General features: G+C 63.0%; 37 protein-coding genes and 2 tRNA genes (1 of these 39 only partly in view). 26 read left to right on the top strand and 13 right to left on the bottom strand.

The genetic code is table 11. The annotated features are described in order from the left end of the window. The 9 genes from ubiB to F0A16_RS06345 form a co-directional block, all read right to left on the bottom strand. Nucleotides 1–420: the beginning of a ubiquinone biosynthesis regulatory protein kinase UbiB gene (ubiB, locus tag F0A16_RS06305; protein ID WP_149434513.1), read on the bottom strand. 1,203 nt of this gene lie to the left of the window's left edge; 420 of the gene's 1,623 nt are visible here — the first part of the coding sequence; it begins with the start codon at nt 418–420; its stop codon lies beyond the left edge, outside the window. Continuing rightward, complete coding sequence (locus tag F0A16_RS06310) at nt 417–1,040, bottom strand: ubiquinone biosynthesis accessory factor UbiJ (protein ID WP_149434514.1); 624 nt, start codon at nt 1,038–1,040, stop codon at nt 417–419. Before F0A16_RS06310 ends, ubiB begins: the two co-directional genes overlap by 4 nt. An 11-nt stretch (nt 1,041–1,051) precedes the next feature. Then, nucleotides 1,052–1,798: a bifunctional demethylmenaquinone methyltransferase/2-methoxy-6-polyprenyl-1,4-benzoquinol methylase UbiE gene (gene ubiE, locus F0A16_RS06315; protein WP_149434515.1), complete on the bottom strand. Its 747-nt coding sequence runs from the start codon at nt 1,796–1,798 to the stop codon at nt 1,052–1,054. 246 nt (nt 1,799–2,044) lie between these two features. After that, nucleotides 2,045–2,428 carry a gamma-butyrobetaine hydroxylase family protein gene (locus tag F0A16_RS06320; RefSeq protein WP_149434516.1) on the bottom strand — a complete coding sequence of 128 codons (384 nt, stop codon included), beginning with the start codon at nt 2,426–2,428 and terminating at the stop codon, nt 2,045–2,047. A 153-nt stretch (nt 2,429–2,581) separates the two neighbouring features. Beyond that, a complete protein-coding gene (gene hslU, locus F0A16_RS06325) occupies nt 2,582–3,898 on the bottom strand; it encodes an ATP-dependent protease ATPase subunit HslU (protein WP_149434593.1) in 1,317 nt (438 codons plus the stop codon). An 89-nt stretch (nt 3,899–3,987) separates the two neighbouring features. Beyond that, nucleotides 3,988–4,506 (bottom strand): ATP-dependent protease subunit HslV, encoded by a 519-nt coding sequence (gene hslV, locus F0A16_RS06330; RefSeq protein WP_149434517.1) that lies wholly within the window; start codon nt 4,504–4,506, stop codon nt 3,988–3,990. Between the two features lie 261 nt (nt 4,507–4,767). Continuing rightward, a complete protein-coding gene (locus tag F0A16_RS06335) occupies nt 4,768–5,472 on the bottom strand; it encodes an SPOR domain-containing protein (protein ID WP_149434518.1) in 705 nt (234 codons plus the stop codon). A gap of 3 nt (nt 5,473–5,475) precedes the next feature. After that, a complete protein-coding gene (gene argS / locus F0A16_RS06340; protein WP_149434519.1) occupies nt 5,476–7,161 on the bottom strand; it encodes an arginine--tRNA ligase in 1,686 nt (561 codons plus the stop codon). Nucleotides 7,162–7,418: 257 nt separating this feature from the next. Next, nucleotides 7,419–9,671 carry a primosomal protein N' gene (locus F0A16_RS06345; RefSeq protein ID WP_187775919.1) on the bottom strand — a complete coding sequence of 751 codons (2,253 nt, stop codon included), beginning with the start codon at nt 9,669–9,671 and terminating at the stop codon, nt 7,419–7,421. 204 nt (nt 9,672–9,875) lie between these two features. Between F0A16_RS06345 and rpmE the strand changes: the two genes are divergently transcribed. Together rpmE and F0A16_RS06355 are read left to right on the top strand one after the other, a co-directional pair. Beyond that, nucleotides 9,876–10,091: a 50S ribosomal protein L31 gene (rpmE, locus tag F0A16_RS06350; RefSeq protein ID WP_110603446.1), complete on the top strand. Its 216-nt coding sequence runs from the start codon at nt 9,876–9,878 to the stop codon at nt 10,089–10,091. A 333-nt stretch (nt 10,092–10,424) separates the two neighbouring features. Beyond that, nucleotides 10,425–11,696, top strand: coding sequence for a malic enzyme-like NAD(P)-binding protein (locus tag F0A16_RS06355; RefSeq protein ID WP_149434521.1), 1,272 nt, complete (start codon nt 10,425–10,427; stop codon nt 11,694–11,696). Between the two features lie 105 nt (nt 11,697–11,801). Here the strand turns inward: F0A16_RS06355 and F0A16_RS06360 are convergent, their stop codons facing one another. Together F0A16_RS06360 and F0A16_RS06365 are read right to left on the bottom strand one after the other, a co-directional pair. Next, nucleotides 11,802–12,548: a DUF481 domain-containing protein gene (locus F0A16_RS06360; protein ID WP_149434522.1), complete on the bottom strand. Its 747-nt coding sequence runs from the start codon at nt 12,546–12,548 to the stop codon at nt 11,802–11,804. Between the two features lie 91 nt (nt 12,549–12,639). After that, nucleotides 12,640–15,162 carry a penicillin-binding protein 1A gene (locus F0A16_RS06365; protein WP_149434523.1) on the bottom strand — a complete coding sequence of 841 codons (2,523 nt, stop codon included), beginning with the start codon at nt 15,160–15,162 and terminating at the stop codon, nt 12,640–12,642. Nucleotides 15,163–15,398: 236 nt separating this feature from the next. Here F0A16_RS06365 and pilM point away from each other — a divergent pair, with 236 nt between their 5' ends. The 14 genes from pilM (at nt 15,399) to eno (ending at nt 34,690) form a co-directional block, all read left to right on the top strand. Then, nucleotides 15,399–16,448: a type IV pilus assembly protein PilM gene (pilM, locus tag F0A16_RS06370; protein ID WP_149434594.1), complete on the top strand. Its 1,050-nt coding sequence runs from the start codon at nt 15,399–15,401 to the stop codon at nt 16,446–16,448. Further along, entirely contained in the window at nt 16,445–17,014 is a 570-nt protein-coding gene (locus F0A16_RS06375; RefSeq protein ID WP_149434524.1) for a PilN domain-containing protein, read from the top strand. Before pilM ends, F0A16_RS06375 begins: the two co-directional genes overlap by 4 nt. A 26-nt stretch (nt 17,015–17,040) precedes the next feature. Further along, a complete protein-coding gene (locus F0A16_RS06380) occupies nt 17,041–17,697 on the top strand; it encodes a type IV pilus inner membrane component PilO (RefSeq protein ID WP_239023731.1) in 657 nt (218 codons plus the stop codon). Next, nucleotides 17,694–18,245 carry a pilus assembly protein PilP gene (locus F0A16_RS06385; protein WP_149434526.1) on the top strand — a complete coding sequence of 184 codons (552 nt, stop codon included), beginning with the start codon at nt 17,694–17,696 and terminating at the stop codon, nt 18,243–18,245. The genes F0A16_RS06380 and F0A16_RS06385 overlap by 4 nt, the downstream gene beginning before the upstream one ends. Before the next feature lie 11 nt (nt 18,246–18,256). Then, a complete protein-coding gene (locus F0A16_RS06390) occupies nt 18,257–20,323 on the top strand; it encodes a type IV pilus secretin PilQ (RefSeq protein WP_149434527.1) in 2,067 nt (688 codons plus the stop codon). Beyond that, a complete protein-coding gene (gene aroK / locus F0A16_RS06395; protein WP_149434528.1) occupies nt 20,323–20,883 on the top strand; it encodes a shikimate kinase AroK in 561 nt (186 codons plus the stop codon). The genes F0A16_RS06390 and aroK overlap by 1 nt, the downstream gene beginning before the upstream one ends. A 5-nt stretch (nt 20,884–20,888) precedes the next feature. Further along, nucleotides 20,889–22,001, top strand: coding sequence for a 3-dehydroquinate synthase (gene aroB / locus F0A16_RS06400; RefSeq protein WP_149434529.1), 1,113 nt, complete (start codon nt 20,889–20,891; stop codon nt 21,999–22,001). 628 nt (nt 22,002–22,629) lie between these two features. Then, nucleotides 22,630–27,081, top strand: a complete 4,452-nt coding sequence (gene gltB / locus F0A16_RS06405) for a glutamate synthase large subunit (protein ID WP_149434530.1) — start codon at nt 22,630–22,632, stop codon at nt 27,079–27,081. A gap of 101 nt (nt 27,082–27,182) precedes the next feature. Continuing rightward, a complete protein-coding gene (locus F0A16_RS06410; protein WP_149434531.1) occupies nt 27,183–28,613 on the top strand; it encodes an FAD-dependent oxidoreductase in 1,431 nt (476 codons plus the stop codon). A gap of 165 nt (nt 28,614–28,778) precedes the next feature. Beyond that, nucleotides 28,779–29,012: a hypothetical protein gene (locus F0A16_RS06415; protein WP_149434532.1), complete on the top strand. Its 234-nt coding sequence runs from the start codon at nt 28,779–28,781 to the stop codon at nt 29,010–29,012. Nucleotides 29,013–29,250: 238 nt separating this feature from the next. Further along, a complete protein-coding gene (locus tag F0A16_RS06420) occupies nt 29,251–30,561 on the top strand; it encodes a solute carrier family 23 protein (RefSeq protein WP_149434533.1) in 1,311 nt (436 codons plus the stop codon). Nucleotides 30,562–30,683: 122 nt separating this feature from the next. Further along, the gene (locus F0A16_RS06425) at nt 30,684–31,406 is read left to right on the top strand and encodes a gamma-glutamylcyclotransferase (protein WP_149434534.1); all 723 of its coding nucleotides are present in this window, start codon (nt 30,684–30,686) and stop codon (nt 31,404–31,406) included. A gap of 141 nt (nt 31,407–31,547) precedes the next feature. Continuing rightward, nucleotides 31,548–33,206 (top strand): CTP synthase, encoded by a 1,659-nt coding sequence (locus tag F0A16_RS06430; protein ID WP_149434535.1) that lies wholly within the window; start codon nt 31,548–31,550, stop codon nt 33,204–33,206. 191 nt (nt 33,207–33,397) lie between these two features. Continuing rightward, nucleotides 33,398–34,690, top strand: a complete 1,293-nt coding sequence (gene eno / locus F0A16_RS06435; protein WP_149434536.1) for a phosphopyruvate hydratase — start codon at nt 33,398–33,400, stop codon at nt 34,688–34,690. 222 nt (nt 34,691–34,912) lie between these two features. Here eno and fdxA read toward each other — a convergent pair whose 3' ends face one another. Beyond that, a complete protein-coding gene (gene fdxA / locus F0A16_RS06440) occupies nt 34,913–35,236 on the bottom strand; it encodes a ferredoxin FdxA (RefSeq protein ID WP_149434537.1) in 324 nt (107 codons plus the stop codon). A gap of 228 nt (nt 35,237–35,464) precedes the next feature. Beyond that, the gene (mutS, locus tag F0A16_RS06445; protein WP_149434538.1) at nt 35,465–38,047 is read right to left on the bottom strand and encodes a DNA mismatch repair protein MutS; all 2,583 of its coding nucleotides are present in this window, start codon (nt 38,045–38,047) and stop codon (nt 35,465–35,467) included. Between the two features lie 219 nt (nt 38,048–38,266). Here mutS and F0A16_RS06450 point away from each other — a divergent pair, with 219 nt between their 5' ends. The 10 genes from F0A16_RS06450 to F0A16_RS06495 form a co-directional block, all read left to right on the top strand. Next, nucleotides 38,267–38,452, top strand: a complete 186-nt coding sequence (locus tag F0A16_RS06450; RefSeq protein ID WP_149434539.1) for a hypothetical protein — start codon at nt 38,267–38,269, stop codon at nt 38,450–38,452. Between the two features lie 206 nt (nt 38,453–38,658). Beyond that, the gene (locus F0A16_RS06455) at nt 38,659–39,201 is read left to right on the top strand and encodes a CinA family protein (RefSeq protein ID WP_149434540.1); all 543 of its coding nucleotides are present in this window, start codon (nt 38,659–38,661) and stop codon (nt 39,199–39,201) included. A 169-nt stretch (nt 39,202–39,370) separates the two neighbouring features. After that, nucleotides 39,371–40,435, top strand: a complete 1,065-nt coding sequence (gene recA / locus F0A16_RS06460) for a recombinase RecA (RefSeq protein ID WP_149434541.1) — start codon at nt 39,371–39,373, stop codon at nt 40,433–40,435. A 29-nt stretch (nt 40,436–40,464) separates the two neighbouring features. Next, entirely contained in the window at nt 40,465–40,974 is a 510-nt protein-coding gene (locus F0A16_RS06465; RefSeq protein ID WP_149434542.1) for a regulatory protein RecX, read from the top strand. A 405-nt stretch (nt 40,975–41,379) separates the two neighbouring features. Further along, nucleotides 41,380–43,983 (top strand): alanine--tRNA ligase, encoded by a 2,604-nt coding sequence (alaS, locus tag F0A16_RS06470; protein WP_149434543.1) that lies wholly within the window; start codon nt 41,380–41,382, stop codon nt 43,981–43,983. Between the two features lie 202 nt (nt 43,984–44,185). Further along, nucleotides 44,186–45,430 carry an aspartate kinase gene (locus F0A16_RS06475; RefSeq protein WP_149434544.1) on the top strand — a complete coding sequence of 415 codons (1,245 nt, stop codon included), beginning with the start codon at nt 44,186–44,188 and terminating at the stop codon, nt 45,428–45,430. Nucleotides 45,431–45,659: 229 nt separating this feature from the next. After that, nucleotides 45,660–45,857, top strand: a complete 198-nt coding sequence (gene csrA, locus F0A16_RS06480) for a carbon storage regulator CsrA (RefSeq protein WP_075570877.1) — start codon at nt 45,660–45,662, stop codon at nt 45,855–45,857. A 218-nt stretch (nt 45,858–46,075) separates the two neighbouring features. After that, nucleotides 46,076–46,168 (top strand) — tRNA-Ser (locus F0A16_RS06485). Nucleotides 46,169–46,221: 53 nt separating this feature from the next. After that, a tRNA-Arg gene (locus tag F0A16_RS06490) sits at nt 46,222–46,298 on the top strand. Nucleotides 46,299–46,428: 130 nt separating this feature from the next. Next, nucleotides 46,429–46,745 (top strand): ParA family protein (locus F0A16_RS06495; protein ID WP_149434545.1); only part of this gene is annotated, 317 nt, incomplete at its 3' end.

A 46,745-nucleotide genomic window follows, 5' to 3' on the forward strand; every position in this document is an offset into this window, starting at 1 on the left:
GCTGTGCAGTTCGGCCGCGTGGACCTGGGCGATGGAGGCCGAGGCCATCGGTTCGGTCTCGAACGCGGCGAAAGCCTCCTCGACGGTCTTGCCGAGTTCGACCTCGACCATGGCACGGGCGGTCTCGCCGGGGAAGGGCGGAACCTGGTCCTGCAGGCGTTTCAACTCGTCAGCGATATCCGGTGGCAGCAGGTCGCGCCGTGTCGACAGCATCTGGCCGAACTTGACGAAGATCGGGCCCAGCGACTCCAGCGCCAGTCGCAGCCGCTTGCCGCGCGAGTGGTCGCCGATCGGAATCAGGCGAACCGGGGCAAAGCGCCACAGCCAGCGGATGACTGGCGGTAGTCTGTCCTGGGGAACCAGGCTGTCGAGGCGATAACGGGAGACGGTCCAGGCGATGCGAAATAACCGCAGGCTCATGAATGCGACTCCCGGCGACGTTGCAATCTAGCCACTCTGGCCTCGACACGATCGACGGACTGCTGCAGTTCGGTCAGGTGATCGCGCGCGACGGCGAATTGGTCGCGGCCAGCCAGCCAGCGCCGCTCCTCGAATAGATAATCGCGCATGTCCTGTTGCCACTCGTTGGCCAGGAAACGCGCCTGACGGTCGAGGTGGCGGATGCCATTGGCCACGCCGTGGGCGGTACCGCTGCCCATGATTCTGGATAAGGCATCTTCCCAATCGATATCGAGATCCATGAACAGCGTCTGTATCGGGGACAGCAGTCCCGTCCGGCCGGTGACCGGCAATTGCCCGCTGAACAACAGCCGTTCGGGCGAGTCGCCCGCCAACAGGCGGGTGAGGACGTCTCGGGTGACGGTGATCTCGAGGTCGTCCGCGTCGTGCCAGTCATGCACTCGCCCCAGCGTGACGCCATCGTCATGAAAGGCCACGCGCAGTCCGAGCCGGGCATCGGCGAAGACCAGGCGCAGGGTATGACCGGCCAGTGCCGCCAGCCTGGCGGGCGACGCCGGATCGCGACGCAACAGCGTGTTCAGAGAGCGCTCAAGGGCGACAAGGGCGAAAGTCTCCACCATCTCGCCGGCCCTCAGAGCTTGATGCCGCGATGCAGTGCGACGATTCCGCCGGTCATGTTGGTATAGTCGACGCGCTCCAGGCCGGCGGCCTGCATCATACCCTTCAGCGTCTCCTGGTCGGGATGCATGCGGATCGACTCCGCCAGATAGCGGTAGCTGTCGGCGTCATTGGCGACCAGGCGACCCATTTGCGGGAGCAGGCGGAAAGAGTACTGGTCGTAGGCTTTCGACAGCAGGCCGTTGACCGGCTTGGAGAACTCCAGCACCAGCAGGCGTCCGCCGGGCTTCAGCACCCGCGTCATCGAGCGCAGCGCCGCGTCCTTGTCGGTGACGTTGCGCAGGCCGAAGGCGATGGTGATGCAGTGAAAGCTGTTGTCCGGAAACGGCAGGCTCTCGGCGTTGGCCTGTACGTATTTGACGTTGTCGCCGATGCCGTGGTCGATCAGCTTGTCGCGGCCGACCCGCAGCATGGATTCGTTGATGTCGGCCAGGATGACGCGTCCAGTCGGTCCCACGCGCTTGGCGAACTGGCGGGTCAGGTCGCCGGTACCACCGGCGATGTCGAGCACGCTGTGGCCTTGACGAACGCCGCTGCGCTCAAGTGTCAGCTGTTTCCAGAGGCGATGAATGCCGAATGACATCAGGTCGTTCATGACATCGTAGCGCGCGGCCACCGAGTGAAAGACGTCGGCCACGCGGGCGGCCTTCTCGTCGACCGCTACCTTTTCGTAGCCGAAGTCGGTCGTGCGCTTGTCCATGTGCTTTTCTCCGAGATGACGCGGGCGGCGAACGTTATGCCTGTTGGGGCGGTAGCGTCGCTGTCTGAGCGATGTGCTGCCGAGCGGCTCGAGCCGTGTGACCGACGCGCTCGAGCCGGGGCCAATCGATGTGAATCGACCGAGTCCGCATTGTAGCGTCTGGTCGTAAACTTGTCTGCGCGCATCGCGGCTGGCAGGTAACGGGAACTGGCGTGCCGGCAGCCTTGGTCCCGCATCCGGCCGGCTTCAGACCTGATGAATCTGGATCACGCCGGAATCCCGGGAGGCACCGGCGCGCTCGAGCCGGGTCAGATAGTTCTCCCACCAGGCCTGCTGATGGGTCGCCATGTCGTGGAGATATTCCCAGGTGTAGAGTCCGGTATCGTGGCCGTCGTCGAAATGCAGCTTGAGTGCGTAGCGACCGGTCTGGGTGATATTCAGCAGACCGACGTTGCGCTTGCCGGTCTGCAACACGGCTTCGCTGGGATGATGGCCCTGGACTTCCGCCGAGGGCGAGTAGACACGCAGCAGCTCGATCGGCAGGCGGTAGCTCTCGCCATCGGGATAGCCCAGTTCGAGTTCCCGGTCACGCTTGTGATAGTGGACGCGATTGGGGATGGGGGCGGACATAAGAAACTCCTAGCTATAAGCTATAAGCTATAAGCCGTAAGTTTTGGTCTGCTAGTGAGAAGAGCCGCAAAAGAAAGAGAAGAACATCATTCTAGAGTTCTTCTCTTCCAGCCGCGAAGCGCGCTCTTCCAGCTTAAAGCTTACAGCTCCTCATCAGAGGATATACCGCGACAGGTCTTCGTCCACCGCAAGTTCACCCAGCTTGTCGTTGACGTAGTCGGCGTCGACGACCAGCGGGCTGGCGAAGTCGCCACCCTGGAACGAGGCTTCCTCGAGCAGCCGCTCCATGACGGTGTGCAGGCGACGGGCGCCGATATTTTCGGTGCCGTCATTGACCTGCCAGGCAATCTCGGCGATGCGCGAAATGCCGTCCTCGGTGAACTGGACATCCAGGCCTTCGGTGTCGAGCAGCGCCTGATACTGCTTGGTCAGCGCCGCCGAGGGCTCCGTCAGGATGCGCTTGAAGTCGTCCGGTGTCAGCGCCGTCAGCTCGACCCGGATCGGCAGGCGACCCTGCAGTTCCGGAATCAGATCCGATGGCTTGGAGAGGTGGAAGGCCCCGGAGGCGATGAACAGGATGTGGTCAGTGCGCACCATGCCGTGCTTGGTGGAGACGGTGGAGCCCTCGATCAGCGGCAACAGGTCGCGCTGCACGCCCTCGCGGGAGACATCGCCGCCGCTGCCGGACTCACCGCGCTTGGCGACTTTGTCGATCTCGTCGAGGAATACGATGCCGTTCTGCTCCACTGCTTCCAGCGCGCGCTGCTTGATCTCTTCCTCGTTGACCAGCTTGGCGGCTTCTTCGTCCTGCAGCAGCTTCCAGGCGTCCTTGACCGTCACGCGGCGGTTTTCGGACTTCTGCTTGCCCATGTTGGCGAACAGGCTCTGCAACTGGTTGGTCATCTCCTCCATGCCCGGCGGGGTCATGATGTCGACGCCCTGGCTGGCCGGCGTCACCTCGATATCGATCTCCTTGTCGTCGAGCTGACCCTCTCGCAGCTTCTTGCGGAAGACCTGTCGCGTAGAGGTATCGTCGCGGCCGGCATCGTATTCGCTACCGCGTGGGCGCGGCAGCAGGGCATCGAGGATACGCTCCTCGGCGGCGTCCTGGGCCTTGTGGCGCACTTCGGTCTTGGCCTGCTCGCGCACCATCTTGATGGCCATTTCCATCAGGTCACGCACGATCGACTCGACGTCGCGACCGACGTAGCCCACTTCGGTGAACTTGGTCGCCTCGACCTTGAGAAACGGCGCTCCGGCCAGCTTGGCCAGGCGGCGTGCAATCTCGGTCTTGCCGACGCCGGTCGGGCCGATCATCAGGATGTTCTTGGGTACGATCTCGCCGCGCATGTGTTCATCGAGACGCATCCGGCGCCAGCGGTTGCGTAGCGCGATGGCGACGGCACGCTTGGCGTCGTGCTGGCCGATGATGTACTGATCGAGCGAGTGAACGATCTCACGCGGTGTCATCGACGACTGGGTCAGTGCTGGCTGGGCGCCGGCCGTTTCCTGAGACGTGTCGTTCCGGGAAAGACTCTGAGACATGGGGGATGGCCTCGTTACAGCTCTTCGAGCGTGATCTGATGATTGGTGAAGACGCAGATGTCGGCGGCGATGTTTAGCGATTTTTCGGTGATCTCGCGTGCGCCGAGCTCGGTATTCTCGAGCAGCGCTCTTGCCGAGGCCTGGGCGAAATGGCCGCCGGAACCGATCGCGATGATGCCGCGCTCGGGTTCGACCACGTCGCCGTTGCCGGTGATGATCAGCGACGCCGTCTTGTCGGCGACGGCGAGCATCGCCTCGAGGCGGCGCAGCGCGCGGTCGGTACGCCACTCCTTCGCCAGTTCGACGGCTGCCTTGGTCAGATGGCCCTGATACTTCTCCAACTGCGCTTCGAAGCGCTCGAACAGGGTGAAGGCATCGGCGGTGCCACCAGCGAAACCGGCCAGAACCTGGCTGCGATAGAGGCGGCGAACCTTGCTGGCATTGCCTTTCATTACCGTGTTTCCCAGCGATACCTGGCCATCACCGGCCAGGGCGACCTGATCGCCACGGCGCACGGATACGATTGTGGTCATGCAGTCGACTCCCAATGACGCGCCGTCGAAGCTCGCAGACGGCGCCGAAAAACAGGTGCGATCGCGTCTGGGTACCCAGGGGCATGAGACGACGCGATGCGGCATGAACCATCAAGTGCGGGCAAGGAGAGGGGAAATCAAGCCGACGACGAACGTCGAGGGGAATGAACAGGAGGCCGGCAGGAGATGCCGGCCATCATGGAGCCTGTTGGTAACCTCTACCGACGGGGCGACTCTTCTCGCGCCGACGGTGCCGCGACGCTAGTTCTGCAGGCGCAGCAACAGCGGCTCGATGCCCTGGGTCACCATCAGGTCCTGGGCGCGGGATAGCTCGCGCTTGTCCTCGTAGGGACCGACCTGGACCCGATGCCAGAGCTGATCACCATTGGCCCGAACGTCGGTGATCTTGGCCAGCAGGCCGAAGTCCTTGAGCCGGTTGGCCAGGCGTTCGGCATCGCCGAGATCGCGGAAGGAGGCGGCTTGCAGGACGTAGCGTCCTCCGCTGGGCGTTGGCTGCTTGGTCTGGTTGGCGGCGTCGTCGGCCGCGGCTTCCTGGGTCGTCTTGGCGGTCGGCTCGGGCGATGAGCTATCGCTGTTGGGGGCAATGACTTCCGTTTCCGGCAGTAGCGTGTAGAACTCGAAGGTGGGTGTCGCAGGCTGCTGAGGGGTGGTGGTGCCGCCGCTGGCGGCGTTATCGCTGCTCTGAGCATTGCCGCCGGTGGCGGCCTGATTGGATGTCGGTCGGGGCACGACGGCCGCCACCGGCTCCGGCGAGGAGCGATCCAGATACTGCGACAAGGCAAAACCGGCAATCAGGCCGGCGATGGCCCATAGCCAGCCAGGGATGCCGCCGAGGCTGCCTCCCTGGTGACCGCCGGATTTGCGGGGACGAGGCTTCGTCGTCGCGCCTTTGGGTGAAGAGCGAGAAGAGGACGGGCGACTGTTCTGAGCGGGGCGGCGTGCCATGTCTTACATCTCCTCCGGGGCGCTGACGCCGAGCAGCGCCAATCCGTTGCCGATGACCTGGCGTGTTGCCAGACCCAACGCCAGCCGTGCATTGCGCAGCTCGGTATCGTCGACCATGACTTTCTGGGCGTTGTAGCAGGTGTGGAAGTCGCTGGCGAGCTCTATCAGATATTGCGCGATCTGATGCGGTTCGCGGGCGCGAGCGGTGCGTTCGACGATATCGGGATAGCGTGCCAGCCGATTCATCAGTGCTTTTTCCTGGGCGGCATCGAGGCGCTCCAGATTGGCCATCGCGATGGTATGGTCGAAGGCGAGGCCGTCGCTCTCGGCCTTGCGCAGCACGCTGCAGACTCGGGCGTGTGCATACTGGATATAGTAGACCGGGTTGTCGTTGGTCTGCGAACGCGCCAGATCGATGTCGAAGGTGAGTTGGGAGTCGGCGCGGCGGGCGGCGAGAAAATAGCGCGTGGCATCGCGGCCGACTTCGTCGATCAAATCGCGCAGCGTAACGTAGCTGCCGGCGCGCTTGGAGAGCTTGACCTCGACGCCGGAGCGGGTCACCAGCACCATCTGGTGTAGCACGTAGTCCGGCCAGCCCTGAGGGATGCCGACTTCCAGCGCCTGCAGGCCGGCACGCACGCGAGTCACCGTCGAGTGGTGATCGGCACCCTGCTCGTCGATCACGGTGGTGAAACCGCGCTGCCACTTGTTGTAGTGGTAAGCGACGTCGGGCACGAAATAGGTGTAGTCGCCATCGCGCTTGCGCATCACCCGGTCCTTGTCGTCACCGAAATCGGTGGTGCGCAGCCACAGGGCGCCGTCCGCTTCATAGGTGTGACCCCCGGCAACCAGCGCATTGACGGTCTCCTCGACCCGGCCCTCGGCGTAGAGCGAGGACTCCAGGAAGTAGACGTCGAACTCGACCCCGAACGCCTTGAGATCCAGATCCTGTTCCCGGCGCAGGTAGGCCACGGCGAAATCGCGGATGGCGTCGCCGTCGTCGGGATCGGCCTTGGCTGTCACCTCGCGGTCGTCCGCGGTGACCGTTTCACCGGCCAGGTAGGACTGGGCGACGTCGGCAATATAGTCGCCGCGATAGCCGTCCTCGGGCCAACCCTCGTCATCGGGACCGAGCCCCTGGGCGCGAGCCTGAACCGAGCGCATCAGGTTATTGATCTGCGCCCCGGCATCGTTGTAGTAGAACTCGCGGGTGACGTCGAAACCGGCTGCTTCCAGCACGCGGCAGAGACAGTCGCCGATGGCGGCGCCACGGCCGTGGCCGACGTGCAGCGGCCCGGTCGGATTGGCGGAGACGAATTCGACCTGTACCTTCTCTCCTGCGCCGATCAGGCTGCGGCCGAAGGTATCGCCGGCATCCAGGATCTGGCTGACGATGTCCGCGATCGCATCGGTCGCGGCAAAGAAATTGATGAAGCCTGGTCCAGCGATCTCGGTCTGGCGGATGGCATCGTTGTCGGGGATGGCTGCCACCAGCTTGTCGGCCAGGTCGCGGGGCTTGAGCCCGGCTGGCTTGGCGAGAACCAGGGCAAGATTGGAGGCATAGTCGCCGTGGGCCTTGTCGCGCGCGGGTTCGACCTTGATCGCGGGGGCGACGCCCGCCGGTAGATCGCCGGCCTGCTGCAACTTGGCGATGGCGGCGTCTAGCAGTTGGGTAATCGTCTCTTTCATTGGCTACTTCGTCGTCGTGGGGCCTGGGATCGAGGCTTTCGGCCCGGTCCGGCGCGGGGTTGCGCAGATCTGGACGTCGTGAGCCTGCTGCCACGACGCTGGAAAAGGGCGGCCATTATCGGCGATTGGGGCGAGGCTTTAAACCCTAAGCGGGCTGCGCCAGAAGAGACAAGGGTTAAGCGCCGCTACGCGGCTAGCAGAGGGAAGAACAAACGCTTGCTCTTCTCTTCCATCTTCTTCCTTCCCTCTTCTCTCTTTCAACTCAACGTCATCGGATCGATATCCAGCGACCAGCGGACACGACGCGAGGCCGCGCTCTCCATCCAGCCGACCAGCCAGGCGCTCGCTTCGTGCAGCGCGCTGCGTTTTTCCGCGGAGAGCATCAATTGCACGTGATAGCGGTTCTGGCGACGCTCCATCGGTGCGGGCACGGGGCCTAGGCAGTGCACCGCCGACTGGCGTTCGCCGAGCCACTGGCGGGCGGCGTCACCGGCAGCCTCCGCAGCCTGGCGGGCGTCCTCCTCACGAGTCGCCTCGAAACGCGCCAGCGCCAGATAACGATAGGGTGGCAGGCCGGCGAGGCGCCGCTCCTCGAGCATCTGGTAGGCCAGCGCATCGTAGCCGCTATCCGCCAGCAGCCGTAGATTGGGGTCGTCGGGATGCAGCGTCTGGACCAGAACGCGTCCGGCCCGGTCGGCGCGACCGGAACGACCGGCCACCTGGACCAGCAACTGGGCGCTCTGCTCGAGCGCGCGAAAATCGCTGGCGTAGAGGCCGGCGTCGGCATTGACCACGACCACCAGCGTCACGTGGGGAAGATGGTGACCCTTGGCCAGCATCTGGGTTCCCACCAGCAGGCTCGGTTCGCCGCGTCGGATCTCGGTCAGCAACTGGTCGAAGGCTTCCTTGCGCCGTGTGCTGTCACGATCGATGCGGTAGACAGGCGTGTCGGGGAACAGCGTGGCGAGGGTCTCCTCGCTGCGCTCGGTGCCGGCGCCGAGCGGCCGCAGATCGGCACTGCCGCAACTCGGGCAGGCGTCCGGCTGCGGCGTCTGGTGCTCGCAGTGATGGCAGACCAGGCGCGGCGGCTGGCGATGGAGTGTCATGCGTGAGTCGCAGTGGCGGCACTCGGCGATCCAGCCGCATTGATGACACGCCAGCGACGGCGAAAACCCCCGCCGATTGATGAAAACCAGTACCTGCCCCTCGGCTTTCAGTGCCTGGCGGATGGCGTCGATCACCGGTGGGATCAGCCCGCCCTGACGCGGTCGCCCGCGCAGGTCGACCAGTTCGAGCTTGGCCGGGGCGTGGCGGCTGGGTCGCTGGGTCAGACGAAGATGTCGATAGCGGCCGCCGCGGGCCTGGGCCAGGCTCTCCAGCGACGGGGTGGCGCTGCCCAGCAGAATCGGTACACCCTCGCGGTGAGCGCGGGCCATGGCCAGGTCGCGGGCATGGTAGCGCAGTCCATCCTGTTGCTTGAACGAACCGTCGTGTTCTTCGTCGACGATGATCACCCCTGGACGTGCCAGAGGGGTGAAAATGGCGGAACGGGTGCCGATGATGATCGGCGCGCGCCCGCTGCGGGCGGCTTCCCACGCATCCAGGCGCTCCAGGTCGGTGAGGCCTGAATGCAGTGCCACGACCGGCGCGCGAAAGCGCTTGCGAAAGCGCGACAGGGTCTGCGGCGTCAGGCCAATTTCGGGTACCAGCACCAGCGCCTGGCGGCCCTGGCCCAGCACGGCCTCGATCAGTTGCAAGTAGACCTCTGTCTTGCCGCTCCCCGTTACGCCATGGAGAAGGCAGGGGTGAAAGCGGTCCAGTCCTTCGTGAAGCGCCGAGAGCGCGGTGGCCTGTTCCCGGTTGAGCGGCAGGGCAGGTTCGGCGAGCAGCGCACCCGACCAGCCCTCGCTGGCGGTCAGCGGTTCACTGACGCGAGTAACAAGCGACTTGTCGAGCAGTCCCTGCAACTGGGCACGACCGTACCCCTGCGCGGTGATGGCGGAAGTGATCATGCCGTGGCGATGCTGGGCCAGGAGCTGAACTAGCTCGCGTTGGCGTGGCGCGCGGCTCAAGACATCGAGGGCGGCGGTCTCGGGGTGATTCAGTTGCCACCGCTCTCGGATGCGTGCCTCGAGCGGTCGTCCCTGGCGCAGCGGTCCGGGCAGGGCGTGATGTAGCGTATCGCCCAGAGAGTGCTGGTAGTAGCGGGCGGTAAATTGGCACAGCCACAGCCAGTCTGCCGGTAACGGCTCGTCGTCGAGTCGCTCCGTGATCGGTTTCAACTGGCTGGCCGGCAGCTCGCTTTGCATCGCGCACTCCATCACGATCCCTACCAGGTAACGCCGACCGAACGGGATCTTGACCCGCAGACCCGGGCGCCAACCGCCGACAGGGGGCTGGCCCGCGGGGCGATAGTCGAACAGTCGCCGCAGCGGCGTGGGAACGGCGATGCGAAGAATCCTAGGGGCGGGTGGAGCCGCGTTCCCGGGGGCGGTACTGGAATCTGCCAATTGGCCTCCATGAAGAATTCTGCTAAAATGCGCCGCCTTCCGACGTAGGGTGCGTCTCTTATCCGTGGTACTGCCATCGCCAGACGATGCGGGTTGCGGGATTCTAGGCGGGCCGGTCGCGCGGGAGTGAACCGCGATTCCCTATCCGTGTACGGTGCCTGGCAAGAGATCAGGTGGCGGTACACCGCAAAGCGAGGCTTCACGATGAAACAGTCTATTCATCCCGAATACAAGACAGTCACGGCGACTTGTTCCTGTGGCGCGACCCATTCGATCGGCACCACGGCCAGCGAGGACTTCCACGTCGACGTCTGCTCACAGTGTCATCCGTTCTACACCGGCAAGCAGAAGCAGGCGACCACCGGTGGCCGCGTCGAGCGTTTCAACAAGCGCTTCGGAGCTGCGGTTCGTCGCGGTTGATATCGCGTCTCGCCGAGAACCGATCGGTTGTCGAAAAGCCTGCCTCCATGGCGGGCTTTTTCGTGCGCGCTTGCCGGTTCTGGATACATGCAAGGGTCGGGGGTTGCAGACCGAGGCTTCGGGTCCGAGACAATGGATAAGGGATGTTTTATGGCTGGGTGTTTAGGTATAAGTGTCGCCAAATGCATCCAAATTATTAAAACAAGTGCTTAAAATTCGCGAAAGAGGAGGAAAGGGTGAAAGTTGTGTGGGGTGCTGTTTTTCTATAATCTGGCGCGACTTTGTGGCACGACGATGCCGAGACACCCCATCCCCTATTTGGAAACATTCCCCATGAGTGACGATAAAAGACAGGCGGCGCTCGATTATCATGCCAAGCCGATTCCGGGCAAGTTGTCGGTCGAACTGACCAAGCCGACCGAAACCGCCAAACATTTGTCGCTAGCCTATAGCCCTGGTGTCGCCGAACCGTGCAGGGAAATCGCGCTGGACCCGGAAAACGCCTATCTCTATACCGGCAAAGGCAATCTGGTAGCTGTCGTCTCCGACGGCAGCGCCATCCTGGGCTTGGGGAATCTCGGCCCACTGGCAAGCAAGCCGGTCATGGAGGGCAAGGGAGTTCTGTTCAAGCGCTTCGCCGGCATCAATTCCGTGGATATCGAAGTCGAAGCCGATTCCACCCAGGCCTTCATCGATACGGTTGCCAGCATCGCCAACACCTGGGGCGGTATCAACCTCGAGGATATCAAGGCGCCGGAGTGCTTTGAGATCGAGGCGGCGCTCAAACAACGCTGCAGCATCCCGGTGTTTCACGACGACCAGCACGGCACCGCAATCGTGACCGCCGCGGGCTTGCTCAACGCCTTGGATATCGCCGGCAAGACACTGGCGCATGCGCGTATCGTTTGCCTCGGGGCAGGGTCGGCCGCCATTGCCTGCATGAAACTGCTGATCGAGTGTGGCGCCCGGGCCGAGAACATCTTCATGCTGGATCGCAATGGCGTCATTCACAGCGGCCGCAGTGATCTCAACCAATACAAGGCACAGTTCGCCACCGAGACGCCGCTGCGCACGCTGGATGATGCGATCGAGGGCGCCGATGTCTTCGTTGGTCTCTCCGGGCCGAATCTGTTCAAGCCCGAGCAACTTGCGAAGATGGCGGCCAACCCGATCGTTTTCGCCTGTTCCAACCCGGATCCCGAAATTCACCCCGATGTCGCCCGCGCAACGCGCAGCGATGTGATCATGGGGACGGGACGCTCCGACTACCCCAATCAGGTCAATAACGTGCTGGGGTTCCCGTTCATCTTCCGTGGCGCGCTGGATGTCCGGGCCACTGCCATCAATGAAAAGATGAAGATCGCCGCCGTCCATGCACTGAAAGACCTGGCGCGCGAGCCGGTCACGAAAGAGGTGCTGGATGCCTACGAACTCGACTCGCTGGAGTTCGGCCGTGGCTATATCATTCCCACGCCGGTGGATTCGCGTCTGCTGGAGAAAATTCCGGCGGCGGTGGCCCAGGCCGCGGTCGAGTCCGGCGTCGCGAAGAAGCCGTACCCCGCCCACTATCCGCTGAAGAGCGTCAAGGCAATCTACGGCCAGTAACCGGTCGGGGCGTGACTGTGACGATGCCGCCCGGGAGGCGGCATCGTCGTTTTCGGCATCCAGAACGTCTCTCCCGGCACGGGCTCTCTGCAGTGCCGTGGTTCATTACCAGCTGTACAGAATCGATACCGAGGTGGTGGTATCGGTGCGTGCTTCGGCGTCGGGCGGCGGGTGGGTGTTGCTCTTGACGTCGTAGGAGACGCGCAGCGCGAGGTGGGAGTTCAACTGCGAGGTGATGGTCGACAGCGAACGCGTGGTCACGCTGATGTGCGTCGCCTCCGCGGAGAGTTCCTGGTCGAACGCGATGTCGTCGCTGAAATTGTAGGTGTAATCCAGCGCCGAGTAGGCCAGGGCCAGATCGTCGCTGCCACCCTCGGCGTAGGCGTCGTGGCGATAGCCAGGACCGACTTCGGCCGAGAGGGTGTGCGTCGGGCCGACGAGGAGCTGGCGCCCGTAACCGGCGATGGTCGTGAACTGCGAGTCGTAGCCGCTGAATCGATCGCGTTCCCAGCGTGCAAAGCCGAACAGGTAGTTGTTGTCCGCCAGCTCATAGCGTTCGCGGGCGCCAACCAGATATCGCTCCGAGGTGGTGTTGTCATTATCCTGGACGCTACGGGTCTCGGCACGGAAGGTGTGCGTAAAGCGCCCGGTCAACCAGGTCAGGCGGCCCTTGGCAAGCAATGTCTGGGTATTGGTGTTGCCGGTCAGCTTGGTATAGCCAAGTTCCGCGCTGCCACTGAAGTTGGGTGCGTTTTCGTCCGGTGCCGGCGGTGCGTAGAAAAGCTCTGCATGTGATGGCGATGCCATCAGGCAGGTGGCCAGCAGCCACCAGCGGCAACTAGGCAGGGGCATGACATCTCTCTCAGCGTCGCTGCGACGTCCTGTTGCGGTGAAGAGCGAGTGTGGAACGAATGAGTCGGGGCTCGAGGCCCCGACCAATGTATCAGAAGATGGCTTCGAAAGTGCCAGTGCCTTGCGAACCGCTCTCATCTTCCAGTTCAGGGCGAATCCCTCGAGGTTGGTACTCGGGCAGGTTGTCCTTGCGGAAGATCTCGCTGATGCCGCCGGACTGATCGTCATGCAGGCGCTTGCCGGTCTTCGGGTCGATGCGTGCCTGGACGATATCGTCAGGCGCCTTCGGAACGACCTCGGGGGTCCCTTTCAGGGCCGGGCCCATGAACGCCTTCCAGATCGGCAGGGCGGCTTGCGCGCCATATTCCGCGGTGGTGGTGTTGTCGTCCTTGCCGACCCATACCGTCGTGACCAGTGAGTTGTTGAAGCCGGAGAACCAGGCGTCGCGCTGATCGTTGGTGGTACCGGTCTTGCCGACGATATCGGCACGGTCGAGCGACAGCGCCCCGCGGCCCGTGCCGCGCTCGATGACATCCCGCAGGATGCTGCGCAGGATGTAGAGCGCGTCGGGATCGACGACGCGGGGCGCAATGCGGCGCGGTTCGCCGTCGACTTCGGTCTGGGTCGCATCGGGCGCGCAGTCGCGGCAGGCCACCAGCGGATTGGCCTGTTCGACCACGGTATTCTGGCTACCCTGGGTGACCTTTTGAATGTACCAGGGCGAAACCTGGAAGCCGCCGTTGGCCAGCACGGCGTAGGCATTGGCGATCTCCAGCGGCGTCAGCGAGGCGCTGCCCAACGCCAGTGACAGCCCGTGTGGCAGGCGATCCCGGGAGAAGCCGAAGCGTTCGAGGAAGTTCAGTGCGTTGTCGAGCCCCAGCGACTGCAGCACGCGGATGGTCACCAGGTTGCGCGAGGTGTACAGCCCGACCCGGAGGCGTGTCGGCCCGCGGAACTGGCGTTCCGCGTTTTCGGGGCGCCAGTCGTCGCCGCTGTACTGGGACATCACCACCGGCGCGTCGTTGATGATGGTGGCTGCGGTCATGCCGCCTTCCTGCAGCGCCGCCAGATAGACGAAGGGCTTGAAGTTGGAGCCGACCTGGCGTTGCGCCTGGATGGCTCGGTTGAACTTGCTGGCGGCAAAGCTGAATCCACCCTGCAGCGCCTCGATGGCGCCGGTTTGGGGGTCGAGCACGACGATCGCGCCCTCCGCGCCGGGGCGCTGTGACAAACGCCAGCTGTCGCCGTTCTTCAAGATGCGGACCAGGTCGCCGCGCTGGGCGATCGCCTCTGCATTGGTGGGCACATCGCCGCGCCATTTGGCGCTGTGGTAGACGCGGGCCCACTTGAGGCCGTCCCAGTCCAGCGTGATGACTTTGCCATCGGCGTTGAGTACGTGCATCTGCTTGCCGTCGGTTTCGGTCACGATGGCCGGCTGAAGGGGGCCATAGGCGGGCGTGCGCTCCAGCACCTTGAGCCAGTTGCTGACATCGCCATCGACACCTTCGATGGTGGCCTCGCTGCTCTGGGCCGCCTGGCGCGCGGTCTGGATGACCTCCGGGGACTCCGATAGCTCTTCTTCCAGGCCCTGCCGCTCGGTGCGGTCCTGCGCTTCGACGAGGCTCGGAGGTACGTCTTTTTCCTCCGGACCACGCCAGCCGTGGCGGGTGTCGTAGTCGATCAGGCCCTGTACCAGCGCATTCCGGGCTTCGGTCTGGAGGTGACTGTCGAGCGTGGTCGTGATGCGGATATTGTCGGTGTAGGCCTTGTCGCCGAACCGCTCGACGGCGTAGGCACGTGCCATTTCCGCCACATAGGGGGCGTCGACCTCCGACTGCGCGACATGGCGGCTGGCCGTGATCGGCGCCTTGACGGCCTGCTCGTAGCTAGCTTGGTCGATCGAACCGAGCTGACGCATGCGGTAGAGGATCCAGTTGCGTCGGATCAGGGCGCGTTCCGGATTGGCCAGCGGATTGAAGCTGGAGGGGGCCTTGGGAAGGCCTGCGATCATGGCGTACTGCGGCAACGTCAGATCGGCCAGCGGCTTGCCATAGTAAGTATTGGCGGCGGCGGCGACGCCATAGGACCGGTGGCCCAGATAGATCTTGTTGACATAGAGCTCGAGAATCTCCGGCTTGTTCAGGATCTGTTCCATCTGCAGCGCCAGCAGGATCTCGCGAATCTTGCGGGTGAACGTCTGATCCAGAGTCAGCAGGTAGTTGCGTGCCACCTGCATGGTGATGGTGCTGCCGCCGGACTGGATGTCTCCCGAAGAGGCCAGTTCCACTGCCGCGCGCAGAAGGCCTTTCGGGTCGACGCCGGGATGGTTGTAAAAGTTGGCATCCTCGGCCGCCAGCAGTGCATCGATCAGCGGTTTAGGAATTTGATCGTAGCTGATCGGCATGCGGCGCTCCTCGCCGTATTCGCCAATCAGCTTGTTGTCCTCGGTGTAAATTCGCAGCGGCGTTTGAAGCTCGTAGTTCTGGAGCTGGCGCACGTCCGGCAGGCCAGGGGCAAAATAGAGCCCTGCGCCGACGACGGCCAGCACGACACCGGCGCATAGCGACAGCAGCAGCCAGAAGGCGGTCGTCAGTAAGCGGGTAAAAAGCTTCATATAAAGAGGTAATCCTTGACTGGTGGCGGTCCGGCCGCGTGCGTGCCCGCTATCCCTAGCTTCGGACATGGTTCAGTACCGGGGCATTATATGGATGCGATAGAGCCGGGGCCAGTTTCGTCCTTGCCGCTTCCTGCAAGCAACGAGAAATAAGTGTAACGAAATGTCTCAAGTTGCCTGTCGGGCCGCCGTTAACTTCGATTAGGATTTTCGAGTTTCGGCGAGGTGAGACAGTGTTGCGCTTGAAAAGATCCTCCCAGGGATTGGTCGGAGTGGACATCACCTCCGCCACCGTCAAGCTGCTGGAGTTGGAGCGTCACGCCGGCGGTCTGAGGATCGACAGTTACGCAGTGCGCCCGCTGAGCGAGGGAGCCGTCGTCGAGAGGCGTATTCGCGACAAGAGCGAGGTCGTGGACACGTTGCGCCGGGCGGTCGAGCATGCGCAACTGCGTTCCCGGCGCGCCGTGGTGGCGGTACCCAATTCGGCCGCCATCACCCGAGTGCTGTCGCTGCCTGCCTCACTCAGCGACGAGGAGATCGAAGCCCGTATCCAGATGGAGTCCGACAAGCATATCCCGTTTCCGCTCAACGAGGTTGCCTTCGACTTCCAGCGGTTGGCGCACCATGGCCGTTACCCGGATCAGCAGGAGATCCTGCTGGTGGCTTGCCGTTTACAGGATATCGAGACGCTTACCTCGACCATGGAGGCGGTGGGGCTGGAGGCGGTGGCCGTTGACGTGGAGGGCTTCGCGCTCGAGCGGGTCTGTCGTACCCTGCGGGATTCCGAAGAAGAGGGCGACAGTACGGCGCTGGTCGATATCGGTGCCAATCTTTGTGCCTTCCATGTGCTCAAAGGCGGAAGGATCGTCTACAGCCGGGACAATCTGTGTGGCGGGCGACAGCTCACCGATGCCATCAGCAAGCGTTACGGCATGAGCTTCGACGAAGCCGGCCGTGCCAAGAAGCGCGGGGGACTGCCCGACGACTATCGTCAGCAAGTGCTGTTGCCGTTCATTGATACCCTTATTCAGCACATCGGGCGTTCGTTGCAACTCTACTACACCTCCGCGGGACAGCAGCAGGTTCGACGTCTCGTCCTTGGCGGCGGGTCGAGCGCGCTACCGGGATTCGCGGAGCGGCTGCGTGCCCAGAGCGGTCTCGAGGCGAAGCTCGCCAACCCCTTTCACCACATGCGGGTCCATTCGCGGCTGGATGTCGGTGCACTGGCCGCGGACGCGCCGGCGATGCTCACGGCCTGTGGTCTCGCCATGCGGGCCATGGCATGACGATCGAGATCAATCTCCTGCCGTGGCGGGAGCAGCGTCGTGTTCAACGGACCCGTCGTTTCAAGCAGGGTTTGCTGCTGACACTGCTCGTCGGCCTGTTGATCGGCTGGGGGATCTCCCTGCACGAGAAGTCGCTGGTACGAGCGGGACAGGCCCGGGTCGCGCTAATCCAGCGCGATACCGACGCCCTCACTCGCGATATTCAGGCGATGCGCGATTTTCGCGAGTTGCGGGAGCGCATGCTGAAGCAGATCGAAGTGATCAACGAACTGCAATCGAGCCGTCCACTCACCATTCGCGTCCTCGATCAACTGACGGCCACGCTGGTCGATGGCGTCTATTACACCGAGCTGGATCGCAGGAACGACCGGCTGGAGCTTAGCGGCGTAGCAGCTTCCAATCGTCAGGTTTCCGACCAGATGCGAGCGCTGGATAACAGTTCGGCATTCGCTATCCCGCTGCTCTCGGACGTGCAGTCCGCAGAGGGGCCCGCGGCGGCCAAGCGCTTCCACATGAGTGTCGACCAGCATCCGGTCGATGACAGTGTGGCGGGGGCCGGATCATGAGGCGTCCGACGATGAGGTTTCGGTGGTTGAACGGTCTTCGTGATCTGGCTGGAGAGCAGTGGCGGCAATTGCGTGAACTCCAGTGGCGCGAGCTGGATATCAAGGAGGCAGGCACCTGGCCTGTCGGCCTGCAGGTAATGATCGCATTGGCGCTTCTGCTGGTTTCGCTGTGGGGCGCGCAATGGTTGTTGGCTTCGTCGCCCCGGGAAATGCACCAGCGATTGATGGTGCGGGAACAGCAAGCACTGCAGCGTTTCGAGACGCTCTCGTATCAGGCCGTCAATCTACCGGCGATGGAGCGCCAGATGAGCGAACTGCAGACCCGCATGCAGCGGGTGCTGGAGATGCTGCCGAGCGATGCAGAGGTCCCGGCGCTACTGGATGCCATCAGTGACGCGGCACGCGAGCAGCAACTCGATATCGATAGCATCAAGTTGCGTCCGGCGGTCGAAAAAGCGTTCTACATCGAGCAACCCTTCGACATCCAGGTGCGCGGGGACTTCCACCAGATCGCCTCGTTCCTGGCTCGTGTCGCTGCCATGCCGCGTATCGTCACGCTGCACGATTTCACTCTGACGCCGATGGGGGATCGTCTCCGGCTGTCGATGCTGGCCAAGACCTACCGCTACCGGGAGGACGCCGATCCCAGCATCGATTCCAAAAAAGAGAGGGGGAAACCGTGAGCGCGAACCACCTCGTTCTGGCCGGGATACTCATCGGTAGCGGCCTGCTCGTGGGGTGTCAGGATGCCAATCTGGAAGCGTTGGAGGCGCATCTGGATGCGTTGCGGTACAAGCCTCAGGGACAGATCGCCGCGCTACCGCAGATGCCGCAGTATGCCACCGCCGACTACGACCAGAGTCAGCGCCGCAGTCCGTTCGTGGCCGAACACGAAGATCATGTCGATCCGGTGGATAGTGCGCCGCTACCCGATGTCGATCGTCTGCGCCAGCCTCTGGAAGCCTTCGAACTCGATAGCCTGACCCTGGTCGGCACCTTGACGGTGGGAAATACCCCCTCGGGCCTGGTCGCTGCGCCGGATGGCAGGGTCCATCGGCTGTTCGCGGGCGACTACCTGGGCAAGGATTACGGAAAGGTCGTTGACGTCGAGCCACGCGCACTGGCGCTGATCGAGACTGTGCGGGACCCCCAGGGGGGCTGGACGGAGCGTCGGCAGCGTCTGGCCATGGCACCACAAGAATCCGACGGTGCCAGCCGGCGGCAACAGTAGCAGGGGAACCCATGAATTTTCGACGGCATTTCGCCGCATTGATCGCGACGCTGATTCTATGGGGGGTGACGGTCTCCGCCTTGGCGGCCCCCACCTTGACCGCGATGACATTCACCGACCAGGGCGCTGGCCGCCTGGACGTGGGTCTCAACTTCGTCGGTGGCGTGCCGGAAGTTCGCGGTTATCGTACGGATTCCCCACCACGGTTGGCGCTGGATCTGTTGCAGACGCAGAGCGGTTTGTCCCAGTCGAACTTTGCCATCGGTAGCGCCGGTGTCAGCGGCGTGAGGGTGCTGGGAGCGGGGGGCCGTACGCGCCTGGTTTTCGAGCTGGAGTCGACGACCGGCTATCGGCTCGAGCGAATGTCGGACCGGGTCGTCGTGCACCTGGGCGGTGATCCCGACGCTTTGCCGCTGGCATCTTCGCCCGCCGGGCTCGTCGACGCGCCGACAACGCTGCCAACCGGGCCCCGGGTCAGCGCGATCGATTTTCGTCGTGGCGCGGATGGCGCCGGACAGCTGCAACTGGAACTCGATCGTGCCGGCGTCGCGGCCGAGGTAACGGGGCAGGGGCGACAGGTTTCCGTCAGGTTGCCGGGTGTCGCCCTGCCCGACGAGCAGTATCAGACGCTCGATGTCGGAGACTTCGGCACGAGTGTCCAGCGCATCGTGCCGCGTCGCAGTGTTGGCGGCGTGACTTTCGATATCGTCGCTTCCGATGCCGTGGAGCCGCTGGTGACCCAGAACGGTCGTCGCTTGACGATAGAACTGGCTGCAGCGGGAACGATCGAGCGTCCCGAGGTGGAGAGTCTGCCCAGCTACACCGGGCACCGCATCACGCTCGATTTTCAGGACATTCCGGTTCGCGACGTGCTGTCGATCATTGCCGAAGAGTCCGGGCTCAACGTCGTAGCCAGCGACGGTGTGCAGGGAAACGTGACCCTCAATCTTACGGATGTGCCGTGGGATCAGGCGCTCGATCTGGTCTTGCGCAATCACGGCCTGTCGGCGCGTCGCGAAGGCAACGTGATGATGGTGGCGCCCACCGGCGAACTGGCGAGCCTGCAACGTCAGACGCTGGAAACCCGCGAGCAGTCCGAGCAGTTGGCACCGCTGAATACGGAGTTCCTGCAGATTCGCTACGCCAAGGCCGATTCCCTTGCCGCGCTGCTGCGAGGCGGCGAGGGAATTGGAATGATGTCGGAGCGTGGTCGGGTCACCGTCGATCCGCGCACCAATACGCTGATCCTGCAGGACACTCGCGATCAACTGGACGCGATCCGGCGGACCATCGACCACCTCGATGTCCCGGTACGTCAGGTGCAGATCGAGGCTCGTATCGTGATCGCGAGGGATAGCGCTACGCACGAGCTGGGCGTCAACTGGGGGCTTTCCTCCCCGCGGGGGCGTCATTTCGATCTGAGCGGGGCGGCCGACGGCAATCCTTCGACGGTGCCGACGACCTCGGATGACCCCGCTCCCTATGGTGGCGGATTGGCGGTCGATCTGGGCAACGCGACTAACCCGGCCAGCGCTTTCAGCTTCGGTTATCTCTCCGGGGACGTGTTGATCGATCTCGAATTGCGTGCGCTGGAGAGTGAGGGCAAGAGCCAGACCATCTCCCAACCCAAGGTGATTACCGCCAACCAGCGCACCGCGGTCATCAAGCAGGGGCAGGAGGTGCCCTATCAGGAAGCTTCCTCCAGCGGCGCGACGACCACCGAGTTCAAAGAGGCGGTGCTGTCGCTCGAGGTGACGCCGCAGATCACACCCGACGATCGCATCATCATGGATCTGCGCATCAATAACGACGATATTTCCAATACACGATTCGATGGCGCGCCGGCGATCGATACCAACGAGATTCAGACCCAGGTGCTGGTCGACAACGGCGAAACCGTGGTGCTGGGTGGAATCCTGACGTCCGAGCAGTTACGTACGCTGTTCAAGACCCCGTTCCTGGGAGACATCCCGGTGCTGGGCAATCTCTTCCGCTATACCCAGGAAAGCAACGAGAAGGTAGAATTGCTGGTATTCATTACGCCCAAGATCATCGAGGACGGACTGGCCATTCGCTGATGCGGTCGCTTCCCAATCTTTTTCTCATCGGTCCCATGGGGGCCGGCAAGAGCACAATCGGCCGCCTTCTGGCGGCCGAATTGCAGCGCGAATTCCTGGATAGCGACCACCAGATAGAGGGTCGATGCGGGGCGAACATCCCGTGGATTTTCGATGTCGAAGGCGAGCAGGGGTTTCGTGATCGCGAGACGGCCATGCTCGACGAGCTCACCCAGCGCAGTGAAGTCGTGATGGCGACGGGCGGCGGCGCGGTCATGCGCGAGGTCAATCGGCAACTGCTGCGAGAGCGGGGTACGGTGATCTACCTGGCTACCACCGTCGAGCAGCAGATTCGACGCACCTCGCGGGATCGCAATCGACCGCTGCTCCAGAATGCCAACCCGGAACAGGTGCTGAGGGAGCTGTTCGCGATTCGCGATCCGCTCTATCGCGCTACGGCGGATGTCGTCGTGCGCACGGATCGTCGCGGTCCCAGAAGCGTGGTCGGTGATATCCTGCGCCGTGTCTCCCGTCTCGCCGAGCCGCTCGGTGCCTCGTCGCCACTCTCTCATCAGAGGTAAGTCCCATGTCGTCAGTTTCTTTGCTTTCGGTGGAGTCGTTGAGCGTGTCGCTGGGCGAGCGCAGTTACCCGATCCACGTCGGCGCGGGCGTTCTGGCGAGCCGGGAACATTTGCTGCCGTATCTGGCGGGCCGCCAGGTGATGATCGTGACCAACGAGGCGATCGCTCCGCATTACCTCGCGGCGCTCAAGCAGACGCTGGCCGGTGCCGACCTCGAGATCCGGGAAGTCATCCTGCCCGATGGAGAGGCGACCAAGACGCTGGCGTCGGTGGAGCGTATCTGGGATGCCCTGCTGGCTGCCGGCTTCAATCGTCACTGCACGCTGATCGCGCTGGGTGGAGGCGTCATCGGCGACATGGCGGGGTATGCGGCCGCCAGCTATCAGCGCGGCGTCGCGTTCATCCAGATTCCCACCACGCTGTTGGCCCAGGTCGACTCCTCCGTGGGCGGCAAGACGGGCGTCAATCACCCGCGTGGCAAGAACATGATCGGTGCGTTCTGGCAGCCCCGGGCGGTGATCGTCGATATCGACACCTTGCGAACGCTGCCGGCCCGGGAACTTTCCGCGGGACTGGCGGAGGTGATCAAGTACGGCTTGATCTGGGATATCTCCTTCCTCGAGTGGCTGGAGGAGAACCTGGCGGCACTCCGAGCGCTGGACGAGTCCGCCATTCGTCACGCCATTCGCCGCAGCTGCGAGATCAAGGCGGAAGTCGTCGCCGAGGACGAGACCGAGCAGGGCGTACGAGCGCTGCTCAACCTGGGGCACACCTTTGGTCACGCCATCGAGGCGCATCAGGGCTATGGCAACTGGCTGCACGGCGAAGCGGTGGGCGCCGGCATGATGATGGCGACCCGGCTATCCTTTGATCGCGGCTGGCTGAGCGAGGCCGATGTCGAGCGCGTCGCGGCGATTCTGATCGCGGCGGATCTCCCGGTCACGGCGCCGGCCAACATGCAGGCCGAGGACTTTCTCTCTCGCATGCGCCTCGACAAGAAGAATCTCGACAGTCGGCTGCGCCTGATCCTGCTCGAGGCGCTGGGGCGCGCCTGTATACGGGACGATACCGAGGCCGAGCAGCTCCACCGACTGCTGGAACGCTTCCCCCGAGGCTGACGTGCCATGGCGCCGGCAGGCGCCTCTCCTTCCCGGCTTCACCCGACCTTCAATTTCCGGCCACTATCCCGGCGGCGCGCCTCTGCTCACCCGTTCGCATGGATCGCCTTGAGGGCAGCCCGTCTCGATAGACCTCCCGTCACGGCGTACGGCGAGGGGGGGGCGTCCGCAGGTCTCGCCTGGCGGCAATCGGCGTGTCGATGGCTGTTCTTTCCGGGCGTTGTCGATATAATTGGTATGCTCCATGCCGTATCGGTATGGGTTTCGCGCCTGAATCTCACGACGACCCGGGCCACGTCACACAAGGGGTTAGACTTTGGTCTATGTTGAAGCCTAAGCCTTTGTGCTAGCAGTGTATTTTTGTTGAATGTTTCGCTAAGTCTTCGATTTTAAATGCATTTGCAGCGAAAGAGCCGGCTCCGGAATTGCGCTGGGGAAGCTGACTGGCTATTCTGTCCGGCCTTTTTGCGACCCGCTGGCGCCCCACATTGTCGGCGCATCGAGACGAAAATCGGGGCTATCGCACCACTGGCAATCCAGTCAGAAAAATAAGAAAACCTTTTATTATCTCTTTTTACCGTACCGAATACAATACCTTGTATTCAGAACAGCTTTGTGAGGCACGCCCATGATGAGAGGTCTTCACCAGCCCGGCGAATTCCGCGACAACTGCGGTTTCGGCCTGATTGCTCATATGGAGGGGCAGGCCAGTCACGATCTGCTCAAGACGGCGATCGAATCCTTGACCTGCATGACCCACCGTGGCGGCATCGCGGCGGATGGCAAGACCGGCGATGGTTGCGGCCTGCTGCTGAAGATGCCGATGGGCTTCATGCGCGCGCTGGCCGAGGATCAACTGGGCGTCACCCTGGGCGAACGCTTCGCCGTCGGCATGGTGTTCTTCCCCGATGACGATGCCCGCGAGCGAAGTGCGCGCGAGACGCTGGAAGGCGAGCTCGCCGAGCGTGGCCTGAGCGTCAAGGGGTGGCGTGACGTGCCCACGGACCCGAGCGTCTGCGGGCCGATGGCGCTCGAGTGCCTGCCGCGCATTCGCCAGGTTTTCGTCGAAGGGGACGCCTCCCAGACCGATGCCGCGTTCAACGTCGAACTGTTCATGGCGCGTCGTCTGGCCGAGCAGAAGCTACGCCAGGAAGCAGAGTTCTACGTCTGCTCGCTATCGTCCAAGGTGGTCTCCTACAAGGGCCTGATGATGCCCGCGGACCTTCCTACCTTTTACCAGGACCTGGGCGACGAGCGTCTCGAGACAGCGGTTTGTGTCTTTCACCAGCGTTTTTCCACCAATACGGCGCCACGCTGGCCGCTGGCGCAGCCGTTTCGCTTCATGGCGCACAACGGCGAGATCAACACCATCGAGGCCAACCGCGGCTGGGCCAACGCGCGCAAGGCCAACTTCGTCAGCGAACTGTTGCCGGATATCGAAGGCCTCGACGAGATCGTCAACACCACCGGCTCCGACTCGTCGAGCATGGACAACATGCTGGAAGTGCTGCTCACCGGCGGCATGGACCTGTACAACGCCGTTCGCATGATGGTGCCGCCGGCGTGGCAGAACGTCGAGACCATGGATGGCGATCTGCGCGCTTTCTACGAGTACAACTCCATGCACATGGAGGCATGGGACGGCCCGGCCGGCATCGTGATGACCGACGGTCGCCACGCCGTCTGCATGCTCGACCGCAACGGCCTGCGTCCGGCGCGCTGGGTGATTACCGACAATGGCTATATCACGCTCTCCTCCGAGATTGGCGTCTGGGGCTACCAGCCGGAGTCCGTGGTCGCCAAGGGCCGCGTGGGTCCGGGCCAGATCCTCGCTGTCGATACCCAGACCGGCGAAGTGCTGCACACCGACGATATCGATCAGCGGCTCAAGTCCGCCTATCCATACCGGCGCTGGCTCAAGGAGCACGCGCACTATCTTGAGTCGGCACTGACCGAGCTGGCGCGTTTCCAGCCATTCGAGACCGACGAACTCAACGTCTACCAGAAGATGTTTTCGGTAACGTTCGAGGAGCGCGATCAGTTGCTGCGCCCGCTGGCCGAGAGCGGCCAGGAAGCGGTGGGCTCGATGGGCGACGATACGCCGATGGCGGTGCTGTCGCGCCAGAATCGTCTGCTCACCGATTTCTTCCGCCAGAAATTCGCTCAGGTCACCAATCCGCCGATCGATCCGCTGCGGGAAGCGATCGTGATGTCGCTGGAAACCTGCTGCGGGGCCGAGCTGAACGTCTTCGAGGCCACACCCGAGCACGCACATCGTCTGATCCTGACCACCCCGGTGCTGTCGCCGCGCAAGTTCACCGCCCTGGTGACCCAGGAAGACCCGGCGTTCGCCTCGGTCCGGCTGCCGTTGCACTACGACCCGGAGACCACCTCGCTTCGCCAGGCGCTGGTGGCGCTATGTCAGCAAGCCGAGCAGGCTACCAAGGACGGCAAGGTCATCCTGGTACTGTCTGATGCCGAGCTCGAGAAGGGCAAGCAGCCGATCCAGGCGCTGCTGGCCACCGGGGCGGTTCACCATCATCTCGCCAGGCTGGCGCTGCGCCCCCGTGTCAACATCGTGGTCGAGACCGGCTACGCCCGTGACGCCCACCAGATGGCGGTGTTCTTCGGCGTCGGCGCCACCGCGGTCTATCCGTACCTCGCCTATCAGGTGATGGCCGACATGCACCGCACCGGGGAGCTGGTCGGCAACCCGGCGGACGCCCGCGAGAACTACCGCAAGGGCATGCAGAAGGGGCTTTACAAGATCCTGTCGAAGATGGGGATCTCGCAGATCTCCTCCTACCGTGGCTCGCAGCTGTTCGAGGCTGTCGGCCTGGGGTCCGAGGTCATGCAGATGTGCTTCGACGGGATGATGTCGCGCATCGAAGGGACGGGCTTCAGCGAGCTGCAGATGCAGCAGGAACTGGCCGCGCGCGACGCCTGGATCCCACGCAAGGGCATTCGTCAGGGTGGGCTGGTGAAGTTCGTCCATGGCCACGAGTATCACGCTTACAACCCTGATGTGGTGATGACGCTGCAGCAGGCGGTCCAGCAGGGCGATTATGCCAAGTGGAAGGCGTTCGCGCGGCTGGTCAACGAGCGTCCGGTCGCCACGATCCGAGATCTGCTGAAGTTGAAGCCGGCCCCCGAACCGCTACCGCTGGATGAGATCGAGCCGGTCGAGGACCTGCTGCTGCGCTTCGACAGTGCCGGCATGTCGCTGGGGGCGCTGTCGCCGGAGGCGCACGAGGCGCTGGCCCAGGCGATGAACGAGACCGGTGGCCGCTCCAATTCCGGCGAGGGTGGCGAGGATCCGGCCCGTTACGGCACCATCCGCTCCTCCAAGATCAAGCAGATCGCTTCCGGGCGCTTCGGGGTGACCCCGGCCTACCTGGTCAATGCCGAAGTGCTGCAGATCAAGGTGGCCCAGGGCGCCAAGCCCGGCGAGGGGGGGCAACTGCCGGGCGGCAAGGTCAACGAGATGATCGCGCGATTGCGCTATGCCGTACCCGGGGTGACGCTGATTTCGCCGCCGCCGCACCACGATATTTATTCGATCGAGGATCTGGCCCAGCTGATCTTCGATCTCAAGCAGGTCAATCCAAGTGCCCAGGTCTCGGTCAAGCTGGTCTCCGAGCCCGGCATCGGGACCATTGCCACCGGCGTGGCCAAGGCCTACGCGGACCTGATTACGGTCTCAGGCTACGACGGCGGCACCGCGGCAAGCCCGATCACCTCGATTCGGCACGCCGGTAGCCCGTGGGAGCTCGGCCTGCCGGAAGTGCACCAGGCGCTGCGCATCAACGGCCTGCGTGACAAGATCCGGCTGCAGACGGACGGTGGTCTCAAGACCGGGCTCGACGTGGTCAAGGCGGCGATCCTGGGTGCCGAGAGCTTCGGCTTCGGTACCGCGCCGATGGTCGCGCTGGGCTGCAAGTACCTGAAGATCTGCCACCTCAACAACTGTGCCACCGGCGTTGCGACCCAGCATCAGGAACTGCGCGACGAGCACTTCCGTGGCACGGTCGACATGGTCAAGCACTACTTCCGCTTTATCGCCGAGGAGGTGCGTGAGTTGATGGCGCTGCTGGGCGTGCGCCAGTTGACCGACCTGATCGGGCGCACCGATCTACTCGAGATGCTCGAGGGCGAGACGGCGGCGCAGCGCAAGCTCGATCTGAATCCGCTGCTGGCCAACGACTTCGTGCCCAAGGACGCGCCGCAATTCTGCCAGGTCAGCCGTAACGTACCGCATGATCCGGGTGCCAAGAACCAGGAGGTGTTCGATGCGCTGTTGCCGGCGATCGAGTCGAAGGCCGGCGGCGAATTCTCGTTCACGATCACCAACTGCGACCGCTCGGTGGCGGCGCGGGTCTCCGGCGAGATCGCCAAACGCTACGGCGAAGCCGGGCTCGAGGATGCCCCGATCACGGCGCGCTTCACCGGTGTCGCCGGGCAGAGCTTCGGCGTATGGAACGCGCGCGGGCTGAATCTGTACCTGGAAGGCGATGCCAACGACTACGTCGGCAAGGGCATGAATGGCGGAAAGGTGGTGATCGTACCGCCCAAGGCCAGCCGCTTCCAGAGCCACGAGACGGCGATCATCGGCAACACCTGTCTTTACGGCGCCACCGACGGCAAGTTGTTTGCCGCGGGGATGGCCGGCGAGCGCTTTGGTGTGCGCAATTCCGGCACTCATGCGGTGATCGAAGGCGCCGGCGATCACTGCTGTGAGTACATGACTGGCGGTCTCGTCTGCGTGCTCGGCAAGACCGGCATCAATTTCGGTGCGGGCATGACGGGGGGGTTTGCCTACGTGCTCGACGAGGATCGTGGCTTCGTTGACCGCTATAACCACGAGCTAGTGGAGATCCATCGAATCAACACCGAGTCGATGGAAGCCTATCGTCGCCACCTGCGCGAGGTGATCACCGAGTACGTGGAAGAGACGGACTCGCCACGGGGGCATGCGATTCTCGAGGATTTCTCCGACTTCATCCGCCACTTCTGGCTGGTGAAGCCCAAGGCCGCAAGTCTCAACGGTTTGCTGGCCCAATCCAGGCGGCAGCCTGAATAAGAGACGGCGGACAGCTCGAGTGAGCCGGGGCTTCGACTCCGGTGATAGGGGCTTCAGCCGGGATCCGAGATTGTCGTCGGTCCAGTGAGGAGAGAAGACACATGGCAAACCATTTGAGTAACGACTTTCAGTTCATCGATGTCGGGCGGCGCGATCCGCAAAAAAAGGACGCGCGCAGCCGGGCGAAGGAATTCGCCGAGATCTACGAGCCTTACAAGCCCAGCGAGGCGGCCAGTCAGGCGCACCGTTGCCTGCATTGCGGCAATCCGTACTGCGAGTGGAAGTGTCCGGTTCACAACTACATTCCCAACTGGCTCAAGCTGGTCAGCGAGGGAAACATTCTCGAGGCGGCAGAGATGTCGCACCGGACCAATTCGCTGCCGGAGGTTTGCGGCCGAGTCTGTCCGCAGGACCGGCTGTGCGAGGGGGACTGCACGCTGAACGATGGCTTCGGTGCCGTCACCATCGGCTCGGTGGAGAAGTACATCACCGATACCGCCTTTGCCATGGGGTGGCGCCCGGACATGTCCAAGGTGGTCATGACCAATAAGCGCGTGGCCGTGATCGGTGCCGGGCCGGCCGGACTGGGCTGTGCCGACGTGCTGGTGCGTAACGGCGTCAAGCCGGTGGTGTTCGACCGCTATCCGGAAATCGGTGGCCTGCTGACCTTCGGTATTCCCGAGTTCAAGCTCGAGAAGCATGTGATGGAGCGACGTCGCGCGGTGTTCGAAGAGATGGGGGTCGAGTTCCGGCTCAACTCCGAGATTGGTCGCGATATCACCTTCGACCAGCTCAGCGACGAGTTCGACGCGGTATTCCTCGGCATGGGCACCTACAAGTACATGGTTGGCGGCTTCCCGGGCGAGGATATGGACGGTGTCTACAAGGCGCTGGACTTTCTGATCGCCAATGCCAACCACCACATGGGCTTCGAGAAGGATCCGGCCGATTACGTCTCGATGGCCGGCAAGCGGGTGGTCGTGCTCGGCGGTGGCGATACCGCGATGGACTGCAATCGCACCTCGATCCGCCAGGGCGCGGCCAGCGTGACCTGCGCCTATCGTCGCGACGAGGAGAACATGCCGGGTTCCAAGCGCGAGGTGGCCAATGCACGCGAGGAGGGCGTCGAGTTCCTGTTCAACCGTCAGCCGGTCGCAATTGTCGGCGAGGACAAGGTCGAGGGCGTCAAGCTGGTGCGTACCCGCATGGGCGAGCCGGACGACAAGGGGCGCCGCAGTGCGGAAGTGGTGCCGGGCTCGGAGGAAATCCTGGCCTGCGATGCAGTGATCATCGCCTTCGGTTTTCAACCCAGCGAGATCGAGTGGTTCGATACCCATCAGATCGAGGTCGACGAGCGTGGCCGTGTGCTGGCCCCGGAAATTCCGGCACAGATGGAGCGCTTCGCCTATCAGACCAGCAATGAAAAAGTGTTTGCTGGCGGCGATATGGTACGTGGCTCCGACCTGGTCGTGACCGCCGTCTATGAAGGGCGGCAGGCGGCGGAGGGCATTCTGGACTTTCTCAAGGTGTAGATCCCTGGCCCGTCCGCGGAATTAGGCCAAACCGATGGGCGTATCGACGGCAGCGTCGACACCGGTCGGTGGTTGCCATCCGCTGCCTCCAGCGGTGGTATAACGCCGAGAGAGTCTTTACAGTGGCGCGCTCGTCACGAACCGCAATTCTCAGAAGGTCACATCATGATCAGGCTTGAACGCAACATTCTCGACCAGGCAAACACCCACCTGCGAGCGCTGGAAGATCATGTGCTGGATCAGGACGGCGGCCATCAGGCCATCATGATCAGTGGGCAACTCAAGGCACTGTTTTCCCTGGCCAAGCTCCGAGACAGCGGAATGTCGGACGAGTGCGCCGGGATGCTCGAGGAGATCGAGCGACGCGCCAATATTCTGGTATCGCGCTTGCCGGAGTGAGTTTCACTCTATACCGAAGCGGCCAACGCAGTGGCCGCATCGAGAAAAGCGCCAGCGTAACCGTTGGCGCTTTTTTTGTCGGTCCGAGGTGCCACCGGGATGTCGGGAAGCATCCATTCGACGCTGACGGTAGAATGCGCGTCGAGCCGTCGATTCGTCGGCCACGCTGACAACAATCGCTTTCGCGCGGTCGAACGCCGCTGGCGCCGCCCGACCACTGCTTTGGAGAACAAACCCGATGTCATCCTGGTTCCCCCGCTGGCGGCGCGTCGATGCCGTTCGCCACCAAGGCCTGATCGCGCCCGACGAGACGCTGCCGCCGGCGCAGACGTTGCTGATGGGTATTCAGCACGCCGTGGCGATGTTTGGCTCCACCGTGCTGGCACCCCTGCTGATGGGTTTCGATCCCAATCTGGCCATTCTGATGTCGGGGATCGGTACGCTGCTGTTCTTCGTGGTGGTCGGCGGTCGGGTGCCCAGCTATCTGGGCTCGAGCTTTGCCTTCATCGGCGTGGTGATCGCTGCCACCGGGTACGCCGGCAGCGGTGGCAATCCTTCCATCGGCCTGGCGCTGGGGGGCATCATTGCCTGTGGCGCGATCTACACGCTCATTGGCATGTTGGTCATGGCGCTGGGCACGCGCTGGATCGAGTACCTGCTGCCGCCGGTGGTAACGGGGGCGATCGTGATGACCATCGGCCTCAATCTGGCCCCGGTGGCGGTCTCCAGCGTGAAGGATTCCAATTTCGACGCGGCGATGGCGCTGGTGACCATCCTCTGTGTCGGCCTGGCCGCGGTGCTGACCCGCGGCATGCTCCAGCGGCTGTTGATCCTGGTCGGTCTGGTCGCGGCCTACGCCATCTATGCGCTGGTCACCAACGGCCTGGGCTGGGGAGCGCCGATCGATTTCTCGGCGATCGGCGCGGCCGACTGGTTCGGGATGCCCGCTTTCACGGCGCCGACGTTCAGTCCCCATGCGATCGTGCTGATCGCCCCGGTCGCGATCATCCTGGTGGCGGAGAACCTCGGCCACATCAAGGCGGTGGGGGCGATGACCGGACGCGATCTCGACCCCTACATCGGCCGGGCTTTCGTCGGTGACGGACTGGCGACGATGGTGTCCGGTGCGTCCGGCGGCACTGGCGTAACCACCTATGCCGAGAACATCGGTGTGATGGCGGTGACCCGGGTCTATTCGACGCTGATCTTCGTCGCTGCCGCCGGATTTGCCATTCTGCTCGGCTTCTCGCCGCGTTTCGGGGCGTTGATCCAGACCATCCCCGGTCCGGTGCTGGCCGGCACTTCGATCGTGGTGTTCGGTCTGATCGCGGTGGCCGGCGCCCGTATCTGGATACAGAACGATGTCGATCTGGGTGACAATACCAATCTGATCGTGGCGGCGGTGACGCTGGTGCTGGGCGCGGGCAATTTCTCCATCGACTTCGGCGGTTTCACGCTCGACGGTATCGGGACTGCCACCTTCGGTGCGATTCTTCTGCATCTCATTCTGCGTCGTGGCGCCGGACGCAGGCGGGGCATTGCCGGGTGATGCCGATCCGGGCTTCGTTTCAAGTCCGTTGAACGTTAGTCTTGGGTGGCCACGGATCAGAGCCGTAGCGTCACCCGTGTCATCCCGAACCCTTTCGATCGCGTCCGAGTATAGAGCCCCCAATGAGCGAGTCGCAGTCCAGCGAGACCCATCCCGGCGAACAGGTTTCCACGCCGAAGTCGATCGCCATGACCCGCGAGGTGCTGGAGCAGGACCTGATTCGCCGTCACTTCGAGCACGTCTATCCCGAGGTGGCGTTGAAGAGCCATCAGGAGCTGCGCAGTTCGATCCAGCACGTTCTGGCCACGGCCCCGCCCGGCATCCAGTTGCAGGACGGGGTGTATCTCTTCGCCTACGGCTCGTTGATCTGGAATCCGTGTGTCGAGGTCGCCGAGCGCCACACCTGCCGGCTCTACGGCTATCATCGCGACTTCTGCCTCAAGCTCGATCACGGCCGAGGCACTCCCGAGACCCCCGGGCTGATGCTGGCGCTGGCGCCGGGCGGCTCCTGCCATGGGGTGGCGCTGCGCGTTCCCGGCGACAATCTCGAGCGTGAACTGACGCTGGTTTGGCGGCGCGAGATGCTGACCGGCGCCTATCGGCCACGCTGGACCAAGCTGAAGACGGACGTCGGCCCGATCTGGGGTGTCGCTTTCGTGATCAACCCGCATCACGAGCGTTATATCGGCCGCCAGCCCGACGAGACGGTGGTGCACCTACTACGTACCGGCCGCGGCGTGCTGGGATCCTGCCGCGAGTATCTCGACAACACGGTGGGCGATCTTCACGCGCTCGGCATCCGGGACCGGCGTCTGGAGTCGTTGCAGCGCGCCGTCGCAAGCTGATCCGCCTCAGGTCATGACGACCGCGCGAGCCAAAATTGAGCCTTTCGAACGAGTCTGGTAATCTGACGTCCCATCCTGGCCCGACTTTCTCCCCCGGGTCTTTTCTCACGAGCTTCACGACCACGATTCGACAGGTTTTCCATGACACGATATATCTTCGTGACCGGCGGCGTTGTGTCCTCACTGGGCAAGGGCATTGCGTCCGCTTCGCTGGCTGCGATTCTCGAGGCACGCGGCCTCAAGGTCACCATCCTCAAGCTGGATCCGTACATCAATGTCGATCCGGGCACCATGAGCCCGTTTCAGCATGGCGAAGTGTTCGTCACCGAGGATGGCGCGGAAACCGATCTTGACCTGGGCCACTACGAGCGCTTCATCCGGACCAAGATGACCCAGAGCAACAACTTCACCACCGGCCGGGTCTACGAGCACGTGCTCCGCAAGGAGCGCCGGGGTGATTATCTCGGCGGTACGGTGCAGGTGATTCCGCACATCACCGACGAGATCAAGCATCGCGTGGTCAAGGGGGGGGAAGGATACGACGTGGCGCTGGTGGAGATCGGCGGCACGGTCGGCGATATCGAATCGCTGCCGTTTCTGGAGTCGATTCGTCAGTTGCGCAGCGAAGTCGGCGCCAATCGCGCTTTGTTCATGCACCTGACGCTGGTGCCCTACATCAAGACCGCCGGCGAGACCAAGACCAAACCGACCCAGCACAGCGTCAAGGAGCTGCGCTCGATCGGCATCCAGCCGGATATTCTGATCTGCCGCAGCGAGGTCGAACTCGAGGAGAGCGAACGGCGCAAGATCGCGTTGTTCACCAACGTCGAAGAGCGTGCCGTCATCCCGCTGCAGGATGCCGACACCATTTATCGCATCCCGCTGATGCTCCACGAGCAGGGACTCGACGACATCGTCTGCGACAAGTTTCGTCTCGACGCGCCGCAGGCGGACCTGGCCGAGTGGATCCACGTGCTCGATGCCAAGCTCAACCCGCTCAAGACGATCAATATCGCCATGGTCGGGAAGTACATGGAGCTGCTCGACGCCTACAAGTCGCTAAACGAAGCGCTGATTCACGCCGGCATCCAGACGCGAGTGAAGGTCAATGTCGAGTACATCGATTCCGAACTGATCGAACGTCACGGCACCGAGCGTCTGGCCGGCAAGGATGCCATTCTGGTTCCCGGTGGTTTCGGCGAGCGGGGCGTGGAAGGCAAGATCCAGACCGCCCGCTTTGCCCGCGAGAACGACGTTCCCTACCTGGGTATCTGTCTCGGCATGCAGGTGGCCGTGATCGAGTTCGCGCGCCACGTGGCGGGGTGGGATGATGCCAACTCCACCGAATTCACCCGCGAGACGCAGCATCCGGTGGTCGGCCTGATCACCGAATGGATCAACCCGGAAGGGCAGATCGAGCTGCGCGACGAGGCCTCCGATCTGGGTGGTACCATGCGCCTGGGTGGCCAGGAATGTCGGCTCAAGCCTGGCTCCAGAGCCCATGAAGTCTATGGGTTGGATACGATCACCGAACGTCACCGGCATCGCTTCGAGGTCAACGAGCAGTTCGTGGAGCAGCTCGAAACTGCGGGTCTGGTCGTTTCGGGCAAGAGCGGCGATCAGTCGCTGGTCGAGATGATCGAACTGCCGGACCACCCCTGGTTCGTGGCGTGTCAGTTTCATCCCGAGTTCACCTCGACACCGCGCGACGGGCATCCGCTGTTCACCGGCTTCGTCAACGCGGCGCTGGAGCACAAGGCGCAGCGCCAGCGTCAGCATGGCATGGCGCATCAGGAGTGATCGAGCGATGACAGCGGGGGATGAAGCGATTCATCCCCCGCTGTCGTTGCAGACGCTGGACCTGGGATGCCTACGCTGGCTAAGCTCCGGAACTGCTAACATGATTGAATCACCGCGCTCGGCACCTGCATGCCAAGGACCGAGCGCTTCACCCTCGATCATTGATTTTTCAACCGACAGGACGATGTAACATGGCTGAGATCGTTGATATCCGCGCCCTCGAAGTGCTCGATTCCCGTGGCAACCCCACCGTACAGGCGCAGGTCACACTGAGTGGTGGCATCACGGGCAGCGCGTGCGCGCCCAGCGGCGCTTCCACCGGTTCTCGTGAAGCGCTGGAACTGCGCGATGGCGACAAGTCACGCTATCTGGGTAAGGGCGTGCTGAAGGCCGTCGATGCCGTCAACGGCAAGATTCGCGAGCGTCTGGTGGGAATGGATGCCAGCGATCAGCGTGCGCTCGACGACGCCATGCTGGCCTTGGACGGGACCGATAACAAGGCGAGTCTCGGCGCTAATGCGATACTTGCGGTTTCCTTGGCTGCCGCCAAGGCGGCAGCAACCGAAAAGGGCGTGCCGCTCTACGCGCACATTGCCGAACTCTACGGCCAGCCGGGCCAGTACACCATGCCGGTGCCGATGATGAACATCATCAACGGTGGTGAGCACGCCGACAACAACGTCGACATTCAGGAGTTCATGATCCAGCCGGTCGGCGCCGCCAATTTCCGTGAAGCGCTGCGCATGGGCGCCGAAATCTTCCACTCGTTGAAGAAGGTACTCGCTGCCAAGGGGCTTTCCACCTCGGTCGGTGACGAAGGCGGCTTTGCACCGAACCTGGCGTCCAACGCCGAAGCGCTGGCGGTCATCAAACAGGCCGTCAGCGACGCTGGCTATACCTTGGGCGATGACGTCACGCTGGCGCTCGATTGCGCCTCCAGCGAGTTCTTCAAGGATGGCACCTACGACCTAGCCGGCGAGGGAAAGCAGTACGATGCAGCCGGCTTCACCGACTACCTGGCCGATCTCTGCGATCAGTACCCGATCGTCTCCATCGAGGACGGCATGGACGAGTCGGACTGGGATGGCTGGAAGGCGCTGACCGAGAAGCTGGGCGACAAGGTCCAACTGGTCGGCGACGACCTGTTCGTCACCAACACCAAGATCCTGAAGCGTGGCATCGACGAGCAGATCGGCAACTCGATTCTGATCAAGTTCAACCAGATCGGCTCGCTTTCCGAGACCCTGGACGCGATCAGGATGGCCCAGGATGCCGGTTTCACCGCGGTGATCTCGCATCGCAGCGGTGAAACCGAAGACACCACCATCGCCGATCTCGCCGTGGGCACCGCCGCCGGCCAGATCAAGACCGGCTCACTGTGCCGCTCCGACCGTGTCGCCAAGTACAACCGTCTGCTGGTGATCGAGCAGGAGTTGGGTGGCAAGGTGAGCTATCCGGGGTTGAAGGCCATTAAAGGGCAGTAGCGTTTTGCTGCGCGTCGGCCAGACCGCGTTAAAATCGGCCTTAGAATGCTCATTTACAACTGCGTAAACTGCGCTTCTGCGGCCGCTTTTGCCTTGTCTGTCTCTAGCTCGCTAAGACGCTAGGAGGTAATGCTGCGCCAATGCTACGGCACTGAAACGCAAGAAGGCCGCTCACCGAGCGGCCTTCTTGCGTTTGATACTGGAGCCAGACCAATGGCGGGATCAGCGCTCCAGAAGCTCGATCTTGTTGGGCTTGCCGTCCCACTCCTTGGCATCTTCCGGCGGATCCTTCTGCTCGGCGATGTTGGGCCACACCTCGGCCAACTCGGCGTTGAGCTCGATGAACTGCTGCTGGCCGTCAGGTAGCTCGTCTTCCGAGAAGATCGCTTCGGCGGGGCACTCCGGCTCGCACAGTGCGCAATCGATGCACTCGTCGGGGTGAATGACGAGGAAATTGGGCCCCTCGTAGAAACAGTCCACCGGGCAGACTTCGACGCAGTCGGTGTATTTGCACTTGATGCAGTTCTCGGTGACGACGAACGTCATGGGTGTTCTCTCCTGATTGACGGCCCGGCCAGGTAACTGGTGTTGTCGCAGCCCTATGTCACAGCCCTTGGTCACGGTCTAAGCGGATTTAAAGATGTTCTTGAAATCACCGCTTCCACGATGCCGCCGCGTGCTGTTCGAATGGCGCCATATTTTAGGCGGCTGGCGCTAGCTCCGGCAAGCGACCACGTGGAACATCGAGGAATGGCGTTATAGCTTCAATGCCGCTCAGCGTTGATCGCGCCAGGAATAGAGAAGCTCCAGCGCCGCCCGGGGTGTCAGCGAGTCGATATCCAGCGTCTCCAGTGCCTCGAGTATCGGATGCGGTGTCGCGGCGAACAGATCCGCCTGCTGTGGTCCCGTGGGCCGAACGCGTTCGTCGGACGCCACCGGCATGGCGGCAGGCTGCTCGAGACTGGCAAGCTTGTCGCGGGCGCGGGTGATCACGGTCTGGGGCACACCGGCGAGCTGGGCGACCTGCAAGCCATAGCTCTGGCTGGCCGGCCCGTCCTCGACGCGGTGCATGAAGACGATCCCGTCGCGATGCTCCGCTGCGGTCAGGTGGACGTTGGCCACCGTCTCCTGCTGGTCGGCCAGCGCGGTCATCTCGAAGTAGTGGGTGGCGAACAGCGTGAATGCCCGCTGGGCGGCGAGGTGCTCGGCGCTCGCCCAGGCCAGCGAGAGGCCATCGAAGGTGCTGGTACCGCGGCCGATCTCGTCCATCAGCACCAGGCTTTCGGCGGTGGCGTTGTGGAGAATGCTGGCGGTTTCGGTCATTTCCACCATGAAGGTGGAGCGTCCGCCGGCGAGGTCGTCGCTGGAGCCGATACGGGTGAAGATCCGGTCCACCGGACCTATCTCGGCGCTATCCGCCGGCACGAAGCTGCCGGTGTGGGCGAGCAGGGCGATCAACGCCGCCTGGCGCATGTAGGTCGACTTGCCCCCCATGTTGGGGCCGGTGATCACCAGCATGCGACGGTTCTCGTCGAGGATCAGGTCGTTGGGCACGAAAGGATGCTGACTGACGTGTTCCACGACCGGGTGGCGACCGCCGATAATGTTGAATCCGGGGGTCTCCGATAGCTGCGGGCGCACGAAATCGAGATGCTGGGCGCGTTCGGCGAAGGCACAGAGCACGTCGAGCGCGCCCAGCGAACGACCGGTGGCCTGCAGCGCGTCGAGATCGGCATTGAGCGTGTCGATCAGGCTTTCGTAGAGCAGCTTTTCCCGCGCCAGCGCGCGAGACTTGGCGGACAGCGCCTTGTCCTCGAACTCCTTGAGTTCGGGGATAATGAAGCGCTCGGCATTCTTCAGCGTCTGGCGGCGGATATAGTCCGCCGGCACCTCGCGAGCCTGGGCGCGCGGTATTTCGATGTAGTAGCCGTGGACCCGGTTGTAGCCGACCTTGAGGCCCGGCAGACCGGTACGTTCGCGCTCACGAAGCTCGAGCTGGATCAGATAGTCGCCGGCGTGTTCGGCCAGCCCGCGGTACTCGTCGAGCTCGGCATCGAAGCCTTCGCGGATGACACCGCCGTCCCGGATTACCACCGGTGGGTTGTCGATCAGCGCCTGGGTCAGGGTGTCGGCCAGTTCGGGATAGGGGTGGATATGGCGGGCGAGGTCGTCCAGTGCGCTCTCGCCTTCGATACGCTCGAGATCTGCCTGCAGCGTCGGCAGCACGTTGAGCGCGTCGCGCAGGCGGGCCAGATCCCGGGGACGGGCGCTGCGCAGTGCCACCCGCGCCAGTATCCGCTCGACATCGCCCACCTCGCTGAGCGGCTCGCGGATCAGCAGGTACTGGTCCGCGTCGAGCAGCAACTGCACCGCTGCCTGGCGGGCGCCGACCTGATGCCGGTCACGCAGGGGCCGATTGAGCCAGCGCTTGAGTAGACGCGATCCCATCGGCGTGACGGTCGTGTCGAGCACGCTGGCCAGAGTGTTGTCACCACTGCCGCCGAGGTTGATGTCGATCTCGAGATTGCGTCGGCTGGCGGCATCGATCACCACCGATTCGTCACGGCTCTCGACGCTCAGCGCAGTGACATGGGGCAGTCGGGAACGCTGGGTGTCCCTGGCGTAGTCGATCAGCACGCCGGCGGCGACCAGCGCGGTTTCGAGATGGGTGCAACCGAAGCCCCTGAGATCGGCGACCTCGAACTGGTCGCACAGCAGACGGTTGGCGGTCTCCAGGTCGAAATGCCAGTCGTTCTGGCGTTTCAGGCCGGTCCGCTCCACCAGCGACGGCGAGAGATCGAGGCTTTCGGCGACCAGTAGCTCCGCGGGCTGCAGGCGATGGATCTCGGCCAGCATGTCCGCCTCGCCGTCGATCTCGAGTACGCTGAAGCGGCCGCTGGAGAGTTCCAGCCAGGCGATACCCCAGCGTTCGCCGGTGCTATGGAGGGCCACCAGCAGGTTGTCGCGGCTGGCATCGAGCAGGGCTTCGTCGAGCAGCGTTCCCGGTGTGACGATGCGCACGACGCGACGTTCCACCGGCCCCTTGGCCGTGCTCGGATCGCCGATCTGTTCGCAGATGGCCACCGACTGGCCGGATTTGACCAGTCGCGCCAGGTAGGACTCGACGCTGTGGTAGGGGATGCCCGCCATGGGGATCGGTTTGCCGGCCGACTGCCCACGGGCCGTCAGCGTGATGTCGAGCAGTTGCGATGCACGCTTGGCATCGTCGTAGAAAAGCTCGTAGAAATCACCCATCCGGTAGAAGAGCAGTACATCCGGATGCTCGCGCTTGATCTTGAGGTACTGCGCCATCATCGGCGTATGCTGGGTGCTCTTGCTGGAGGCCGCGTCCTGCATGGTGTCTCGGAAGCTCCGTCGATTCTTGGGACACAGAGGGGCATCGGAATGCCGGGTCGTACGGTGAAGGGCAAGGTTACCACGCGGTGGCTGGGTCCGGCACGGCGCGAGGTGACGGTCGCCTTAGAGGGGATCATGCCTCAGGTGTAGTGATTTCAGCCTGAGTGCCCGTCGATAACTCGTTACAGTGTGTGAAATCGGTACTCGAGGACTCCCAATATGGCCCGGTTGGTGCTCAACCACCTCAGCGATTCCACGTATCGCCTGTTGGCCATCGAAGCCAACAAGCGTAACGTCAATCTCAGCGAACTCGCCGTCGTGCTGCTGGAGATCGCCGTTGCCGAACTGGCGGCGCGTCATCCGGCGGTGATTCCTTCAGCCCGGGATCCCCGCGAACCGGATTGACCCGCCTCCCGCCATCGTCGTCCTCCCGCCAGGGCGCGCTCGTCCCGCGATACGCAGGCGTCCCCGCCGTGTCCCCTCGGCGATTGCACGAACCACGATTCTCCGCATACTGGGTGGCGATCGGTTTCTCCATCGGCTCTGCACCCGCCGTCACCCGGGGAGCGGCAGCCGACGGGTAGAGTGATCCCTGAAAGAGGAAGTTGCCCATGACGAACGACTCCACATCGCCTCTGGACGCCGAATCGGATTGCGAGGCGCTCTCCCGGCGCCTGGGAGAGGCCTGTCTGGCGCTGGGTGTCCGGCTGACCACCGCGGAATCCTGTACCGGGGGTGGCGTCGCCAGCGCCATCACGGCGATCGCCGGCAGCTCCGCCTACTTCGAGACCGGTTACGTGACCTACGCCAATGCCGCCAAGCAGCGCCTGCTGGGGGTGTCGCGGGCCACACTGGAGGCCCATGGCGCGGTCAGCGAGGAGACCGTCAGGGAGATGGTCATCGGTGCCTGTCGCGATAGCGGGGCCGAGCTCGGTGTCGCGGTCAGCGGCGTTGCCGGTCCGGCCGGGGGCAGTCCCGACAAGCCCGTGGGTACGGTGTGGTTCGCCTGGGGCAACCAACACCATCAACGCGTGCAGCGTCATCACCTGCCGGGCGACCGTCGGCGGGTCCGAGAGTTGGCGGTTGCCGTGGCGCTGTCGGGACTGATTGAATCGCTGGCGAAAAGCCGGCCCGGCAGAGCCCCTCTACAATGACAAAGGAGTCGGCGTCCGGGGCTCCGCGACGGCAGGATTGAAAATCTTCGGCGGGGGATAGGCGGGAGCGCTTTTTTTCGCCATACTACTGTCTAACCATACAGTACGTGAGCCGAGCGCTGCGACCGGCGCTGCTTCGTCTCACTTCGTGCATCCATAGGAGACGTTCATGGCACAGGACGAAAACCGCAGCAAGGCACTCAATGCGGCACTGTCACAGATCGATCGTCAATTCGGCAAAGGCACCGTGATGCGCTTGGGCGATACCCCGCGTACCGCGATTCCGGTGGTGTCGACGGGGTCTCTGGGCCTGGATATCGCACTGGGTGTCGGCGGGTTGCCTTACGGTCGTGTCGTCGAGATCTTTGGTCCGGAGTCCTCGGGCAAGACCACGCTGACCCTGTCGGTGATCGCCCAGGCCCAGAAGGATGGCAAGACCTGCGCCTTTGTCGATGCCGAGCACGCGCTCGACCCGAGCTATGCCGAAAAACTCGGTGTCGATCTCGACGAACTGCTGGTTTCCCAGCCCGACACGGGCGAGCAAGCACTCGAGATCTGCGACATGCTGGTGCGCTCCGGTGGCGTCGATGTCATCATCATCGATTCCGTGGCGGCGCTGACGCCGCGCGCCGAAATCGAAGGGGAGATGGGCGATTCCCACGTCGGCCTCCAGGCGCGCCTGATGTCCCAGGCGCTGCGCAAGATCACCGGCAATATCAAGAACGCCAACTGCATGGTGGTGTTCATCAACCAGATTCGCATGAAGATCGGCGTGATGTTCGGCAGCCCCGAGACCACCACCGGTGGCAACGCGCTCAAGTTCTACTCCAGCGTGCGCCTCGATATTCGCCGTATCGGTTCGGTCAAGCAGGGCGACGAGGTCACCGGTAACGAAACCCGGGTCAAGGTGGTGAAGAACAAGGTGGCGCCGCCGTTCCGTCAGTCCGAGTTCCAGATCCTGTATGGCAAGGGTATCTACCATGCCGGCGAGGTTATCGATCTTGGCGTGCAGTGCAACCTGGTCGATAAGGCGGGGGCCTGGTACAGCTACAAGGGCAGCAAGATCGGCCAGGGCAAGGCCAACGCCGCGCAGTATCTCGAGGAGCACCCCGAGGTGATGGCCGAGATCGAAACGCAGATTCGGGCCCAGCTGCTCGCGGTGCCGGCGACCAAGGAGAAGGAACCCGAAGCGGCCGTCGCCGAAAACGACGATTCCGGCGATACGCTGCTGTAAGCCGCCACCTCTGGAGGGCGAGGGTATCGATGACTGAGCGCAACGGCGCCTTCTGCGGTGATGCCGCTTCTCGAGACGATGTATCCCGGGAGGTGTCCCCCCGAGACGTTGCCATTCGGTTCCTGGCCCGGCGCGAGTACTCCCGCGTCGAGCTGGAAACACGCATGAGCGCGAAGGGCCTGGAGAGCAAGGATATCCGGCAGGCCCTGGATGAACTGGCGAGGGAGGGGCTCCAGTCCGATGCGAGATTCGCCGAGGTCTTCGTCCGCTCGCGCATTGCGCAAGGGCAGGGCCCCGTCAAGATTCGAGTCGACATGGCACGGCGGGGAATCGATGAGTCGCTGATGTCGTCGGCTTTCGAGAGTGAGGCCCCCGACTGGGGGGATCTGGCGAGTCAGGCCCTCGCCAAGCGCTTCGACTCACCGGGTGCCACGCCCCGAGAGCGCGCCAAGCGAGAGCGCTTTCTGGCGGGACGTGGCTTCGAGTTCGAACAGGTTCGCTACGCCATGAGGCATGCCTGGCAGAACAATGCTCTGTGAACTCCCATCGTAGACTCCCATGCCAGCCCCTGGGTTTCCGGGCTTTTCCTCCTCTTGTGTCTGCAAGCCGGCAGCCCATCGGGGTACTGCAACCTTCTCTCCCGCATGACCCGAGTCACCGTTCAACCGTCTGAAGCGTGTGTGGAAGGGCCCTCCAGAGCGAGGTACAGACGCGCGCGACGCTCGTATTGCGGGCCGGTCACCTGTCGGTTGCCCACGAAGCGTGACGAGGATGTCGGGCAGGCGACAATGGTGTCGCACTCGACAGACTATTGGCCGACCACGTTATACTAATGCGCTTTGCGATGGCAGGAGAGGCGTTCACGGCGCCTTTTCATTGCCGGATTCTGCGTCGCCACGTGGTCTGCTAGCCGCCGTGGGCACGCCTATCGCCACGGATTGTTTATGAAAAGTGCAGATATCAGACAGGCTTTCCTGAGCTTCTTCGCGGAGCGCGGGCACACTATCGTACCTTCCGCCTCTCTGGTGCCGGAAAACGATCCCACGCTTCTCTTCACCAATGCCGGCATGGTGCCGTTCAAGGACGTGTTTCTGGGGCGAGATCCCCGTCCTTATATGCGCGCTACCTCGGCGCAGCGCTGCGTGCGCGCCGGTGGCAAGCACAACGATCTCGACAACGTCGGCTATACCGCTCGTCACCACACCTTCTTCGAGATGATGGGCAACTTCAGCTTCGGCGACTATTTCAAGGCCGACGCGATTCGTTACGCCTGGACCTTCATTACCGAAGTTCTGGCGTTACCCAAGGACAAGCTCTGGGTCACGGTCCATATCAGCGACGACGAAGCGGCCAGAATCTGGATTGACGATATTGGTGTCGACCCCGCGCGCTTGTCGCGCCTGGATGAAGACAACTTCTGGCAGATGGGCGATACCGGCCCCTGCGGCCCGTGTTCGGAGATCTTCTACGATCACGGCCCCGAGGTGTGGGGCGGCCCGCCGGGAAGCCCGGAAGAGGACGGGGATCGCTACATCGAGGTGTGGAACCTCGTTTTCATGCAGTTCGATCGCGACGCGTCCGGCAAGATGAACCCGCTGCCCAAGCCGTCGATCGATACCGGCATGGGGCTGGAGCGCATGGCCGCCGTGATGCAGGGCGTTCACTCCAACTATGAGATCGACCTGTTTCGGAATCTGCTGCTGGCCGCGGCCGACGTGACCGGCCACGCCGATATCAAGACGCCGTCGCTGCGGGTCATCGCCGATCATATCCGCTCCTGTGCCTTTCTGATCGTCGACGGGGTCCTGCCGTCCAACGAAGGGCGTGGCTATGTGCTGCGTCGCATTATCCGCCGTGCGGTACGTCATGGGCACAAGCTGGGCGCCAGCGAGCCGTTCTTCCACAAGTTGGTGGCGGCACTGGATGCCGAGATGGGCGAGGCCTACCCCGAGCTGCGTCAGACCCGCGATCAGATCGAGCGGGTATTGTTGAAGGAGGAGCAGCAGTTCGCGCGGACGCTGGATCACGGCATGAAGTTGCTCGAAGAGGCGCTCTCTGCGCTCGAAGACGACGTCCTGCCAGGCGAAACCATCTTCAAGCTCTATGACACCTACGGCTTCCCGTTCGACCTGACTGCCGACGTCTGTCGAGAGCGCGGCGTGACGCTGGACGAGGCAGGGTTCGAGCGCGAGCTGGAAGCGCAGCGCCAGCGAGCGCGTGCCGCGAGCCAGTTCGGCGGCGATTACGGTGCCGCGCTCGAGCTCGAGGGCAGCACCGAGTTTACCGGTTATGATCGGCTGGAGGATTCGTCGAAGGTAACGGCGATCGTCGATGAAGCGGGCAATGCGCTTTCGGCACTCGAGGAGGGCGAGAAGGGGGTGATCGTGCTGGATCGCACACCTTTCTATGCCGAGTCGGGCGGTCAGGTGGGCGATACCGGCTACCTCCAAACTGACGTTGGCCGCTTTCAGGTGACCAACACTCGCAAGCAGGCGGGGCATCATCTCCATGAAGGCGTGATGGTCGACGGGCGCGTGACTGTCGGCGAGATGCTCGCGCCACGGGTGGATCCCGCGCTGCGTCTGGCAACCATGCGCAACCACTCGGCGACCCACCTGCTCCATGAAGCCTTGCGGTTGACGCTCGGCGATCATGTCCAGCAGAAGGGCTCGCTGGTCAGCGCCGAACGTCTACGCTTCGATTTCAGTCATTTCGAGCCGCTCACGCCTGAGCAGCTGGCGCAGGTCGAGCGCATCGTCAATGCTCAGATCATGGCCAATGCGCCGACACGGACCGAACTGATGACGCTCGACGAGGCCAAGGCCAGGGGCGCCCGCGCCCTGTTCGAAGCCAAGTACCTCGATAGCGTGCGCGTGCTGACGATCGGCGCCGACGATTTCTCGATCGAGCTTTGCGGTGGGACGCACGTGGCCCGAAGCGGTGACATCGGACCGTTCCATATCGTCTCAGAGTCCGGCACCGCGGCGGGTGTGCGGCGTATCGAGGCGATCACCGGCGAGGCGGCGATGGCATGGTTCGACGCGCAAGAGCGTAACCTCAATACGGTCGGCGAGCGCCTGAAAGCCAGGCCGGAGCAGATCGTCGAGCGACTGGACGCCGTGCTCGAAAGACAGCGGGGGTTGGAAAAAGAGCTCGAGCGTCTCAAGGCCAAGCTGGCCAGCGCGGCGGGTAGCGATCTGCTCGGGAAGGCGCAGGAGGTCGAAGGGGTTCAGGTATTGGCGACCCAGCTCGAGGGGGTCTCCGGCAAGGACCTGCGGGGGCTGCACGACCAGCTCAAGCAGAAAATGGGGTCTGGCGTGCTGGTGCTGGCGACGGCCCAGGAAGGCAAGGTCAGCCTGATTGCTGGAGTGACCGACGACCTGGTCGCCAAGGTCAAGGCTGGCGAACTCGTCAACCACGTCGCTGCGCAGGTCGGTGGCAAGGGTGGCGGGCGCCCCGACATGGCTCAAGCTGGCGGCAGCGATCCGGCACGGCTGCCGGCGGCGTTGGAGAGCGTGCCAGCCTGGATTGCCGAGCGGCTGGCCTAAGCTCTGTCTGAAAAATCGACGAGCGATAGCCAGACAAGGCAAAAATTGGCGAAAAAGCGGAGTTTACGCGGGATAAATGAGCATTTTGAGTCGATTTTTAACGCCGTATGGATCAGCGCAGGCATTTTTCAGGCAAAGCGCAAATGCATTCACGATCGGCGCCAGCGCCGGTCGACAACGCTAGGGAGCATTGAGCAGACTCATGGCGCTATACGTACAGAAATTCGGAGGCACATCGGTCGGCTCGGTGGAGCGGATCAAGGCCGTGGCCGAGAAGGTCAAGCGTGATCGCGATGCCGGACACCGGGTCGTCGTCGTGGTATCGGCGATGAGCGGCGAGACCAATCGCCTCATCGGCCTGGCCAGTCAGATCAACGAGGATCCGACGCCGCGCGAGATGGACATGCTGGTCTCGACCGGGGAGCAGGTCACCATTTCGCTGCTGGCCATGGCCCTGCACCAGTTGGGTGTGCCGGCGACGTCCTACACCGGCGCCCAGGTGGGCATTCGCACCGACAGCGCGCATACCAAGGCACGCATCCAGCGTATCGAAACCGATGAACTCCAGGAGGATCTGGATGACGGCCAGGTGGTGGTCGTGGCGGGTTTCCAGGGTGTCGACGAGGAGGGCAACATCACTACCCTGGGGCGCGGCGGCTCGGACACCACCGGCGTTGCGCTGGCCGCGGCACTGAATGCGGACGAGTGCCAGATCTATACCGATGTGGACGGCGTTTACACCACGGACCCAAGGGTCTGCTCCAAGGCGCAGCGCCTGGAAAAGATCACGGTGGAAGAGATGCTTGAGCTGGCGAGCCTGGGCTCCAAGGTTCTCCAGATTCGGGCGGTGGAGTTCGCCGGCAAATACAACGTACCGTTACGCGTGCTCTCGAGTTTCGAGGAAGGCCCGGGCACGCTGATCGTGGCAGACGAGGAATTCGAATCGATGGAAGAACCGCTCATCTCCGGTATCGCTTTCACCGCGAACGAGGCCAAGCTCACGCTGCTCAACACGCCCGACGTTCCCGGCGTGGCTTCGAGAATTCTGGGTCCGATCGCCGATGCCAATATCGAAGTCGACATGATCGTCCAGAACGTGGCGCCGGCTGGCGACTACACCGACTTCACCTTCACCGTTGCCAAGGGCGACTACAAGCAGACCATGCGGATTCTGCAGAACGACGTCATCCCGGCCCTGGGCGGCGGCGACCTGCGGGGCGACGAGAACATCGCCAAGGTCTCTCTGGTCGGCGTCGGCATGCGTTCCCACGCCGGCGTCGCGTCCAAGATGTTCCGCGTTCTCTCCGAAGAAAATATCAACATTCGGATGGTTTCGACGTCGGAGATAAAGATCTCCGTCGTGATCGACGAGAAGGCGATGGAGCTCGCGGTGCGAGCGCTGCACACCGCCTTTGGCCTCGATAAGGACAGTATTCAAAGCGAATGATCGAAAACGCCTTCACGAATGGCCCAGGCGTTCTACGCTAAGGGGGAGTTGGAAGGAAGCGAAGGAAACCTGCGCTCTTTCAACGATGCCACGGGTCTTCATGGAATGGCGTCATTGGCCTGAGGGCCCGTATGACGCATAATCGCTCCTCGGGTGGCAGACCTGCCTTGCAGGAGGCCCGAGAGCTTGACCCGAGAATGGAAGAAGGCCCTGAGAAGGAGATCAGATAATGCTCATCCTGACCCGTCGCGTGGGAGAGACTCTCATGATCGGCGACGACATTACCGTCACGGTTCTGGGAGTGAAAGGGAATCAGGTGCGTATTGGCGTGAATGCGCCCAAGGATGTGGCCGTCCACCGTGAAGAGATCTATCAGCGCATCCAGCGTGAGAAATCCGAGGACGAAGACGGCGATCCTGGCGCGTGAGTGCTGGATAGGCGCTTTGGTACCGTCTGGGCTGGTGAAGTCGTCCCCTTTATCGGCTCGGGCTTTCTCTGGAACTCTCCTTCGCTCTTCCATACTCGCTCTGGTGGCGCCAGCCTTGCGGTAACTTCTTCATCCTCTAAGGTTTTTGGGAATTTTTTTTGGTCTATCGGCTGGACAAGGCCAAACGGAATCGGTAATCTACGCGCCGTGCTGATCGGGGAGAGGTGGCCGAGTGGCTGAAGGCGCTCCCCTGCTAAGGGAGTATAGGGTTTATAGCCCTATCGAGGGTTCGAATCCCTCCCTCTCCGCCATTTTCGCAAGCGCGAAAACACGATCAACACTGTGTGAAAGAAACGTGGATCAAGCGCCCGTAGCTCAGCTGGATAGAGTACCTGACTACGAATCAGGGGGTCGGAGGTTCGAATCCTCCCGGGCGCGCCATCCAGCGCAGGATTTTCCTCTAGTATCCCTCCGTGGATAGCCGAGTTTCAACTCTCCTAAGAGAACACTTCTCAAATTACCCAAATCCCTTGCACTCGTTCCATTCATTTTTTGGACGAGGTGCGGGTAAATGCGTGTTCTTGCAACGGTTTGTTCCAAAGGCGGCGTCGGTAAAACCACCGTCACGGCCAATCTAGGCGGCCTGCTGGCCGATGCCGGGTTCCGGGTACTGCTTATCGACCTGGACTCCCAGCCAACCCTCTCTTCCTACTACGACATCACGGATACGGCACCGGGTGGGGCCTACGAGCTGCTCGCCACCGACCTGGTCGATCTCGACCAGATCATCTCCCGTACCGCGATCTCCAACCTCGATATCATTGTATCGAACGACCACCAGAGTCAGTTGCAGCAATTGCTGCTCAACGCCCCCAATGGTCGCTTCCG

The organism is Salinicola corii, assembly GCF_008298015.1.
GTDB lineage: Bacteria > Pseudomonadota > Gammaproteobacteria > Pseudomonadales > Halomonadaceae > Salinicola > Salinicola corii.

Coding starts and splice junctions, on each gene's coding strand:
- fdxA (WP_149434537.1), bottom strand. CDS start 35,236: ATGACGTTCGTCGTCACCGAGAACTGCATCAAGTGCAAATACACCGAC.
- gltB (WP_149434530.1), top strand. CDS start 22,630: ATGATGAGAGGTCTTCACCAGCCCGGCGAATTCCGCGACAACTGCGGT.
- F0A16_RS06425 (WP_149434534.1), top strand. CDS start 30,684: ATGAGCGAGTCGCAGTCCAGCGAGACCCATCCCGGCGAACAGGTTTCC.
- hslV (WP_149434517.1), bottom strand. CDS start 4,506: ATGACCACAATCGTATCCGTGCGCCGTGGCGATCAGGTCGCCCTGGCC.
- mutS (WP_149434538.1), bottom strand. CDS start 38,047: ATGCAGGACGCGGCCTCCAGCAAGAGCACCCAGCATACGCCGATGATG.
- recA (WP_149434541.1), top strand. CDS start 39,371: ATGGCACAGGACGAAAACCGCAGCAAGGCACTCAATGCGGCACTGTCA.
- csrA (WP_075570877.1), top strand. CDS start 45,660: ATGCTCATCCTGACCCGTCGCGTGGGAGAGACTCTCATGATCGGCGAC.
- F0A16_RS06465 (WP_149434542.1), top strand. CDS start 40,465: ATGACTGAGCGCAACGGCGCCTTCTGCGGTGATGCCGCTTCTCGAGAC.
- hslU (WP_149434593.1), bottom strand. CDS start 3,898: ATGACACCGCGTGAGATCGTTCACTCGCTCGATCAGTACATCATCGGC.
- ubiE (WP_149434515.1), bottom strand. CDS start 1,798: ATGGACAAGCGCACGACCGACTTCGGCTACGAAAAGGTAGCGGTCGAC.
- F0A16_RS06450 (WP_149434539.1), top strand. CDS start 38,267: ATGGCCCGGTTGGTGCTCAACCACCTCAGCGATTCCACGTATCGCCTG.
- F0A16_RS06360 (WP_149434522.1), bottom strand. CDS start 12,548: ATGCCCCTGCCTAGTTGCCGCTGGTGGCTGCTGGCCACCTGCCTGATG.
- rpmE (WP_110603446.1), top strand. CDS start 9,876: ATGAAACAGTCTATTCATCCCGAATACAAGACAGTCACGGCGACTTGT.
- eno (WP_149434536.1), top strand. CDS start 33,398: ATGGCTGAGATCGTTGATATCCGCGCCCTCGAAGTGCTCGATTCCCGT.
- F0A16_RS06375 (WP_149434524.1), top strand. CDS start 16,445: ATGACGATCGAGATCAATCTCCTGCCGTGGCGGGAGCAGCGTCGTGTT.
- F0A16_RS06310 (WP_149434514.1), bottom strand. CDS start 1,040: ATGGTGGAGACTTTCGCCCTTGTCGCCCTTGAGCGCTCTCTGAACACG.
- F0A16_RS06475 (WP_149434544.1), top strand. CDS start 44,186: ATGGCGCTATACGTACAGAAATTCGGAGGCACATCGGTCGGCTCGGTG.
- F0A16_RS06355 (WP_149434521.1), top strand. CDS start 10,425: ATGAGTGACGATAAAAGACAGGCGGCGCTCGATTATCATGCCAAGCCG.
- F0A16_RS06420 (WP_149434533.1), top strand. CDS start 29,251: ATGTCATCCTGGTTCCCCCGCTGGCGGCGCGTCGATGCCGTTCGCCAC.
- alaS (WP_149434543.1), top strand. CDS start 41,380: ATGAAAAGTGCAGATATCAGACAGGCTTTCCTGAGCTTCTTCGCGGAG.
- F0A16_RS06415 (WP_149434532.1), top strand. CDS start 28,779: ATGATCAGGCTTGAACGCAACATTCTCGACCAGGCAAACACCCACCTG.
- aroK (WP_149434528.1), top strand. CDS start 20,323: ATGCGGTCGCTTCCCAATCTTTTTCTCATCGGTCCCATGGGGGCCGGC.
- F0A16_RS06410 (WP_149434531.1), top strand. CDS start 27,183: ATGGCAAACCATTTGAGTAACGACTTTCAGTTCATCGATGTCGGGCGG.
- argS (WP_149434519.1), bottom strand. CDS start 7,161: ATGAAAGAGACGATTACCCAACTGCTAGACGCCGCCATCGCCAAGTTG.
- aroB (WP_149434529.1), top strand. CDS start 20,889: ATGTCGTCAGTTTCTTTGCTTTCGGTGGAGTCGTTGAGCGTGTCGCTG.
- F0A16_RS06320 (WP_149434516.1), bottom strand. CDS start 2,428: ATGTCCGCCCCCATCCCCAATCGCGTCCACTATCACAAGCGTGACCGG.
- F0A16_RS06335 (WP_149434518.1), bottom strand. CDS start 5,472: ATGGCACGCCGCCCCGCTCAGAACAGTCGCCCGTCCTCTTCTCGCTCT.
- F0A16_RS06390 (WP_149434527.1), top strand. CDS start 18,257: ATGAATTTTCGACGGCATTTCGCCGCATTGATCGCGACGCTGATTCTA.
- F0A16_RS06365 (WP_149434523.1), bottom strand. CDS start 15,162: ATGAAGCTTTTTACCCGCTTACTGACGACCGCCTTCTGGCTGCTGCTG.
- F0A16_RS06430 (WP_149434535.1), top strand. CDS start 31,548: ATGACACGATATATCTTCGTGACCGGCGGCGTTGTGTCCTCACTGGGC.
- F0A16_RS06455 (WP_149434540.1), top strand. CDS start 38,659: ATGACGAACGACTCCACATCGCCTCTGGACGCCGAATCGGATTGCGAG.